The organism is Candidatus Pseudomonas phytovorans (assembly GCA_029202525.1).
GTDB lineage: Bacteria > Pseudomonadota > Gammaproteobacteria > Pseudomonadales > Pseudomonadaceae > Aquipseudomonas > Aquipseudomonas phytovorans.
In genome coordinates this window covers 3,058,112-3,115,782 of sequence record CP119325.1, presented here as the reverse complement: position 1 = coordinate 3,115,782, position 57,671 = coordinate 3,058,112, and the positions used below count along the sequence as shown (strand labels likewise).

Below are 57,671 nucleotides of genomic sequence, written 5' to 3'. Positions count from 1 at the left end.
CGCGTGCGCCTGGCCTGCGACCCACGGCTGACCTTTCCCGTTTCAGACGTGTGCAAAGCCGAAAGAATGCCCGCTGAAGACGCGCGCTACCGCGTCGTTGCCACGTTCCTGGGGTTGCACGGCACCGATTCGCCATTGCCCACCTATTACCTGGAACAGGTGGCCTATGAACATGCGCAGGGCATTGGTGTACGACCGGCCTTCTTCGACTTTTTCAACCACTACCTGCTCAGCCTGTTGCACCGTATCTGGCGCAAGTACCGCTATTACATCCGTTTCCAGCCGGGCGCCAGTGACGGGTTTTCGCAGTACATGTTTGCCCTGCTGGGGCTTGACGACAAGCAGTTGCGAGGGGACACGGCGCTGCCCTGGAGCCGTCTGCTCAGTTTTGCCGGCGTGATCGCCAGCCGCAGCCGTGCGCCGGGTACTGTAGCCGGCATCATCGCGCACTGCTTCGACCTCAAGCATGTGCAGATCCGCGAGTTCGAGACGCGGTCAGTCGCGACTACGTCCAGGCAGCTTACACACTTGGGACATACCAACGGCCAACTGGGCAGCTCGTTCATGGTTGGCAACCGCACGCGCACCCGCAGCAGCAAATTCACCATCGTGATCAGCGAACTCGACCAGACGCAACTGCGGGACTTGCTGCCCAGCGGCATCAACTTCGGCCGTTTGCGTGCACTGATCGACTTTCTGCTGCGTGACGGGCTGGCATACGACCTGGAGCTGCGTCTGATGCAGAACGCGTTGTCGCCCTTCTGTTTGCACCGCAGCCAGGGTGCTTACCTGGGCTGGACCAGCTTTGTCGATGACCGACATGGCCAGATCAGCCCGGTTGTGCGCTTCCGGGGGCGCTCATGAGCACAGTGACCTTGAGCATCAGCAATCTCGACCAATTGCAGCATGACGTGAATGCCCGGCACCGGTTCGACCACAAGGGCGGCACTATCGGCAGCGGGCGGGCAACCTGGCGGATCAATGACCGTGATGAGGCCATTGCGCCCATCCACTGTGAAATCCGCTGGATCGAAGGCAGTTTTTGCGTAATCGACCACTGCCATCGCACCTACATGAATGACAGTTCCACCAGCCTGGGATCGCTGCCACCCAGGCGTCTGGTTGATGGTGACCAGCTTTGCATCGGCGCCTATCGGCTACAGGTTCGGCACGCCCAGGATCTTGCCGGCACACACTCGCTGGCGGGCCTGTTCAATCCTGAGTGCAGGACGCTCGACAGCCTGATAGCCGAAGAGCCTGCCACCCCTTGGCGGGTAAGGCCATGTGCTCCCCAGGCAGCCGTCGAGATCTGCTCGGTCTTCAAAGCAGCCATGGGCAATGACCCGCTGGCGGCACTGGACGCAGCGGCTGATGCAGGGGCACCCGCTGCAAGCCCCTTGCAAAGCCTGATTGCAGGAGAACGCCCATGACGCGTCATTCATTACTGATTGCGCCTTTGCTACTTGCGGTAGTCGGGCTCGCCGGCTGCACCGCTTTGAGCCGAATGAGCCAGGTAGCCGTGGACCACTCGTTGCCTATCGGGCCGCCCAAGGATCACCCGACCGAGGTCGGGTTCAGCATCAATGCCAGCCCGACGCTCAATGGTAATCCGAACAGCCTTGACCTAGCAGCCGAACAGGATCGTGCCCTGGAGCCCAGCCCCTATGCTGTGTCCCTGAGTGCCAGCGATCCCTATGCACTCACCGAAAAAATCGGGGCCCTGTTCGAATACCTGCAAGCGCAGTTTCCTGCCATGTCCCCTGTCGAGATGGACGAGGAGGACGAGGAGGACGAAAGCGACCCGGCTCGCTCGCCCCTGGAAGAAAGCGCCCCTGGCAGCTACGACGACCCTGCCGTGGCGTTGATCCTGCCGCGCACCACAACCCCTGGCTCAGAAGCGGTCGCCACACCCATTGCCATCACGATCCTGCAACTGCGTGACGACTCACTGGTGCGCAACACCGTGTACCAACTGCTCGATCAGGACCCGGCCAAGGCACTGCGCAGTACCTATATCCGCAGTGACAACTACCTGCTGCACCCTGGCCAGTTCAAGTACATCCCATTCGAGCCCATCCACGCCGAAACCCGCTTCGTTGCGGTGCTTGCCGACTACCGAGGCCATGAAAACGCCAGTTGGCGGCAAGTACTGCGCATTCCGCCGCGTGGCCGCCAGATCATGCTGTCGGTGCTGGTCAACGACACGCACATCGTGCTCAAGGAAGAAGACTGATGGCGCATAAACACCCTTTGCCCTTTCTGCTTACTCACGCTGACACGGAGCGCCCATGAGTTCACGAAATCCCGTTCTCTGGCCCGAAGGCCTGTTCGTCAAACCACAACATTTCCAGCAGGCGGCGAGAGCCAGCGAAGCAGCCCTGCACCAGCGCCTCGCCAGCCTCAATGCATCTTTCTACGGCTTCAGCGAACTTCAGTTGAACGACGAGTACCTGAGCCTGGGCAAGATCGCGATCACCCGGGCGCGGGGCGTGATGCCGGACGGCACGGTGTTCGACATCCCCGCCGACCTGCCACCACCGCCGCCGCTGGAAATCGACGACGACGCTTGCAAAGACAGCGAGGTGTATCTGTGCCTGCCGCTACGTACCGATGGCGGCCGCGAAGTGAGCTGGCCGGACAATGTCGCCAACTTCCGCTACACCGCCCAGACACAGGAAATCAAAGATACCCACACCGCTGACGGTGATCTGGTACAGGTAGACCTTGCCGTACCCAACCTGCAGCTCAAACGCAAGGCCGAAGACAGCAGCGCCTATACCCGCCTGGCCCTGGCACGAATCCTGGAGCGGCGGCCCGACGGCAGCCTGCAACTGGACGATACGTTCTACCCCACCAGCGTTTCGGTGCGCGCGGTGCCGGCCCTTCAGCGGTTCCTTGACGAAATAACCAACACCCTGCGCGAGCGGGCGCGTGGTCTTGCCTCACGCATTGGTGCCTCCGGTCAGTCCGGTATCGCCGACATTCGCGACTTCAACATGCTGCAGGCCATGAACCGTTGGTGGCCGTGCTTCCAGCACCTTGCCAGGCAAGCGCAAACGCACCCCGAGCAGCTGTACCTGTGCATGAGTCAGGCCTGTGGAGAGTTCGTCACCTTCACCGACCAGAACAGGCTGCCGCAAGAGTACCCCGCGTACCACCACACCGCGTTGCGCACCTCTTTCAAACCGCTGGAAGACACCTTGCGCCGGTCTCTGAGCACCGTCCTGCGGCCACGCGCTGTTTCACTGCCGCTGGAAAGCGAGCACTTCGGCGTGATGACCACCACGCTGAAAGACCGCCGGCTGATCGACGAAGCCGACTTCATCATCGCCGTACGCGCCGACCTGCCAGCGCAGGCGTTAGGCCACATGTTCATCCAGAAAGCCAAGATCACCTCACTTGAGTCACTGAACGACCTGGTACCGCTGCAGTTGCCGGGCATCCCTCTGCTGCCATTGCCGGTGGCACCCCGCGACCTGCCCTTCCACGCGGGCTTCAGCTACTTCGAGCTGGACCGGCGCGACCCGTCATGGGCCTGCATGGTCAAGGCCAATGGTTTCGGCATCCACATTGCGGGCGATTTCCCCGGGCTTGAACTGCAGTTCTGGGCGATCAGGAGTGAATGACATGGGAAAAAACAACAATACGCCCCTCGATGAAAAAACCACTGAAGTCAAGCCGCTTGACTCAACCCTTAAAAAGCCAGTGGCCCAGGCCCAGGCCGCGGCAACCAGTACGCAAACATCTCCGGAAAGGCCTGAGCCAGAACCCGTTTCAGAAGGTTACCCCGCCGACCCGGAGTTCCAACTGCGGGGCGCCTTCGCCAACCTGATGCTGGATGCCGCATGGCCTCTGTTCGGCTTGGTCATACGCCTGCGTACGCTGGACGAACTGCCAAACATCAAGGATGTGCACCAGCAGGTACGCAACCAGATCGACAACATTCAGGAAGAGATGCGCCAGCACGGTTACGAGCCCGCGCAGATGCTGGCGTACTCCTACGGCCTGTGCCTGCTGATAGACGAGGCCGTCATGGAACGGCCTTGGGGCAAGAGCAGTTGCTGGAGCCAGGAACCGCTGCTGAGCATCTTCCACGACGAAACCTGGGGTGGGGAAAAAATCTTCACGGTGATCACGCGCCTGATGCAGGAGCCCAAGCGCTATCAGGACGTTCTGGAGTTCATGTACTACGCACTCTGCCTTGGGCTGCAGGGCAAGTACGCGCTCGCGCCAAAAGGCGAAGAAACGCTCAATGCCCTCATTCACCAACTGCACAGGATCATCCGCGAACTACGCGGCCCAGCGCCAGATGATTTGTGCGATCCCTACACCAACGTGGCCCCGCGCAACTTCCGCATGAACCGGCAATGGCCCTGGTGGAGCCCCTTGGTGATTTCAGCCATTGCCATGGCGGTGGCTTACGGCATCTACAGCTATCGCCTGCACCTGATTACCACCGAGGTGCTGGAGTCGCTCAACCGCATCCTGCAGCAGTAGGCGGCCGCCAAGAGGGCAAGCGAATTCAACGAATTAGCGAGGCTTCTGCCTCGCTGACAAGCCCATCGTTTCCGATGGCCACGCCACCTGTGGTGCGCGTGTCAATCCACATGGACGCAGGAGAAACTGCCATGCCAACACCCGCTTACATCAAGATCCAAGGCAAGACCCAAGGCAACATAACCGCTGGGGCATTCACCGCTGACTCTGTCGGGAACGTTTTCCAGCAAGGCCACGAGGATGAAATTCTGGTTCAGGAGATCAAGCATGAAGTGACCACGCCAACTGATCCACAGAATGGTCAACCCAGCGGTCAGCGCGTACACAAACCGTTCAAGTTCACAAGTTCACTCAATAAGGCGACGCCGCTGATGTATCAAGCGCTGGTCACAGGCGAAATGCTGCCGATCGTCGAAGTCAGTTGGTACCGAACCTCCACGGAAGGCAGACAAGAGCATTTCTTCAATACCACCCTTGAAGACGCAACAATCGTCAGCATCACTACCGTCCTCCCACACGTTCAAGACAAGGTGAACGAAAACTATACACAGCTCGTCGAGGTTGCTCTGACCTACAGGAAGATCGTCTGGGAGCACACTGTAGCCGGAACCGGTGGCTCTGATGATTGGCGCACACCAGTCGCCTGATAGTTATGAATGTTCCGGGCAGGTTTACCTGCCTGGACTTTGTGTCACCGCAGGCAGTCCTGAACCCACTTCACCCAACAGTCGGCGCCAATCTTCACCAGCGCATCATTGAAATCGTAGTGAGGGTTATGCACCGAGCAGCCATGGAACTCACCCGTGCCATTACCCAGCATGAAGTAACAGCCAGGCCGTGCCTGCAGCATGTAGGCAAAGTCCTCGGTACCCATGACCTTCCTGGGCATTTTGTCCAGCAGCGCACCGTCGGCAAACAACGGCCTCAGGCTTTCACGCAGCAACGCGCTTTCGTGATCACTGTTGCACAACGCGGGCGCCAACTGGGTGAATTGCACCTCGATCTCCACGCCAAAGCTTTCCGCGTGGCCCCTGGCCAGGTCGTCAATGCGGCGGTTGATCTTGTGCTGGGTCTCGGCCGTGTCGGTGCGCACGCTCAGCAGCATGCAGGCCTCGTCAGGGATGATGTTGTACACGGTGCCGGCCTGGATCATGCCGATGCTGATGACGGCATATTCCTCGACGCTCAGGTTGCGCGACTTGATGGTCTGGATGCCACTGATCAGGCTGTTCAACGCCATCACCGGGTCTACCGACAGCTCCGGCATCGCCCCGTGCCCGCCTTTGCCGGTGATACGAATGCTGACGCGTTCGGAGGACGCCATGGTGGGCCCGGCCTGCACCACGCAGGTACCCACCGGCATGCCGGGCATGTTGTGCAGCGCGTACACCGAGTCACAGGGGAAACGCTCGAACAGGCCGTCGTCGATCATCGCCTTGGCCCCGGCCAGGCCCTCTTCGTCCGGCTGGAAGATCACGTTCAAGGTGCCGTTGAAACTGCGTGTGGCCGCCAGTTGCGCAGCGGCTGCCAGCAGGATGGCGGTATGCCCGTCATGGCCACAGGCATGCATGCGGCCGGGGATCTTGCTGGCATGCGCGAAGGGGTTTTTCTCGCTCATGGGCAATGCGTCCATGTCCGCTCGCAGGCCGATGCTGCGCGGGCTGTCGCCCACTCGCAACACCCCGACCACGCCATGCCCGCCTACGTTGCGGTGCACTTCATATCCCCAGGCCTGCAGCTTGTCGGCCACCAGCGCGGCCGTGTCGGGGGTGTCGCCACCCAGCTCCGGCGCGGCGTGAATCTGCCGGCGAATCACGACGAACTCATCCAGCCCCGCTGCCGGGGGCTGAGGTTGATTGCTTTGGAAATTAGCCATGTTCAAAGTACCCATGTCACTCGCATCCTTTGTTTTCGGGGAAGTATTTAAGGCAAACCAGGCTGACCACACCGCCGGCCAACAGGAAGTAGGCCGGCGCCAACGGGGTGCCGAGCGCCGCGATCAGCCAGGTCGCCACCAGCGGCGAGAACCCGCCGAAGATCGTCACCCCCAGGCTGTAGCTGACCGAGGTGCCGAACGAGCGCCGTGTTTTCGGGAAGCCCTCCATGATCAGCGCAAAGAACGCACCGGCACCGATGCAGGTCGGCAGGATCAGGACCGCCACGCACATCATGGCCAGGCCCATGTGCTGCACCTGCCCAAGCAGGTAGAACACCGGCAGTGTCAGCACCACCGGCATGGCAACCGTCCACCCCAGCAGGCGCTTTCTGAGCTGATACTTGTCGGCAAACTTGCCCGCCAACGGGCAGATGACCGCCATGCAGCCGCTGCTGATACAGGCAATTGCCATCGCGCTGCCTGGCGGGTAATGCAATGCCGTGGTCAGGTAGGTAGGCATGTAGAACACAAACAGGTACATGCCAATGGTCGAGCTGGCCATCAGGCCGATGCCTTGAGCGATGCGTTTGAGCAGTTCTGCATCCAGCACCTGTTCGGCCTTGTGCGCCGGGGCGGCCTCGTGGGTTTCGGGCAACCGCGTGCGGATGTACCAGCCGACCGGGCCGATCAGCAGGCCAAAGATGAACGGTATCCGCCACCCCCAGCTTTCCAGGGCCGCGGGGTCGAGCAACTGGCTGAGGGCGAAGCCAAAGCCGGCCCCCACCAATGCGGCGTACCCCTGACTGGCGGCTTGCCAGCTGACGTTCTGGCAACGGTTGCCAACCGCACTGGACTCCATCAGGAACACCGACGCGGTACCCACCTCCCCGCCTGCCGACATGCCCTGGATGAGCCTGCCCACCACCAGCAGCAGCGTGGCAAAAATGCCGATCTGCGAGTAAGTGGGCGCAAAAGCGATCAGCGCAGTGCCCAAGGTCATCAACCCGATGGTCAGGCTCAATGCCGCCTTGCGCCCGCGCCGGTCGGCATAGCGGCCGATGACCATCGCCCCGACCGGGCGCATCAGGAAGCCGACGCCAAAGGTGGCCAGCGACATCAACAACGAAGCCATTGCCGACTCGGAGGGGAAGAAATGCCTGCCGATCAGCACAGCGAAGAAGCTGTAGATCGTGAAGTCGTACATTTCCAGCGCATTGCCCAACGAGCAGGCGATCAGGGTTTTGCGTGAGGACGATGCCTGCGCGGCGGAATGCGCGCCCGTCTGCATGAGGGGCGGTGCGGGTAGCGGTCTGGTCATTGTTATCTCCGATGGCAATTCGCGGCGTGCAGCGAATATCGGCCAATCGGGCACCCAACACACTTGCAGTTTCGGCATAGGGTTAACTAATGGTTTATTGACCGGACCGGTCGTTGACCAATTTGCCCTAAGGTGGCGCACAGATTGCCTTGCTGCTTTGCGCTGCCCCGATAGTGCTCACTCAACCGGGCATCAAGCGCGGTTTTGCAGTGTGTACGAAGCCTGTCTAAAACAGACGTTGTCGCCAAACGTCACGCCCCGCCAACCCTCAATTAACCAAACGGCATGACGTGGCCGAATAAGCAATCACGCTGCAACCTGCTGTTCACCGACGCTACAGCCACCACATCACTGTGCTGGCCTGGAGTCGTGAATGAACACTCGCACTACGTCGTTGCTGTTGATGATCCACGGGGCAAGCCTTGCCGTGCAGGCACAGGCCGAAGGCTTTCCGACACTCAGCCGGATTGCGCCGGGTTTTGGTTATTACGGGGTGGATTACGGTTTCGATGACAAGCTCAAGGTGTACGGCACTGTGGATGCATTCGCCAGCTATCACGACTCGCAGCACCACTCGGGCTTTCGCCTGGCGGGCGGCGGCGCATGGACCAACAAGGTCGGGTTGTACGCCCGCAAGGGGCTGAACCCCGACACCGTGCTGGAGCTCGATGTCGAGGAAGGCTTCAACGTCAATGGCAAAGCCCTGGAGGGGACATGGGACACCATTGGCACCCTGCGCCTGGCAACGGTTGCCCTGCGCTCGCGAACCCTGGGCAAGCTTGAGTTCGGCAAGACCTACAGCATGGGCACGCCTACCTACGCCGACCCGTTCCTGGCCACCTACGGCTCACCCTACACCTACCTGGCCCTGCCTGCCGCCGGCAAGGGCGCCTTTTACCTGGACCTGCGCCCCAAGCACACCCTGGCCTACACCAGCCCGAACCTGAACGGCTTCAGCATTGGCACCGCGCTAAGCTTCGGCTTCGACGATGCCGCAAGCCAGGGGCGCACCGTGCGGGGTGGTGGCGCCAGGCTGCAGTACCGCAACAGCCGGGTGATGCTGCTGGCCTCCTACAACCTGTACTACAGCGACCCATGGGACGACGCTGGCAGCTCACGGCAGACCGCCAACTACTACAAGAGCCTGTCGGCGTTCTACGATTTCGGCCCGCTGGCCACCAGCCTGACCTGGCAACGCCAGGACGTGGACCAGGCCGGCACACCCAGTACCACGTTGTACACCTTCGGGGTCATGGCGCCGGTCGGTGAGCTGGATGTACTGCGCCTGGCCGTGATGCAGCGCCAGGTCACCGCCCGAGACAAAGACGCAGCCGGGGTGATGATCGGCTATGACCATTTCATCACCCCGCGCTGGGCCGTCTATGGGCGGCTCGGCTTCATCGTCAACCAGCGTGCGTCGTCGGTCACCTACGCCGGCACCCCGGTGGAGCAGGTTGGCGATAACCCGAGCAATGTCTCACTAGGCATGTACTACCACTTCTGACGCCAGTGGGCGGGTTTGCCTGAGCACCTGCCCGCGCAAGCTGTGGAACAGCTCCTGGGCAGGCGCAGTAAGGCTGTGGCGGTCGATGCAGACCAGGTTGATGGGGTAGTCCGGAATCAGCTCCTGCACCGCCATGGCCACGTACTCGCAATCCACGCCAAAGCTGAACCCCTGGTCCACCGCCAGCTCACTGATGGTCATCAACGATTCGGTGTTCTTCAGCAGTTTGAGCGCCATCATCACCGAGGTGCATTCAACGGTGTTCTGCGGTACCTGAAGGCCGTTGACCTCAAACAGCTGGTGAAACTGCGAAGCCTGATCGGCCAGCTCATCCAGGCTGATCCAGTGGCCGTACTGCAAGGTGCGCAGAGACTTGGAAAACTTTTGCGCGTTCGACGCGTGGCAGATCACCCGGCCCTTGATACTGCCCAGCGCCTCCCAGTCCAGGCTCAGCCGGCTCAGCGGTTGCTGCGAGGTAATGGCAAAGTCCAGGCTGCCGTCGCGCAGGCGCTGCAGGATCTGGCTGGGACGCAAGTCGGTGATGGTGATCTTCACCCGCGGGTACTTGCGCCGAAAGGCCAGGATGCTCTCATCGACGCCGTCGAGCATCGCTGTCAGCGAGGTAACCCCGATCGACACCGCCCCCAGCGCGGCATCCTGAATGCTCGCGGCTTCGATCTGCAGGCGGCGGATGCTCTCCACCACGAGGTTGGCGTGGCGGATGACGCGCTTGCCTTCTTCGGTCAGCGCCATGCCTTTGTGCGAGCGCTGCAACAGGCTGAAGCCGACTTCCCGTTCCAGGTCCTTGATCGAACGGCTCAGCGCAGGCTGAGTAATGTGCATGAGCTTGGAGGCTTCAAGGATGCTGCCTGCGTTATGGATGGCGACCAGCGCTTTGAGTTGGTGAAGTTTCAACCGTCTTTACCTTGTTGTTATCGGGTCGGTTCGAACCATGCTTCGGCAACCCTGACAGTCACGACTGAAGGGCCTGGCGGCTAAAGCTGACGCAACGTAGCCAGCACGCTCACCGCATCACTGACCTCGAACTTGCCAGGCGCCTCGACAGCAACATGTTTGACTACCAGGTCGTCAACGACCATGGCGTAACGCAGCGAACGGCGCCCCAATCCACGCGCCGACAGGTCCTGGATCAGGCCCAGTACGTCGCTGAACTCACCGTTGCCATCGCCGATCATCCTGACCGCTTCGCCCACCTGCAGGCTGTTGCCCCAGGCATTCATGACAAAGGCATCGTTCACCGAAACGCAGAGAATTTCGTCAACGCCAGCGGCGAACAACGCTTGCGCCGCCGCAACATAACCTGGGACATGGCGTTCGGAGCAGGTAGGCGTGAACGCGCCAGGCAAACCGAAAATCACCACTTTTTTCTGCTTGCAGCGCTCATGAATGGAAAAGGCACTGGGGCCGATTGCGCAGGCGCCTTCGTCGTTGTTGTACTCGTACAGCGTAACGTCGGGCAGTTGGTCGCCAGTTCTGATCATCATTGTCTCCTGGGTGCGTTGATGGCCGGGCACGCCATGATGCCGCAGTCCACCAAGCCAGGTACACCATGCCTGCCGCAACGCCCGTTCAACGCGCCAATATCGCCTGGGTATGGTCGATGGAAGGAACAGGCACCAGCACACGCCGAGCCGCGAGCCATTCCCGCATGCGCGCGGTATCGAAAATCTGCCCCTCTTCCATCATCACCAGGATGAGCGCTTGAGACATTCGGTAACACCCACACTGGGAACAATGCCGCTCTTCCCATCCATGGGTGCATTCGACGGATTGCGCCTGCCCTGCGCAAATCAGACAACTCATGTAAGCCCCCTTTTGTTTTTGTCCATGGAGGGTGAATGCAAGGTTACGAAAATCGTATGCCAAGTGCTGCACATGAGATTTTCATGCCAACTTTGAGTTACCTCCATGTTTAAAGCGAAAACGGGGCACAGCGCTCAACCGGCAACGACACGTTGCACAAACTGCACCTGCCGGTCAGCCTGGTAGGACGAACGCACCAGTGGCCCGGATGCCACGTTCCTGAATCCCATTGCCAAACCCTGCTCGGCAAACCAGGCGAAGGTGTCCGGGTGTACGAAACGCTGCACCGGCAGATGACTGCGCGAAGGCTGTAAGTACTGTCCCAACGTCAGCATGTCGACCTGATGCTCACGCATGCGCTGCATCACCTCGATCACTTCCACATCGGTTTCGCCCAGGCCTAGCATTAGCCCGGACTTGGTCGGTACCCTCGGTACCTGCTGCTTGAAGCGCTCCAGCAGGTCTAGTGACCACTCGAAGTCCGAGCCAGGCCGCGCCGCCTTGTAGAGGCGCGGCACGGTTTCGAGGTTGTGGTTGAACACGTCTGGCGGCTCCTGCGCGGTAATGGCCAGTGCCACATCCATGCGCCCGCGGTAATCGGGCACCAGGGTTTCCAGCTGAATACCCGGCGACAGCCTGCGGATCTCGCGCAGGCAATCGGCAAAATGCCCGGCGCCGCCATCGCGCAGGTCGTCACGGTCCACCGAAGTAATCACTACGTACTTCAGGCCCAGGTCTGCGATGGCGATGGCCAGGTTGTTTGGCTCGTCGACATCCAGCGGCCTGGGCCGACCATGGCCGACGTCGCAGAACGGGCACCGCCGGGTGCAGATGTCGCCCATGATCATGAACGTCGCCGTGCCGCCAGAGAAGCACTCGCCCAGGTTCGGGCAGGCAGCTTCCTCACACACGCTGTGCAGCTTGTGCTTGCGCAACAGCGCCTTGATCCGCGCTACCTCGGGCGTGGTAGGAATCGCCACGCGGATCCAGTCGGGCTTGCGTGGCACATCCTCGGTGGGCAGGATTTTTACCGGGATACGCGCCACCTTCTCGGCGCCGCGCAGTTTCACCCCGGCCTGCAAAGGCTGCGGTCGCGGTGGTGTTTGGTGCAGTTGTTCGGTTGACATGGCTGGCTCCTGGCTCTGCGCTGATATTGACCGACAGCATCACGGGGGCTTGCCCGCTCCCACAGGAGTTGCGCAATACCTGAGTCCAGCGCAGCACCTGTGGGAGCGGGCAAGCCCGCGAAGGGCCGCAGAGCGGCCCCATTGGCTAGGCGGAATAGACCGGGAACAGCTTGCACAACTCAGAGACCTGGCTCGCCACATGGGCCTCAACGTCAGCATCACCGAGGTGGTCAAGAATGTCGCAGATCCAGCTCGCCAGGGCGCGGCACTGCGCTTGCTTGAAACCACGGGTCGTCACCGCCGGGGTGCCGATGCGCAGGCCCGAGGTCACGAACGGCGATTGCGGGTCATTGGGCACGGTGTTCTTGTTCACCGTGATGTGCGCACGTCCCAGCGCGGCGTCGGCGTCCTTGCCGGTAATACCCTGGCGGATCAGGCTGACCAGGAACAGGTGGTTGTCGGTGCCACCTGAAACCACGTCGAAGCCCCGCTGCATGAACACCTGAGCCATGGCCTGGGCATTGCTGATGACCTGGCGCTGGTAGTCCTTGAAGCCTGGCTCCAAAGCCTCCTTGAGGCACACCGCCTTGGCGGCGATCACGTGCATCAGCGGCCCGCCCTGCCCGCCTGGGAACACCGCCGAATTGAGCTTTTTCTCAAGCTCCGGGTCCGCTTTGGCCAGAATCAGGCCACCACGTGGCCCACGCAGGGTCTTGTGAGTAGTGGTGGTGACCACGTCGGCATACGGCAGCGGGTTGGGATACAGGCCCGCCGCCACCAGCCCGGCGACGTGGGCCATGTCGACGAACAGATAGGCCCCGACCTTGTCGGCGATATGCCGAAAACGCGGGAAGTCGAGGGTTTTCGAGTAGGCCGAGAAGCCCGCCACGATCATCTTCGGCTGGTGCTCGACGGCCAGGCGCTCGACTTCGTCGTAGTCGATCAGGCCGTTGCCGTCGATGCCATATTGCACAGCGTTGTACAGTTTGCCCGAGGACGACACCTTGGCACCGTGGGTCAAGTGGCCGCCGTGAGCCAGGCTCATGCCCAGCAGGGTGTCTCCGGCTTGCAGCAAGGCCAGGTAGACCGCAGCGTTGGCCTGGGAGCCAGAATGCGGCTGGACGTTGGCATAACCTGCGCCGAACAGTTGCCTGGCACGGTCGATGGCCAACTGTTCGACCACGTCGACATGCTCGCAGCCACCGTAATAACGCTTGCCTGGATAGCCTTCGGCGTACTTGTTGGTCAGTTCGGTACCTTGGGCCTGCATCACCTGCGGGCTGGTGTAGTTTTCCGAGGCGATCAGCTCGATGTGGTCTTCCTGACGTTGCACTTCGCGGCGAATGGCGTCGAACAGCGCAGGGTCGAAATCGGACAGGGTCAGGCTTTTATGGAACATGGGTGTGATTCCTTGATTGTTCGGTCGGCAAATATGGCCCGGAGCGGCTCCGGGCCTGCAGGGTCAGGCGTCTTGATAGCTCGACAGCGGCGGACAGGCGCAGGCCAGGTTGCGGTCGCCATAGACGTTGTCCACGCGCCCCACCGGCGGCCAGTACTTGCTTTCGCGCAGGTCGCCCAGCGGGTACACCGCCAGTTCCCGGCTATAGCTGTGGGCCCAGTCACCGACCAGTTCGCGGGCGGTGTGCGGGGCGTTCTTCAACGGGTTGTCGAGCTTGTCCACTGTGCCGTTTTCCACCGCGCGGATTTCTTCGCGGATGCAGATCATCGCGGCGCAGAAGCGGTCCAGTTCCTCTTTGGACTCGCTTTCGGTCGGCTCGACCATCAGCGTGCCGGCCACCGGGAACGACATGGTCGGGGCATGAAAGCCAAAGTCGATCAGCCGTTTGGCCACATCCTCAACCCCAATGCCGCTGCTGTCCTTGAGCGGGCGCAGGTCAAGAATGCACTCGTGGGCCACCAGGCCGTTCTCTCCGGTGTACAGCACCGGGTAGTGTTCCTCTAGCCGGCGGGCAACGTAGTTGGCACTAAGGATCGCCAGCTGCGAGGCACGTTTGAGCCCTGCCCCGCCCATCATGCGGATGTACATCCAGGTGATCGGCAAGATACTGGCACTGCCGTACGGCGCCGCACTGACCGCACCCTGCTGCTTCGGCAGGTGGCCGTGCCCCGGCAGGAACGGCGCCAAGTGCGCCTTGACCCCGATCGGGCCGACCCCGGGGCCACCACCACCGTGGGGAATGCAGAAGGTCTTGTGCAGGTTCAGGTGCGAGACATCGCCACCGAACTTGCCGGGCGCACACAGCCCGACCATGGCGTTCATGTTGGCGCCGTCCAGGTACACCTGGCCGCCACACTCATGAATGATCTCGCAGATACGGGTGATGCCGTCTTCGAATACTCCGTGGGTCGAAGGGTAGGTAATCATCAAGGCCGCCAGGTTGGCCTTGTGTTGCTCGGCCTTTTGCTGCAAGTCGGCCACATCGACATTGCCGCGCTCATCGCAGTTGATTACTACCACCTGCATGCCGGCCATCTGCGCCGTCGCCGGGTTGGTGCCATGGGCCGACGACGGGATCAGGCACACATCACGCCCGGCCTCGCCACGGCTGGCGTGGTAGGCGCGAATGGCCAGCAGCCCGGCGTACTCGCCCTGGGACCCGGCGTTGGGCTGCAACGACATGGCGTCATACCCGGTGGCCGCGCACAGCATGGCCTCCAGCTCGTCGGTCAGCTGCCGGTAGCCCAGCGATTGGCCGGCCGGGGCGAACGGATGCAGGGCGCCGAACTCGGGCCAGGTGATCGGGATCATCTCGCTGGCGGCGTTCAGCTTCATGGTGCAAGAGCCCAAGGCAATCATGCTGCGGTCCAGGGCCAGGTCCTTATCGCCAAGGCGACGCAGGTAGCGCATCAGTTCGGTTTCAGAGTGGTAACGATTGAACACCGGGTGCTGCAGGAAAGGCGTGTCACGCAGCAGCACCCGCGGCAGGCAGTCGGCACCGTCGACAGCCAAAGCAGCGAAGTCCGGGAGCGCCTGCCCGGCGGCGGCGAACACCTGCCACAGGGCCTCGACGCTCTCCTGCTCGCAGGTTTCATCCAGCGCCACACCAACCCGCACGTCGTCGATCAGGCGCAGGTTCAACCGGGCAGCGTTGGCCGCAGCCAGCACATCGGCCACCGGCCGGGTGGTCAGCACGCTGAAGGTGTCGAAGAAGTGTGCCTGTTCGACCTGATGCCCGAGTTGGCGCAACCCCTGCACCAGAATCGCCGTCAGGCGGTGCACCCGCCGGGCGATCTGTGCCAGGCCTTGGGGGCCGTGGTAAACCGCGTACATGCTGGCAATGTTGGCCAGCAGCACCTGCGCGGTGCAGATGTTGCTGGTGGCTTTCTCGCGGCGGATATGCTGCTCGCGCGTCTGCATGGCCAGGCGCAGTGCCGGTTTGCCGAAGCGGTCGATGGACACACCGACCAGACGGCCGGGCATGTCGCGCTTGAATGCGTCGCGGGTGGCAAAGTACGCCGCATGCGGGCCGCCGAAACCCAGTGGCACCCCAAAGCGCTGGGCGCTGCCAATGACCACATCGGCCCCCCACTCCCCCGGTGGCGCCAGCAAAGTCAGGGCCAGCAGGTCTGCGGATACTGAAACCAGCGCACCGGCTGCATGGGCGCATTGCACCAAGGCGCGGTGATCGACGATTTCACCGGTACTGGCCGGGTACTGCAACAACAGGCCGAAATAGCCGTCCAGGGGCTGGCCACCCAGCGTCGCCTCATCCCCGATGACCACCTCGATACCCAATGGCCGCGCACGGGTACACAACACGTCGAGGGTTTGCGGATGGCAATGACGGGAAGCAAAGAACGCCGGGGCTTTGTTCTTCGCCAGGCGCTTGCAGAAGGTCATGGCCTCGGCGGCAGCGGTGGCTTCATCGAGCAACGAGGCGTTGGCGATTTGCATACCGGTCAGGTCGCTGACCAGGGTCTGGAAGTTCAGCAGCGCTTCCAGGCGGCCTTGGGAAATCTCGGGCTGGTACGGCGTGTACGCGGTGTACCAGGCCGGGTTCTCCAGCAGGTTGCGCAGGATTGGGGGCGGGGTATGGCAAGGGTAATAGCCTTGGCCGATGTGGTTGCGATACAGCTGATTGCGCGCGGCAATCACCTTCAGTGTGGCCAGAGCCTCTGCTTCGCCCTGCCCCGGGGTCAGCTCGAGTACACTGCTGCCCTTGATACTGGCGGGGATGACGCTGTCGATCAGCGCATCGAGCGAATCATGGCCGGTCAGCGCCAGCATGGCCTCGATATCGCCTTCGCGCGGGCCAATATGACGGGCGACGAACTCATCAAGGGTGCCCAGCGGGATATACGGTTTGTTCATGGCTGCCACCCCGGTTCAGGCGTGTTCGGCCAGGAAACGGTCGTAACCGTCCTGGTCCATCAGGGTGTCGAGGTCGGCAAGATTGCTGGCCTGGATACGGAAGAACCAGCCGTCCTCCATCGGCGAGGCGTTGATCAGCTCTGGGTCGTCGGCCAGTGCCTGGTTGACTGCCACCACCGTGCCTTTCACGGGCATGGTGATGTTGCTGGCGGCTTTTACCGACTCGAGCACCGCCACTTCGTTGCCCTCCCCGTATTCTCCAGGCTCCGGCAGTTGCACAAACACCACGTCACCCAAGGCCTGCTGGGCATAGCTGGTGATGCCGACGGTCAGCTCACCGGTCGCTTCCAGACGCAGCCATTCGTGTTCGGGCGTAAAACGCAGAGTGCTCATGGAATTTCCTCTCTTGTTATCGGGTGGGTCCCTGCGCGGGACTGCCAAGTACAAGAGCAATCGCGATGCCAACTCTATTTTCTCTATATTTATCAGTATCTTACGTACAACTATCGCTCACTTCGAAGGAACTGCGCCGGAGCGTATCCGCTCCACCCCCAGCGTCCGGCGATCACAGCTTGTGGGGTCGGCCACTGAATGCGGGCGCCACAGCAAGACGGAGCGCAATCACTCCAGTGGAGCGTATTCAAACCGGGTCCGCTACGAGACCCGGCTGGCGATGCCGTATTTGCGCAGGCGCTGACCGATGGCCGTATGGGAAGTCTGCAGGCGCACGGCCAGTTGCCGGGTCGAGGGGTAGCTCTCGTACAACTTTTCCAGCAAGGCCTTTTCAAAGCTCTGCACGGCCGCCTCCAGGCTGACGATTTCCACGCCTTCGGCTTGCTGGCTATTCAACGCAGTGCCGGCCAATTCCAGGTCATCGCAGTCGATTACCTCACCTTCGCTGATCGCCGCAGCGCGGAAAATCACGTTCTGCAACTGGCGCACATTGCCTGACCAGCGATTGCCCAGCAGCAGCGGATGGGTGGCCAGCGCCAGGCGGCACGGCGATCGCTGTACCTGCGTGCAGGCCTGGCGCAGGAAGTGTTCGGCCAGCAGCAGAATGTCCTTGCCGCGCTCGCGAAGGGGCGGCACCTTCAGGTTGAGCACGTTAAGCCGGTAATACAGGTCTTCGCGAAAACTGCCCTCCATCACCATGTTTTCCAGGTTGCGGTGGGTGGCACAGACCACCCGCACATTCACCCGCACCTCGTTGCCGCCCCCCACCCGGCGAAAACTGCCGTCGTTGAGAAAGCGCAGCAGCTTGGCCTGCAGGTAGGGCGACATCTCGCCCACTTCATCGAGAAACACCGTACCGCCATCGGCCAGCTCCAACAGGCCCGGCTTGCCACCGCGCTGGGCGCCGGTAAAGGCCCCAGCGGCGTAGCCGAACAGCTCGCTTTCGGCCAGGCTTTCGGGCAGCGCCGCACAGTTCAGCGCCAGGAAGGAGGTATCGCGCCGGGCACTTAGCGCATGGCAGGCACGGGCCACCAGCTCCTTACCCGTTCCGGTTTCGCCCTGGATCAGCAGCGGCGCCTCCAGGCTTGCAACTTTGTGCAAGCGCGCCTTGAGCGCCTGCAGCGCGGCCGATTCCCCCAGCAATGCCACCAGCCCCTCACCGTTGTCATGCAGCAGCGAAGCCAGGCGCTCGCCGATGCGACTGGGTGGATACAGGGTCAGCAAGCCCCCTACCAGGCCTTCGGCGCCGCCGCTGATGGGCGTGGCCTCCAGCAGCAGGGACTGGTCCTGAAAGCTCACCTCGCACATGGGCAGGCGAAAGCCCTTGTCGATCAGGTTCTGCGCCAGGTTCGGCTCGGCAAACAGTTTGCTCAACGGCTCGCCAGCCGGCTCGTGGCCCACCAGGCTGACCAGTGTGGGGTTGGCCAGCAGCACATGGCCAGTGGGGTCCACTGCCAGCACCGGGTCGCTCATGGCAGCCAGCAAGGCCTCCAGTTGCAAGCGCCGGCGGTGGCCGGGCAGAAAGTCGACCAGCGATACCTCCTGCACACCGTCCACCCCCAACAGGGCGGCATACAGTTCATCCAGCACGACCGGGGACAGCGTCGGGGCATCGATGTAGACGTTGGGCGGAATCATTTCCACCGCGTCCAGGTTGAGGTTCCGCGCCCCGAGCAGCGACAGGATTTCCTGGGTGATGCCGACACGGTCGACAAAGTTGACGTGGATTCTCATCTAAGCTCCTTAGCCAAAATCCCTGCCTGGCAAAAAGACAACAAGGGGACAGCGCCGCGCGCCGTCCCCTTGGGCAATACATGACTGTGCCGATCAGTCAGCGTCAAACGACAACTGCGCTGTCGCCTGTTTTTTCTGGCGGATGGCGCGGTACGACAGGCCCAGCACGGCAAACCACACCGGCACCAGATACAACGCCATGCGGGTGTCGGCCTCCAGGGCCAGCAATGCCAGGATGAAGGCGAAGAACGCCAGGCATACCCGGCACATGACGGTGCCGCCCGGCATCTTGTACTTCGACGCCTGGTGCAACGGGTCGCGCTGCTTGCGGTACGCCAGATAGGACAGCAGGATGATCGACCAGACAAACATGAACAGCAGTGCCGATACCGTGGTAATCAGGGTGAAGGCATCGAGCATGTTCGGCACCAGGTAGATCACCAGCGCCCCGCCAGTCAGGCACACACACGAAAACATCAGGCCATTGGAAGGCACGGCACGGCGAGACAGCGCGCCGAATTTGCCAGGTGCATCACCATCCTTTGCCAGGCCGTAGAGCATGCGGCTGGTCGAGAATACCCCGCTGTTGGCAGACGACATGGCCGAGGTCAGTACCACGAAATTGATGATGCCTGCGGCTGCCGGCAGGCCGGCCAGCACGAACAACTCGACGAAGGGGCTCTTGTTGGCCACCACTTCACGCCAAGGGGTAACGGCCATGATGGCGATCAGCGCCAGCACATAGAACACGATGATGCGCACGGGAATCGAGTTGATCGCCCTTGGCAGATTGCGCTCCGGATTTTTGGTTTCGGCCGCGGTGGTGCCCACCAGTTCGATGCCGACGAAAGCAAACACCGCAATCTGAAAGCCCGCGAAGAAGCCCATGGCGCCGTGGGGGAACATCCCGCCGTCGTTCCACAGGTTGGCCAGCGCTGCGGTATGCCCGACAGGCGACTGATAGGCCGCCGCCACCATGTAGAAGCCGGTGCAGACCAGGGCGCAAATGGCCACGATCTTGATCATGGCGAACCAGAACTCCATTTCCCCGAACATCTTGACCGTCATCAGGTTCAGCGTGAGCAACAGCCCGACGCAGGTCAGCGCCGGTATCCACAACGGCATGTCCGGAAACCAGAATTGTGTATAGGCAGAAATGGCAATCACATCGGCAATGCCGGTGACAATCCAGCAGAACCAGTAGGTCCAACCTGTAAAGAATCCCGCCCACGGCCCCAGCAGGTCGGCAGCAAAGTCGATGAATGATTTGTATTGCAAGTTGGACAGCAACAGCTCGCCCATTGCACGCATGACGAAAAACAGCATGAAGCCGATGATCATGTAGACAAAGATGATGGAGGGCCCGGCCAGGCTGATGGTCTTGCCAGAGCCCATGAACAGGCCGGTGCCGATGGCACCGCCAATGGCGATCAGCTGGATATGGCGGTTGGACAGGTTGCGTTTGAGTTCGTGTGCGTCACCTTCAGGCGGGCAGTGACCGTGCGGCAAGTTATTCATTGTTATGTACCTTGCTAGTTTAATTGTTTTTATAACGTCACAAGTTCAACCCTCGGTACCGGATGTAAAACGTCCAGCGCCGAGCGAGTGCAAGGTGGGGAGCAAGGTCTGTGCCAAGCGCCAATACCGCTAGTTAGCGGGGTTCTAGCGAACAGGCGTTGTATCGGCTGTAAAGAAGTCACTCCATATATTTGTGTGAATCAGGCCGGTGAACTGCCCAAGGCATCACCAGCGTTGTACTTGCCCGACATGTATCGAAATCATTCCAATGGAGCGCATTCAGTCCGCCAGGCTGATGCGGTCCGTGCAGGACCGCGTCAGCCGGCTATTTAACGGACAGGCATCTCGCGCACGGGTTTGCGGCTACGTTGTTGCTCCTCCCAGCCCTCCACCATGCCAACCGGCACATCCACCGGCGCCAGCGGCTGGCGCCCGCGAACCAGGTCGGCAGCGCGCTCGGCCAGCATGATGGTCGGCGCGTTGAGGTTGCCATTGGGCTCGCTCGGGAACACCGAAGAGTCGATCACCCTAAGCCCCTGCAAACCGCGTACACGCAACGCCGAGTCGACCACCGCCATGTCATCCTCGCCCATGCGGCAAGAGCCGCACGGGTGCATGGTGCTTTCCATGTTGGCGCGCACGAAGGCGTCGATTTCTTCGTCGGTCTGCACCTGCGGCCCGGGCGCCAGCTCCTCGCCGCGGTAACGGTCCATGGCCGGCTGGGCGATGATCTCGCGGGTCAGCCGTACACAGCGGCGGAAGCCCTCGCGGTCCTGTTCGCTCTCCAGGTAGTTGAAGCGGATTTGCGGGTGCTGGTACGGGTCGGCCGACAGCGCCCGCACATGGCCCCGGCTCTTGGGCTTGTTGGGCCCGGTCAGCACCATGAAGCCGTGCCCCTTGAACGGTTTGTCGCCGTCATAGCGCATGGCCGCTGGCAGGAAGTGGAACTGGATGTCTGGCCAGCGCAGGCCCTTGGACGAGCGGATGAAACCGCCCGCCTCGAAGTGGTTGCTGGCTCCCAGGCCGTCCTTGAACAGCAGCCAGCGCAAGCCGATCAGGGCCTTGCCCAGCAGGTTCATCTTGCCGTTGAGGGTTACCGGCTCCTTGCACGCATACTGGATGTAGATTTCCGAGTGGTCCTGCAGGTTCTCGCCCACCCCTGGCAGGTCGTGGCGCACCTCGATGCCAGCGCTTTTCAGCACTGCTGCCGGGCCGATTCCGGAGCGCTGCAGCAGGTGGGGCGAGCCGATCGGGCCAGACGCCACCAGCACCTCACGGTTGCATATGACCTTGTGCGTCTGTCCGCCCTGGTCATACTCCACCCCCACCGTCCGCTTGCCATCCAGCAAAATGCGCCGGGTCATGGCATGGGTGATCACGGTCAGGTTCGGCCGGCTCATGGCCGGGCGCAGGTAGGCATTGGCAGTGGACCAGCGCACACCATCCTTGACCGTCATGTGCATGGCGCCAAATCCTTCCTGCATGTAGCCGTTGCAGTCGTCGGTCTTGATATAGCCGGCTTCGGCACCGGCCTCGACCCAGGCGCCGTACAGCGGGTTCTGCATGTTGTTGCCGTTGTTGGTGGACAGCGGCCCCGCGCCACCCCGGTAGTCGTCACCACCAAACTTGTACTGCTCGGCACGTTTGAAATACGGCAGGCAATTGCGGTAGCTCCAGCTCTTTGCCCCAAGGCTTTCCCACTCGTCGAAGTCACAGGCATGGCCACGGATGTAGACCAGGCCATTGATCGAGGACGACCCCCCCAGCACCTTGCCCCGTGGGCAGTGCAGGCGCCGGTTGTCCAGGTGCGGCTCGGCCACGGTTTCGTAGTGCCAGTTGTACTTTTTGGTGTTCATCGGCAAGGAGAACGCACTGGGCATCTGGATCAGCACGCTGCGGTCGCTGCCGCCGAACTCCAGTACCAGCACCGAAGTGCCAGCGTCTTCGCTGAGGCGGTTGGCCAACACGCAGCCGGCCGAGCCCGCACCGATGATGATGTAGTCGTATCGCTTGGTCATTGTTCTAGTCCTGTGCGCGTAGGCCAACAGCCTCGGTGTTGCGTTCATTACCCTTTGGGTAGGCGCCCCAACCCAGGCGTGCTGCCAGCAGCCGGGTCAGGCCGTAGTGCACCAGCCCGGCCAGCAGGCAGGACGGTAGCGAGGCCGTGACGAAGGTGAAGAAGTCGGTGTGGGCCAGTGTCTGCGGGTTGAACACCACCACGTAGACCGCGAAGCCTGCCACCAGCGCCACCAGTGCGATGGGGTTGAAACCTTTGCAGTAGCGCAGGGGCGACCCGTGTTGTTCGCTGTAGATAGTCCGCAGGTTCAGGCGCTGCTTGCGCAGGAAGAAGTAATCGGCTATGCCGATACCGGCCAGGGCGCTGTTGAGCGCGGAGGTCCACACCAGGAAGATGAAGAAGCCATCGTAAATCCCCGGCATCAGCACCACGATAACCACCGGAATGATGCAGAACAGCGCGATCAATACCCCCCAGCCCACGCTGCGCAGACGCTCGCCTGCCAACTGGCGCAAGCCGATCACCGCGGTGTAGAGGATGTTGACCATGCCGGTCAGGTTGGCCAGCGCCAGGAAGCTCAGGGCGATGACGCCAAACCCCATGCCACCGGCCAGACGCATCCAGGCCGTGGGGTCGCTGCTGCCCAGGGTGGTGGCCGCGAACAGGCTGACCGACTCACCCAGCGAGGCGGCACCGAAGATGCCCACCAGGTTGGGCCAGAAGGCCGTACGCTGGTTGCTGCACAGTCGCGACAGGTTGCCGATGTAGGGCCACCAGGAAAAGCCTGCGGCAATGTTGATTTCCACCGCGACCATGAAGTTGACGTGCGGGTTTTCGAATGGTGGCTGCAAGGGCGGCATGGCCAGCAGTTCGTCAAGGCTGTAGCGGCGGAAAATGAAGTACATCAGCGCCAGCATGATCAGGATCAGGCTGGGCGCGATCACCGCACTCAGGCGGCGGATCATGTCTGGCCCGCGCATGGCAACCAGCGCTGCCAGCACAATGGCCAGCAAGGCCCCGGCAGTCACCAGCCAACCGTCGCCGCCGGGCTGGCGCTGTTGCACCAAGGTTTCGAGGTTGTCCAACGCCCGCCCGCACATTAGCCCCAGCACCGCCAGCCAACCCATGGTCAGCACCACCACCGAGAGGAAGTAGACCAGGCGGCTGCCATTGAGGCCGAACATGCTGCGCAGGAAGGTGAACTGCTCGACGCCGTACTTGCCACAGGGCAGGCAGGTGGACGAGGCAGCCAGGACCACGCCGATGATATTGCCGATGATGATCGCCGCAATCCCTTGCAAAGGGCCGACGAACAGCGCCGTGGCGCCGCCTATCAGGAATACCCAGGTGGCCACCGCCAGCGCCGAGTTGGCGTAGGCAAAGCCCCAGAAGCCCCAGACCCGCTCACTGGGCAGCAAGGGGGTGTCGCCACGTTCCGCACCCAGGCGAAACTCCTGCTCGCGGGAGGCGCTCATGGCTGGCCTCCCAGGTAGTACGCGCCAGCAATCATCACCAGCACCAGCAAGGCAAGAGCGGCCAGGTCAGTCGCCCTCAAGGCGCCTGGCCACTGCGCCCTCTTCTCCAGCTCCTCGTAGGCGCACAGGCGCCTTTCCAGGTCCTGCGCACGCTCTACATCAACTTGGCTGTTCATCGGCATCACCTCGACAGGTTCTTGTTCTTGAAATTCGATGCTTGATTGAACCTGCATCGCTCGCCAAACCTCAGCGACGCAGGCCGGCCCTGAACCTCAGGGCAAGGTGATCCAGACCGCCTTGGTCTCCAGCAGAAACTCCAGTTGTTCCGCGCCCAGGTCCTTGCCGTAGCCCGACTGCTTGTAGCCACCGAACGGCATGGCCGGGTCGAGGGTGCTGTGGGCGTTGACGTACACGGTGCCGGCACGCAACAGCGGGATCAGCCCGTGCACCCTGCCCAGGTCGTTGGAGTAGATCGCCGCGGCCAGGCCAAACAGCGAGTCGTTCGCCAGGGCCAGGGCCTGCTCCTGGGTATCGAACGGCTGGGTGACCAACACCGGGCCAAAGATTTCCTCCCGGACGACGCGCATGTCATTCCGGCAGTGGGCGAAGATGGTCGGCTGCACGTAGAAGCCCGGGCCGTCGAGCGGTTCACCGCCATAGTGCACCTGCGCGCCTTCGGCCTTGCCCAAGGCGATGTAGTCCAGCACCCGCTGCTGCTGTTGCTGCGACACCATGGGGCTGATGAAACAGTCAGGGTCCAGCCCCGGAGCAATCTTCAACGTCGCGGTGTAGCGCGCCAGCGCGTCAAGGAATGCTGGGTAGACACTGCGCTCGACATAAGCACGGGTGCCGGCGTCGCACACCTGCCCGGAATTGAAGAATACGCCGTTGGCCACGGCTTGCGCGGCCGCCTCGATGTCCGCATCGGCAAACACGATCACCGGCGACTTGCCGCCCAGTTCGAGGGTGAGGCGCTTCATCTGGTCCATCGCCGTCTTGCCGACCGTACAGCCCACAGGCGTAGAGCCGGTAAAACTCAGCTTGTCGATACCCGGGTGGCAGGACATCGCCTGGCCGACCACGCTGCCGCGCCCGGTCACAATATTCACCACACCGTCCGGAATGCCTGCCGCCTGTACCAGTTCGGCAAAGCGCAGTGCCGACAGCGAGGTCAGCTCCGCCGGCTTGACCACCACGGTGCAGCCAGTAGCCAGCGCTGCGCCCAGTTTCCAGGCCATGGTTTGCAGCGGGAAGTTCCATGGCACGATTGCGCCGACCACACCCACCGCTTCCTTGCGGGTGTATGCCAGGTAATTGCCTGGCAACGAAGGCTCGACGGTGCGGCCATGAATCTTGCTGGCCCAGCCGGCAAAATAGCGCAGGGTATCGACCGTACCCTGGATATCCACAGCACGCGCCTGGACCACCGACTTGCCCATGTCGATGGCTTCGATCTGCGCCAGTTCGTTGCCATGGGTTTCGACCAGATCGGCCAGGCGATGGATCAGGCGCTCGCGCTCCAGCGGTTTCAGCTGGCTCCAGGCGCCACCATCGAACTGCGCACGCGCGGCGCGCACGGCACGGTCGAGATCATCCGTAGTTCCCATGGGGATGCGCGTCAGTACGCCTTCGGTAGAGGGCTCGACGACCTCGGCGCTGCCACCGTCGCTGGCCTCCAGCCAGGCACCTGCGATGAACATGCGCTGCGGCTTGCTGAGGAAACGCTGGGTTGCCTCGGATACGCCAAAGGCCTGCAAGTAGGCTTTAACCTTGTTGTCCACAGTACAATCTCCGGGTCAGCGGGCTTTGGCGCGCGCGTGGAAAATGAAGCCGATGCTGTTCATCAGCAGTTGTGCGGCGAGGATCGAGGTCATGCCGGTGGGATCGTAGGCCGGGGCCACTTCGACCAGGTCCATGCCGACAATGCGGCCGTGGCTGCGTTTGGCCAGCGCCTGGATGATTTCCAGCACTTCGTAGTAAAGGAAGCCGCCATGGCTCGGCGTGCCGGTGCCCGGGGCGATGGACGGGTCGAAGCCGTCGATGTCGATGGTGATGTAGTAGTTGCGCCCTTCCGGAATTTTCGCCAGCACGCCTTCACAGCCCAGCCGGCGAACGTCACGTACCGAAAGAATCTGCGAGCCGGCCTCGCGAGCGGCGTCGTAGTCGTCCCGGTTGGACGAAGACACGTTGCGGATGCCCATCTGGGTCATGCCGACGATGTGATCCAGCTCCGAGGCGCGGCGCAGTGGGCTGCCGTGGCCGTAGCGAACGCCATGGCGCTCGTCGACGAAGTCCAGGTGGGCATCGAAATGCACGATGTGGATCGGCCCATGGCCTTCGAACGCCTTGATCACCGGGGCATGCACCGAATGGTCACCGCCCAGTACCACCGGCATGGCACCCGCCGCGAGGATCTGCCTTACGGCCGCCTCGATGTTGGCGTTGCTGCTGACCATGTCGGTGTGCACGATGTCGGCATCACCCACATCCACCATGCGTACCTGGTCTTCGGTCAGGTAGGTAGCGTCATCCTCGAAGTCGTAGGCACCGGCATGGCCGAAGGAAAACAGGGTGGATGCCTCGCGAATGCCACGCGGCCCGAAACGCGCCCCTGAGCGCCACTGGGTGCCCATGTCGTTGGGTGCACCCAGGATCGCCACATCGGCGTCGATGGCCTCCCAGTCGGTGCACACCGGCGCCTTGGCGAACGTGCAATGGCCCACGAAGGGCAGGTTCAGGCGGCCGGACTCGTAACCGTGTTTTGCCATGTTCTGCTTTCTCCACTTCTTGTTCTATGTCAGGAGACGGGGCGACTGCTCGACCACCGTTGCAGCCACTATGGCAACCACGCAGGCAGGGAAAAATGCGCAAGTGCAGATACATACATCGCGCCTTCCGATGTATCCGCAGGCAACGTGGGCGGACAACGCCAGGCATTGCAGCGGCCTGGCACTCATGGTTAGCTTGCACAACAAGAACAATGCACGGGCGCTCATATCAGCACTGGCGATGTGAGGCCCGGCCGGGAGACCACGGTGATCCAGCTCCACGATGTCGACCTGAAGCTGCTCAGGGTATTCACCACTATCGTCCGCTGTGGCGGCTTTTCTGCGGCGCAGGCTGCACTCAATGCCGGTCAGTCGACCATCAGCGAACAGATGACGCACCTGGAAACCCGCCTGGGGGTCAAGCTGTGCCAACGCGGGCGCAGCGGCTTTCGCCTCACCGAACAAGGGGTGGCGATCCATGAGGCAACCCTGCGCCTGCTCAGTGCCGTGGAGAGCTTTTGCCTGGACGCCGACGTACTCAAGCAGCACATCAGCGGCAAGCTCAACCTGGGCATCATCGACTCCACCCTGACCGACCCCGTTTCGCCACTACCGCGCACCACCCAACGCTTTGTTTCACGCGGGCACGATGCCCACCTGCACATCTACATAGGTGCACCGGCTGAGCTCGAAGAGCGCGTGCTGGATGGCAGGCTGCACCTGGCCATCGGCCACTTCCCGTTGCGCGTAGCGGGCTTGTCCTATCTGCCGCTGTATGACGAGGCCCTGGGGCTTTACTGTGGCCGGCGCCACCCGCTGTTCGCCAGTAATGCGGGGAATGGCCGGTTGATGGAAGACGTGCGCCAGAGCCGAATCGTGGTGCGCGGCTACATGCAGCAGTACGACCTGGAGCAATTGGGCATCACCAAGGCCGACGCAACGGTGGAGAACATCGAGGCAGCGGCGATCCTGATCATCTCCGGCGCCTACATCGGCTTCCTGCCCGAGCATTTTGCCGAGCAGTGGGTCAAGACGGGCGAAATGCGCCGCCTGGGGGCCAGCACGCTGGACCTCAGCTCACCCTTCGAGGTGGTTACCCGGCGCGGTGTCTCACGCCCGCCCATCCTGCAGGCTTTTCTGGAAGACATGGCGGCCTGCACCAGCCAGCCCGGGATGCCATGAGGCGAAGGCTCAGCCGGCTTTCGCCAGTTGCACCTGCAGAAACGCCATCAAAGCCCCCGCCGCAGGTGACAAGCTGCGCCCCTTGCGGGTGAGCATGCCGATATGCCGCTCTACCTTGGGCTCCACAAGCGGTACAAAAGCCAACTTGTCGTTCTCCTGCGGAAAGGCAAGGTAGGGCAAGGTGCTGATCCCTACCCCCTCCTCCAGCATGGCGATCAACGAAATCATGTTGGAGATGAACAGCCGGCTGTGCGTCAGCAAACCCTCGGCCTCGGTGCCTGCGAGTAATTGCGAGGTGCCATTGCGGATCATCGGCACGCCCTGCAACTGCGCCCAATGCAGCGGATCACCCGCCTGCGCCAACGGGTGGTCGCTACGGCATACCACGCCCACCTGATCGTTCACGATCGGGGCAAATTCGAGCTGTTCATCGTCCATCCACAGGCTGCTGATGCCGAAATCCACCTGCCCTTGCGCCAGCAACTGCTGCACACGTTCGGCGCTGCCATCCTGGATGCTGACCTGCACGTTCGGGTGCGCGGCCACAAAGCGGGCCAACGGCCCTGGCAGCATGCGGCTGGCCACCGAAGGCACGGTGGCGATGCTGACCTGGCCGATTTCATGCCGGGCAAGCAACGTGGCTTCACGGGCGATACGGTCATGGTGCTCGATCAAGCCGCGAAACAACGGCAGGCAATGCTCGCCGAAGGGTGTCAGTTCTACCCGCCCCCCGCCCTTCTCGACCAGGGCCTGTCCCAGCTTCTGCTCCAGTTCACGCACGGCCAGGGATATCGCCGGTTGGGTACGGAAGGCCTGGCGGGCGGCCGCGTGGAAGCTCTTGAGTTCGGCGACCAGTACGAAGTAGCGCAACTGGGCGATCTTCAGCTCAGGCAACATGGTTAGCTTTCCTTATCAAAGCATTTTTTTTATTAATTTTTATTTGCTGCATATTGCTCGCATGATGATTGCCATGCAAACAGAGGCGTTCATCCATGTCACACAAGACCTACAACAACTACATTGATGGCCAGTGGTGCGAAGGCACCACCACCCTGGGTAACTACAGCCCCTCGGACACCGGCGACCTCATCGGCCAGTACCATCAGGCCAGCGCCGAACAGGCCCGCCAGGCCATTCAGGCCGCCCGCGCCGCACAACCGCTGTGGGCCGCCAGCGGCCTGGAAGCCCGCCAGCAAATCCTGATGGCCATTGGCGACGAACTGATAGCCCGCAAGGAAGAGCTCGGCGAACTGCTCTCGCGAGAAGAAGGCAAGCCCCTGGCCGAAGGCATCGGCGAGGTCAACCGCAGCGGCCAGTTCTTCCATTACTACGCTGCTGAAGTACTGCGCCAGATGGGCGAAACCGCCGCTTCGGTCCGCCCTGGGGTCGACATCGAAGTGCATCGCGAACCCGTGGGTGTGGTGGGCATCATTACCCCGTGGAACTTCCCCATGGCCACCGCCGCCTGGAAAATCGCCCCGGCCCTGGCCTTCGGCAACGCCGTGGTGTTCAAGCCGGCCAACCTGGTGCCGGCCAGTGCCTGGGCACTCACCGAGATCATCAGCCGCCAGGGCCTGCCCAGCGGCACCTTCAACCTGGTGATGGGCAGCGGCGCCGATGTCGGCGAGGCTCTGGTGCAGTCCGCCGACATCGATGCCCTGACGTTCACCGGTTCGCTGCAGACTGGCCGGCGCGTGGCGGTCGCCACCGCAGGTAACCTGGTGCGCTGCCAGCTGGAAATGGGCAGCAAGAATGCCTTGGTGGTCATGGACGATGCCGACCTTGAACTGGCCGTTGAATGCGCGCTCAACGGTGCCTTCTTCGGCACCGGGCAGAAGTGCACCGCGTCGTCGCGGCTGATCGTGTGCGACGCCATCCACGACCGCTTCGTCGAGGCCCTGCGCCTGCGCATGCGCCAGCTCAAGGTCGGCCATGCCCTGGAGGCCGGCGTGCAGATCGGCCCGGTAGCCGACGCACGCCAGCTGGAACAGAACCTGGCCTACCTGCAGTTGGCCCAGGCCGAAGGCGCCACCCTGATAGAAGGTGGCGAACGCCTGCAACTGGAGAGCGACGGCTACTACATGCGCCCGGCGCTGTTCATCGACAGCCGTAACGACATGCGCATCAACCGCGAGGAAGTATTCGGCCCCATCGCCTGCGTGATCCGCGTGCGCGACTTCGAAGAGGCACTGGCCACACTCAACGACACCGAATACGGCCTCACTGCCGGCATCATCACCCAGTCGCTGCGCCACGCCAGCCAATTCAAGCGCCGTGCCCAGACCGGCTGCGTGATGGTCAACCTGCCCACCGCCGGCACCGACTACCACGTGCCATTCGGCGGCCGCAAAGCCTCGAGCTTCGGCCCGCGGGAACAGGGCCAGTACGCCCGTGACTTCTACACCGTGGTCAAGACCACCTACCTGCGGCCCTGAAGGAGTACACGCCATGCACGACCTCTTGATGATCGACGGCCTGCAGTACTCCAACTGGAGCCCGGAAATATTCCAGCAGATGCAGGCCGGTGGCCTGAGCGCGGTGCACGCGACCATCGCCTACCACGAGAACGCCCGCGAAACCCTGTCGCGCCTGGGCGAGTGGAACCGCCGCTTCGAGACCTGGCCCGAGCTGATCCGCCCGGTGCGCACGGCCAGCGACATCCGCCTGGCGCACGAGGAAGGCCGGGTAGGGATTTTCTTCGGCTTCCAGAACTGCTCGCCGATCGAGGACGACATCGCCCTGGTGGAAGTCTTCCGCCAGCTCGGGGTGTTCGTCATGCAGCTGACCTACAACAACCAAAGCCTGCTGGCCAGCGGCTGCTATGAGCGTGAAGACAACGGCATCAGCCGCTTTGGCCGCCAGGTGATCGCCGAAATGAACCGTGTCGGCATGCTCATCGACATGTCCCACAGCGCCGAACGCAGCACCCTGGAGGCCATCGAGCTGTCTAGCCGACCAGTGATCATCTCCCACGCCAACCCGGCCAGCTTCCATGCCGCCAAGCGCAACAAGTCCGATGCGGTGCTGCGCGCGATCGCAGCGTCCGGCGGGCTGCTGGGCTTCAGTACCTACCCGTTCCACCTCAAGGGTGCCTCGGGCTGCAGCCTGGAAAGCTTCTGCGACATGGTCGCGCGCACCGCCGACCTGATGGGCGCGGAGCACATCGGCATTGGCACCGACCTGTGCCAGGCGCAACCGCTGGCCGTGCTGGAGTGGATGCGCAACGGCCGCTGGAGCAAGGACAAAGACTACGGCGAAGGCTCCAAGGACAACGCCAACTGGCCGGCGCCCTTGCAGTGGTTCCGCGACAGCCGCGACTTCGGCAACATCGCCCAGGGCCTGCGCGCCCGTGGCTTTGCCGAACAGGACGTGGCCAACATCATGGGGCTGAACTGGTTGCGCCTGCTGGAGACCGCCACCACGGCACAGGCCTGAGCCCCTTGCACGGACAGCATCAACAATAACAACAATCGCAGGTTCCGGAGGCTTCATGAAAAACCCAACCACCCTGCAGGCTGAGGGCCAGGCCATTGGCCTGCCAATGGCACGCGACATCGACTGGCCGCTGTTCGTGATCAGCGGCGGGTTCCTCGGTGCTTTCCTGCTGGCGGCGCTGATCGACATCGACAGCGTGTCGGCGCTGGTCAATACCCTGTTCGCCTGGTCGACCAGGTTCTTTGGCCTCTACTGGCAAGTGCTGATGCTGGCAACCTTCGCCGTCAGCCTGTTCATCGGCTTTTCCAGATGCGGGCGCGTGCGCCTGGGCGGCGTCACCCAGCGCCCGGACATCAGCACCTTCAACTGGATCGCGGTGATCATGTGCGCCCTGCTGGCAGGTGGCGGCGCCTTCTGGGCCGCTGCCGAACCCATGATGCACTTTGCCAGCCCGCCCCCCTTCTTCGCCGGCCTGCAACCGCACAGCGAAGCGGCGGCCACTGCGGCACTGGCGCAATCGTTCGTGCACTGGGGCTTTCTGGCCTGGGCTGTGCTGGGCAGCCTGTTGGCGATCGTGCTGATGCACCTGCACTACGACAAAGGCCTGCCGCTGGCGCCGCGCACCCTGCTTTACCCGCTGTTCGGCGAGCGGGCGCTCAAAGGCCCGATCGGCACCCTGGCCGACGCCTCCTCGATCATCGCCGTGGTGGCCGGTACCATTGGCCCGATCGGCTTCCTCGGCCTGCAGATCAGCAGCGCGATGCATGCGGTGTGGGGCTTGCCCAACGACATCTTCACCCAGTCGCTGACCATTGTCCTGGTCACGGCCATGTATACCGTCTCGTGCCTGGTGGGCCTCAAAGGCATTCGTTTTGTCAGCGAGATCAACGTCTGGCTGATGATCGCCCTGGCGCTGTTCATGGTGGTGTTCGGGCCAACGCTGTTCATCCTCGGCGGCTTCCCGGCGGCCTTCGCCCTGCATGTGGAACACTTCATCCCGATGGCGATGTTCCGCGCCGACCCCAAGTGGCTGGACTGGTGGACGGTGTTCTACTGGGGCTGGTTCATCGGCTACGCGCCCATGGTGGCACTGTACGTCGCGCGGATCTCGCGGGGCCGCACCATTCGCGAGATCATCATGACACTGTCGATCATCGCGCCGCTGGTGACCATGTTCTGGTTCACCGTGGTAGGTGGCACCGGTATCGGCCTGGAACTGCAAACGCCAGGCATCGTCACCGCCCATGGCACCCAGCCCGAAGACTTGCTGCTGGGCGTGACGCAGAACCTGCCACTGGGTGGCCTGATCAGCGCGCTGTTCCTGTTTTTGAGCTTCATCTCGGTGGCCACCAATGGCGACGCCATGGCCTTCACCGTGGCGCTGGCGATGTCCAGCAACGATAAGCCGAAGAAATGGTTGTGCGGTTTCTGGGCCATCGGCATGGGCCTGGCAGCGGTGGTGCTGATCACCATCGGCGCAGGCGGCGTGACGGCCCTGCAGTCCTTCATTGTCATTACCGCGGTGCCGGTGTCGCTGGTGATCCTGCCAGCGTTGTGGGATGCAGTACGCATCGCCCGGCACATGGCCCGCGAACAAGGCGTCTGAACATGATCCATCCAGGTACAACAACAATGCCCGACAACGTGCCTGCAATACCCGCGATGCGCCCTGCCAGCCAGGTCATGGACCTGGCCCGGCTGGGCAGCCACTTCCAGAGCCCGCTGAGCTTCGTGCGCAGCAGCATGCGGCGGATGATGCAGCAGCACTGGCACATTCAGCGCAGCTGCTTCGACCTTGACGGCCAAGGCTTCGGTACCGCGATCTACCGTATCGACACGCCGAATGGCCATTACCACTGCGTGATCTTCTCGGCCTACCTGCCGCCGGAAAAGCGCAGCGACCGGGTCATTGCCGACCAGTGGGACGTCACCTTCGTTCTGGTTAATGGCGATGTCGATGCTGAACAACTCGCCGACCTGCAGCGTAACGTGCCGCTGCAGGAGGCTGGCCGCTTCGATGCCCGCGTGCTGGTACTGTCACGGGCCAACCGTAGCTTGCGCAATTTCGACCGGTTCCTGGCGGCCCTGGCCGAAGGGCAACAGCCCGACCCACACCAGTTGGCCGACGTCGGCTACCTGTATCGCACCACGGCGGTGTACGGCAACGGCAAGTTCGGCATCGCCGACTTTGGCTGCCTGCAGGACAACCCCGACTTCAACCAGCCGTTTGCCGCACAAATGTTCACGGTCTACCTGCTGCGCCACTTCAGCATCGAGCAGATCAACCACATGGCCCAGGCACTCGACCCGCAGCGGGCAGTGCAACTGGCGCCGGCCCTGCAACGCTACCTGGGGGTCGGCAACGCGACCGGGTTGGGCATGGCGCCGTTCCTGGTCAACCACCCGCAATTGGTGGAACGCTGGATCAGCACCCGGGAAACCGCCTTGGCCCTGGTGTTGGCGCAGCCGGCTGACCCTGACCGGTTGGTGCGCCTGCATGCACTGTTGGCACGCGCCCGCCTGCATTTGCAGCAGTCCCGGACCGAAGACCAGCGCCAGCATGAGCAGAACCTGCAAACCTTGGCCGATCTTGCTTTACTGACCACCTGGCTTGGCGCACAAGCCACCGGCGCGGGTCTTTGGTCGCGCCTGCTGGCCTGGGCTGAGGCACAGGCGGGTGTGGGCTGCCAGGAACTGCTGGCAAGCCTGCTGCTGGAGCTGTATCCCGAGCAGGTCACGCCACTGGCCGAGCACATGGGCGCCAACGAAAGCTGGCAGCTGGATGCCCAGATGCCCCTTGGGCAACTGCGCCAGCTCATCGAGCAGCAGTACGGCTGGGCGCTGGGTTACGACTTCAACGAAGTGGATGCCGAGCACTTCTTCTGGTACCGCTCGGCCGAAAAAGAGGAGCCGCGCCTGGGCATGCGCGCCGAGGAACCGGGGGCCGAAAAAGAAATGCAGCTGGGCATTGCCCGCAATATCCAGCAGTGCCACGCCGCAGTGCTCAATCACCTGCAACTGGAACCCCAAGCGTTGACCGCGCACTTCCTGATTGCCCAACCGGCGTTCAAGGGCACCGTGCGCCGCCTGCAAGGCATGGCCCAGACCACCTACGGTGAAATCCGCGCCAACCTGCTGGCACGGGACATGCTGCCGATTCACCTGCTGCGCTGCAAACTGGCGTTTTTCGGCGCGGGCAAGTTCGACCCCAAGTCGAGCCGCTGGGTGCGTATCACGCTGTTCCAGGGCGCACCACTGGTCAGCGACATCGGCCAGCCGTTCGCAGACGACTGGAATTTTGCGGTCATGCCGCAAGGGGAGCTTTGACCATGCGCGTATCGCTCAACGAAATACAGGTGATGTGCCGCAAGGCATTCGAAGGCATGGGCTTCGCCCCCGGCGACTGCGAGGATGCCGCCGAGCTGGTGGGCTGGCTGCAATTGCAAGGGCTTGATGGGGTCGGTGCGCTGGAAAAGGCCCTGCTCTACCTGCAAGCCGAAGCGGCCCGGCCGTATACCCTGAGCCACGAGGATAACGCCCTGCTGGTGATCGACGCCAAGGGCCAGAGCGTGTTGCGCTGCGCTGCAACAGGGGTGGAACTGACGGCTGCCAAGGCCATGCGCTGTGGTCAGGCCGAACTGCGCATCCTCCACTGCCACAACCGCTTGCTGCTGCTGGGTTACCTGAGCCGGGCAGCTGTGCAGGGGCTGCACGTGCAAGCCCGCTGGGAGGACGCGCGTCAGTGTCACCTGGCCGACTTTACCGCCGGCATCCAGCGCCCGGAACTGCGCAGTGAAGCCCGGCCCGGCGCCCTTGACGCGGCCGAGCAAAGCGTCACCGTGCTGTTCAGCCGGCCCGGCCAGACCGCGCTGACGCCAACCAACCCGCACAATCCGTTGCAGCAAGGCTTTACGGTCAACGAACACACCTGGCAACGGCTCAAGCAGCTCGCCGAACACATCCTCGTCGAAAGCACCGATGCCTCGCGCCGCCACGGCGCAGGCGGCGGCAGCGATGCTGACTGAAGCGGCTCAACACTCAGGAAACCAACCCATGAAACATGCAATCAAGACCGAGCTGTTCGCCTCAAGAGCCCCTCTGGAATGGGCGGTGGTCGGCAATGGCACGCTTTACACCGCCCAGATTCCCATCGATGCACAGGGCCAAGTGGTGGCCGGCGGCATCGAGGCGCAGGCCCGCCAGACTCTGGACAACCTGCGCCACACCCTGGAAGCCGCCGGCAGCTCGCTGGATGCCGTGACCCAGGTACTGATCTACGTGACCGACCGCCAATACCTGGCCACCGTCAACAGCCTGTATAGCGACTACTTCCAGGCCCCTTACCCCAACCGCGCGGCGATCGTGGTGGCAGGGTTGGCACGCGAAGAAATGCTGGTGGAACTGGTGGTATACGCCTGCCTCTAAGGGCCCTGAAGCGCCCGTCCCGGAATATTCTGCACCTGTGAGATCGGGCGCCGCGCAGGCGGCGCTCGATACGCCCCATCTCGGGTCAAATTCCTCTCCCCGATCAAAAGCGCCCTTTTTTGATGCGCCCGCCAAAGTAGAACTGGCCGATCCTGTCGTTGTGTCCCCCGCATTTCCTCATCCGCCGAGCAACCACGCGTTCTCGGCACTTTCATTGCAAAGGCTGTTTGTGCTCAACGCACAGGCAATCGATTGCAACAGAGGCTCACAGCAGACACAGCGCCCACCAACCCAGCAAGGCCACACCCTGAAGACCGCAAGAGCAACGCAATGAAGCTGCCGGCGACGGCGGCAAGGAGTGGGTATGTCCCGGGCTTTTTTCAATGAAATGTACGAAGCGAACGGCAGTTGCCGCCCGCATTACCAGGCGTTCGCCCGCTGGCTGGCAGATACCCCGCTGGAGCTGTTGGAGCAGCGCCGGCGCGAGGCCGACCTGCTGTTTCACCGCGCCGGCATCACCTTTACCTTGTATGGCGACACTCAGGACACCGAGCGCCTGATCCCATTCGATATCATCCCGCGCAGCATCCGCGCCAGCGAGTGGCGCACGGTAGAGCGTGGCTGTATCCAGCGGGTGCAGGCCCTTAACCTGTTCCTGCAGGACATCTACCACGACCAGCGCATCCTCAAGGCGGGCATCATCCCGCCAGAGCAGGTACTGGCCAACGAGGGCTACCAGATCGCCATGCAGGGCCTGGACCTGCACCGTGGGCTGTATGCCCACATCGCCGGTGTCGACCTGGTGCGTGACGGCGATGGCAGCTACTTCGTGCTGGAAGACAACCTGCGTACCCCCAGCGGCGTCAGCTACATGCTCGAAGACCGCAAGATGATGATGCGCCTGTTCCCCGAACTGTTTGCCGCCCAGCGTATCGCGCCGATCGACCATTACCCCAACCTGCTGCTGGACACGCTCAAGAGCGCCAGCCCGCTGGACAACCCCACTGCCGTGCTGCTCACCCCTGGCCGCTTCAACAGCGCCTATTTCGAGCATGCGTTCCTGGCCAGGGAAATGGGCATCGAACTGGTCGAAGGCGCCGACCTGTTCGTGCGTGACGAGCATGTCTACATGCGCACCACTGCCGGCCCGCAGCAAGTGGATGTGATCTACCGACGCCTGGACGACGACTACCTCGACCCGCTGTCGTTCAACCCTGACTCGACGCTGGGTGTGCCCGGACTGATTTCGGTATACCGCGCCGGCAATGTGGTACTGGCCAACGCCGTCGGCACGGGCGTTGCCGACGACAAGTCGATCTACCCCTATGTCGCCGACATGATCCGCTTTTATCTGGGCGAAGACCCCATCCTCAACAACGTGCCAACCTGGCAATGCCGCAAGCCTGCAGAGCTGTCCCATGTGCTGGCCCACCTGCCCGAACTGGTGGTCAAGGAAACCCAAGGCTCCGGCGGCTATGGCATGTTGGTCGGGCCGGCATCGACGGCTGCCCAGATCGAGGACTTCCGCGCCCGTATCAAAGCTCGCCCCCACGCCTATATCGCACAACCCACCCTGTGCCTGTCGACCTGCCCGACCTTCGTCGACAGCGGCATCGCGCCGCGCCATATCGACCTGCGCCCGTTCGTGCTGTCGGGCAGTGAAACCCGCCTGGTGCCCGGCGGCCTGACCCGCGTGGCCTTGCAGGAAGGCTCGCTGGTGGTCAATTCGTCGCAAGGCGGCGGTACCAAGGACACCTGGGTGGTGGAGGACTGAACCATGCTTTCGCGAACTGCTTCCGACCTGTACTGGATGTCTCGCTACCTGGAGCGCGCAGAAAATCTCGCGCGCATGCTTGAGGTCAGCTACTCGCTATCGTTGATGCCCCAGGCCGGGCGTAGCGACGGCCATGCCGAGCTGGCGATGTCGCTGCTGGCCTCTGGCACGCTGGACGACTACATCCGCCGCCACACCGAGCTCGACACCGAGCGCATGCTGCACTTCTTCGCCCTCGACGCGACCAACCCCAGCAGCATCTATTGCTGCCTGCAGGCCGCCAGGACCAATGCTCATGCGGTGCGCGGCCGAATCACCGCCGACATGTGGGAGAACATCAACGCCACCTGGATCGAGATGCGCAACATCGCCAGCAATGGCCTGGGCCGCTATGGCATCAGCCAGTTCTGCGACTGGGTGAAGGAACGCTCGCACCTGTTCCGCGGCGCCACCTCTGGCACCATCATGCGCAATGACGCCTACAGTTTCATTCGCCTGGGCACCTTCCTGGAACGGGCGGACAACACCCTGCGCCTGCTCGATGCGCGCTACGAAATGTTCGGCGAGGCCTCCGAAGAGGTCAGCGACAGCTCCGCACGCGGCTATTACCAGTGGAGCGCCTTGCTGCGCGCGCTGACCTCGTATGAAGCCTTCAACGAGCTGTACCGCGCCGCGCCCAGTGCCCGGCCAGTGTCCGAGCTGTTGCTGTTGCGGGTGGACGTGCCGCGCTCGCTGCATGCCTGCATCGAGGAACTGGACATGATTCTGGCCGGCCTGCCAGGCAGCAGCGGCCGCGCCGCCCAACGCATGGCCGCCGAACTGAATGCGCGCCTGCGCTACACCGCAATCGACGAAATCCTCGATGCAGGGCTGCACCCCTGGCTGAGCGACTTCATCGGCCGCGTCAACCAACTGGGCCAGGCCGTCCATCACTCCTACCTGGAGGTCGTATGAAACTGTCCATCCGCCACGACACCACCTACAGCTACGCCAGCGACGTGAGCAACAGCATTCAGTTTCTGCGCCTGACTCCGCGCAGCAGCGAACGCCAGCGCATCAACGAGTGGCAACTGGACCTGCCCTGCAAGGTCAAGGGCCAGATCGACCCCTATGGCAACATCCTGCATGTACTGACCCTGGACAAACCCCATGGCCACCTGGCATTGACCGCCCAAGGCCAGGTAGAGATCGACCCGGATTGCGAACACGAAACCGAGGGCCAGTCGCCCCTGCCTTTTCTGCGCAGCAGCCACCTGACCCTGGCCGATGATGCCCTGAAAGCGTTCGCTGCCCGGCAATGCGGCAGTCACCGCGACCGGGCAGCACTGATCGCGCTGATGCAGGGCATGGCCGAGCAAATGCCCTACAGCCCCGGAGCCACTTCGGTCGGCACCACGGCCATCGAAGCGTTCAGGGGTGGTGCCGGCGTGTGCCAGGACCACACCCATGCCTTCCTGGCTTGCGCACGCAGCCTGGGGGTGCCGGCACGCTATGTGTCCGGCTACCTGTGCACCGAAGACGAACAGCACCTGGCCAGTCATGCCTGGGCCGAAGCCTGGGTCGACGACGCCTGGTACAGCTTCGACATCACCAACCGCCTGACGCGGCCGGAACGTCATCTGAAGCTGGCAGTGGGCCTGGACTACCTCGACGCCTGCCCGGTCAGGGGCGTGCGCCGCGGCGGTGGCGACGAAGCGATGCAAGCCAGCGTCCACGTGCATCGCCAGTGACAGCTTTGCAGGCCGGTCTTGCCGCGTGGGTGCGGCAAGACCACTCCATGCGCAACACAAGGGAAACCGCATGACTTACTGCGTCGCCATGCACCTGGAGGACGGGCTTGTCTTCATCAGCGACTCACGCACCAATGCCGGAATCGACCAGATCTCCACGTTTGCCAAGCTGTTCGTCTTCAGCGTGCCAGGCGAGCGGCTGATCGTGCTGCAGACTGCCGGCAACCTGGCAACCTCGCAATCGGTGGTGAACCTGCTGCGCCAGCGTACCCAGGGCAGTGGCCCCCATCTGCAGAGCGTGACCACACTCTACGATGCAACGGTGCTTGTGGCCGACACCCTGCGCGAAGTGGTCAACCGGGACCGCAGCAAGCTTACGGCCGACATCGACCTGAGCAGTTCATTCATTGTCGGCGGCCAGATAGCCGGCGGGCCCATGGCCATCTACAACGTCTACGCACAAGGCAATTTCTTCCAGGCAACGCCAGACACTCCGTTCCTGCAACTGGGCGAAAGCAAGTACGGCCGGCCAATCCTCGACCGCAACCTGGATTACTGCACACCGCTCGATGAAGCACTGCGCTGCGGCCTGATTTCGTTCGACTCCACCATCCGCAGCAACCTGTCGGTGGGCATGCCGCTGGACTTGCTGGTGTACCGCAGGGACAACCTGGAAAGCATGACCCGCCAGCGCATCACCAGCGACGATGCCTATTACCAGCAGATTCGCAGGCAGTGGAGCGACGGGCTGAAGACACTGCTGGCCGAGCTGCCAGCCCCGCCTTATGGCTGAATGAGCGAACTGCTCAAAATCTCTGCTGCCTGTACTGACCTCTTCGCGGGCGCGCCCGCTCCCACAGGTACTGTAAAAGACTTCAAGGCTGTGGTGACCCTGTGGGAGCGGGCAAGCCCGCGAAGAGGCCGGTACAGGCAACACGTCAGTGACGCCAATTGCAATGTTCGAGACGCCGTGGGTTATCCTGCGCCCTCACCCCTGTCACGAGACTGTCATGTCGTCCGCTGCCACACCGGTGCAAACCCACCGCGCCGACCAAGACTCCCGCAATACCGCCCAGGTGCTCAGCCTGTGCCTGCCCAGTGACGTACTGCTCTACCTGCTGCTGCCCATGTACGCAGCCGATTTCGGCGTGACCCTGGTCGAAGCCGGCGTGCTGCTGGCGGCCAACCGCCTGGTGCGCATCCTCGGTTACGGCTGGGTGGTACGTTTCTACGCCCGCCATGGTGACCGTGCCGCATGCAGCCTTGCCGCCTTCGCCGCCGCGGTGTGTGCGCTGGGCAACGCGACGCTGTCCGGTTTCGCCGCACTGCTGGTGCTGCGCCTGGTCTGGGGGTTGTGCTTTGCCACCTTCAACCTCAGCACCCAGACCCTCGCCACCGCCCGGCCCGAGGGTGCTGCGCGGCGTGCCGGGCGTTCACGGGCGACCATTTCCATCGGGCCAATGCTGGCCTTGCCGCTGGGTGCGCTGATGGCGCAAGCCTACGGCCCGCGCAGCGTATTCTTCGTTCTCTGTATCAGCGCCCTGTTCGGGCTGTGGCGTGCGCGTGCCCTGCCTGGCGACGGCCACGCGGTTGCCAGCCGTGGTGGCCGGCGCCTGCGCCTGCCAGACAGCATCGCCACCTGGTCCTTCATCGAAGGGGTGACCTTGGACGGCCTGTTCATCTTCGGCCTTTCGCTCTATGCACAAACTCATCTGGGTGAGTCCGGCGTGCTGGCAGCAGGTGTGCTGATGGCGGTGCGCTACTTGAGCGAAATGCTCTTCAGCCCCTTCGGCGGGCGTTTGGCCGACCGTTTCGGGCCGCTGCGCATGCTGGTAGTGCTGTCACTGGCCACGTCGCTGGCGCTGCTGCTGTTCGGCAGCCACTGGCTGTTCATCGGCGCCTTCTTCGTGCTGGTGCTGCGCGCCCTGCAACTGCCGCTGGTGATGACGCTGGTCGCCCTGCGTAACCCGCAACAACGTATTCAGGCACTGGCCGGCAACGCCATATGGCGCGACATCGGCGCCGGGCTCGGGCCGATGCTGGCCGGTGTACTGCTGCCGCAGGTGCCGGCGATCTGGGCCTATGCCGGGGCGGCACTGGCGGTTGCTGTGGCAGCCTTGAACTGTGCCTGGGCGGCGCGGCATTGAGTGCTGGCATCATGCATGACACAGCTTCACCCATGGCGTGAAGAGTGATCGTTTGAGTCGAACAAGTCGCTGAAATCTAATGGTTGGAAACCAACAAGAAGCTCGCACGCAAGCGAGCAGCGACAGGGATAACTACAAGATGACTCCAACGTTCTCATTACTCGTGCTGGGCACTGCAATCGTTCTGATCGTGGTCATGATCAGCAAGCTCAAAGTCCACCCTTTCCTGGCTTTGCTGGCCGCAAGCCTGGTGGTTGGCATCGGCACCGGCATGCCGCCTACGGCCATGGTTGCCGCTTTCGAAAAAGGCATGGGCAGTACCTTGGGCTTTCTGGCCGGCATCATTGGCCTGGGCAGCATCCTCGGCAAACTGCTGGAGGAATCTGGCGGGGCCAAACGCATCGCCACCACACTGCTGAACCTGCTGGGCGAACGCAACGCGTCCTGGGCAATGATGCTGGTGGGCTTCATCGCAGGCATTCCGGTGTTCTTCGAGGTCGGCTTCGTGCTGCTCATTCCGCTGATCTACGTGGTCGCCCGGCAAACCCGCATCAGCATGCTGTACCTCGGCGTGCCGCTGGCCACCTCGCTGATGGTGGTGCACTGCATCCTGCCGCCGCACCCGGCCGCCACGGCAATTACCGGCATGCTCAATGCCGATATCGGCACTGTCATTCTCTACGGCCTGATCGTTGGCCTGCCCACCGCCATCATCGCCGGCCCGATCTGGGTACGTTTTGCCTGTGACCGTGACGCGACGCAAGCACAGCACGCCTTCCTTGCGGCGCGTAGCGAGTCCCAAACCGACGACCAACCGCTGCCGGCCTTCGGCATCACCCTCGTCACCGTACTGCTGCCGCTGCTGCTGATGGTCGGCAAGACCTTGGCAATCACCGTGCTGGAGAAAGGCACCGTGCTGTACGAGTGGGTGGCCTTCTTTGGCAACCCGCTGATCGCCTTGGCGCTGTCGGTGGTGTTCGCCTACTGGGCGCTGGGCCTGCGTCGCGGCATGGACATGGCGCAGTTGCTCAACCTTACCCAACGTTGCTTCCCGCCCCTTGCCGGCATTCTGCTGATCATCGGTGCCGGTGGCGCGTTCAACGACATGCTGGTGGGTAGCGGCATCGGCAAGGCGCTGGCCGACGTGCTCAACCAGACCCAGCTCAACCCGATCATCCTCGCCTGGCTGATCGCCGGGATCATGCACTTTGCGGTCGGTTCGGCCACGGTGGCGATGATCAGCGCGGCCGGCATGGTAATGCCGATGCTTGGCCAACACCCCGAATACAACCGGGAAATCCTGGTGATCGCCATCGGTGCCGGGGCCATTGGCTGGACCCACATTACCGACTCGGCGTTTTGGGTGGTCAAGGAATACCTGGGCCTGTCGCTGAGCGATGCGCTGAAGAAATTTACCGCAGCTACGGTGCTGGCCTCGGTAATTGCCTTGTGCCTGACCCTGCTCCTTTCGAAAATTGTCTGATCTACTGTGCAAAGACTGCGCTACAGGTGAAATCATGATTCACGGAAAAACCCTCCAAGCCTGGCAACAAAGCCATCCGATCATCAGCGATCTGGTCGCCATGAAAGAAACCAGCTGGTTCAACCCTGGTATTGCCAGTGCGTCAGCAGCACTGAGCGACGTGGGCCTGACGGCTGACGATGTGCGGGCCACAAGCGAGCGGCTGCTGAGGTTCGCGCCCTATCTTGCAACAGTGTTTCCCGAAACCGCAGCTACCGGCGGAGTTATCGAATCGCACATCGCCCCACTGCCGCAGCTTCGCAAGCAACTGATCGAAGAAGGGGCACTGCAGGACGTGGGTAGCCTGTGGCTCAAGGCAGACAGTGACCTGCCCATTTCTGGCTCCATCAAGGCCCGCGGCGGCATTCATGAGGTGCTCAAGCACGCTGAGGATCTGGCCTTGGCCGCTGGCCTCATCACATGCTCCGATGACTATGCCGCACTGGCCAGCGAGCAGGCTCGGGCGTTCTTCAGCCAATACAAGATCGCCGTAGGCTCGACCGGCAACCTGGGTTTGTCGATCGGTATCATGAGCGCCAAGCTGGGCTTCCAGGTCAGCGTGCACATGTCGTCCGACGCCAGGCAGTGGAAAAAGGACAAGCTGCGCGCCCATGGCGTAACGGTTGTTGAACACGCGTCGGACTACAGCGTTGCCGTCGAGCAAGGGCGACAGCAGGCAGCGTCCGACCCCAGCTGCTACTTCGTTGACGACGAGAACTCCCCGCAACTCTTTCTGGGCTATGCCGTAGCCGCGCAGCGCCTGGCTCGCCAGTTTGACCAGGCCGGCATCAAGGTAGACGCCGACCATCCACTGTTTGTCTACCTGCCCTGCGGTGTTGGCGGTGGCCCTGGCGGCGTCGCCTTCGGTTTGAAGCTGGAATTCGGTGATGCGGTGCACTGCGTGTTCGCCGAGCCCACCCACTCGCCCTGCATGCTGCTGGGGGTGTACACCGGCCTGCACGATGAAACCAGCGTGCAGGACTTTGGCATCGACAACATCACCGCCGCCGATGGCCTGGCGGTCGGGCGCCCGTCCGGGTTTGTCGGCAAAGCCATGCAGCGGCTAATCGATGGCTACTACACCGTGACCGACGAAGAACTGTACCGCCTGATGGTGATTGCCTTCGAGCAGGACAAGTTCAAGCTGGAACCTTCTGCGCTGGCGGGCGTGCCCGGCATGGCACGTGTATTACAATCCACGGCATACCTGACACGCCTGGGCTTTACCCCAACCCAGCTGCAAAATGCTACCCACCTTGTATGGGGAACGGGCGGAAGCATGGTTCCAGAATCTGAATTTGATGCGTACCTGGCGAAAGGCCGCGCCCTGCAGACGCGCGCTTAAGCTGTGCGCAAGGAATGTTGAATGAACAAGCCCGGCCGCGGCGCAGTCAAGCTCAATGGCGCTCATCTGGGCAGCCTGCATGTCTTTCTGGTCGCTGCGCGCTACCTGAGCTTTGCGCGCGCGGCGGATGAGCTGTGCCTGAGCGCAAGCGCCGTGAGCCACCGTATCAACCGGCTCGAACGTGAGTTGGCGCTGAAACTGTTCAACCGCATGCCACGCAAAGTGAGCCTGACTGAAGACGGCGAACGCCTGTTCGCGGTCATGCAGCGCTCGATGGATGAGATCAACGAAGCGGTTTATAACCGCGCTCATGGCGAAATTGCCGGCCAGCTGACGCTGTATGTTCGCCCGTCAGTCGCCCAGTGCTGGCTGGTGCCACGCCTTGCACAGTTTACGTCCCGCTACCCTGATATCCAATTGGACATCAGGGTGGGTAACGAAAGCATCGATTACCGAACCCGCAAGATCGACCTGATGCTGTGTTATTCGGATGGACATCACCCAGGGCTTGCGAGCATTCACCTGATGGGCGAACGGATTGCCCCGGTCTGTTCTCCCCATTACGCAGAAACCCATGGGTTGGCCGGCGACCTGCAGCAACTGGGGCGCTGCACCGCCTTGCATGATGTGGCGGCCTGGGACAACGCGGCATTCGATGCGGAATGGCAGCTGTGGGCCAGCCACTCGGGGGCTGATATCACCCTGCCTCGCAGGTTCCTGACATTCGATCGCTCTGACCTTTGCACGCTGGCCGCGCTGAATCACGTTGGCATCGCCATTGGCCGGGAACAGCTGGTGCGTGAACGCATTCACAGGGGTGAACTGGTGTTGCCTTTTGGCGGGTTCCTCGACACGTCCAATTACGGCTACTACCTGGTTCACCCGCAGCATGATGCGATGCCCAAACGGCTTGAGGTGTTGATCGACTGGCTGGTGAAAGAAGCGCAGTTCAACCTTGCGCAGGGACTTCAGCAGCAATGAGTTCGATGAACACCGGGTGACCGCTGGCCGGCAACGCTTGCAAATTGATCAGCCACATTCAAGCCGGATAAATCCATTATTTTGTGTGCTAATGGCAATTTAATTCCGTTAAGCCACAATATTTTGGATTTAAACTTACCCAACAAACCCTCAATTCCCCTGCACACCAAATCAACGACAGTGGGGGCCGCTTTTGCAGCCCCCTTTTTTTTCAAAGGTCCAACGTCAGCGTAGGCGTGCGTGCCCGCGACACACACAGCATCATTACATCACCGCGGGCCCGCTCGCTTTCACTGAGCAGCATGTCACGGTGGTCGGGCACGCCATCCAGCACCCTCGTCTCGCACATGCCGCACACGCCCTGCTCGCACGACGACGCCACCGTATGCCCGGCGGCGCGCAGGGCGGCCATGATGGTGCAGCCGGGTTCAACCAACACCTCGCCACCGCTGCGCGCCAGGATCACTTTCAGTGTGCCCTCGCCCTCGGCGGCCGGTGGCGGCGCAGCCGGGGCAAAGCGTTCAAGGTGCAGATGGCCTTCCAGCCCGGCAGCGGCAAAACGCGCGCTCAACGCATCAAGCAGCGCCGCCGGCCCGCAGCTGTAAACGTGCTGCCCGGCGCGCGCGGCAGCGACCACTGCGTCCAGGTCCAGCAGGCCAACTTCGTCGGCCGGCAAGATCTCCACCCGCCCGCCACCCAGCGCCCGCAGCTCGTCAATGAACGCCATCGAGCGCCGTGAGCGCCCGCCATACAGCAGTTGCCACTGGGCACCTGCACGCTCGGCGACACGCGCCATGGCCAGAATCGGGGTAATGCCGATGCCACCGGCCAAGAACAGGTACGGCCCCTCGCCCAGCGGGAAGGCATTGCGCGGCCCTCGAATGGCCAATCGCTGACCGAGCTGCAAGGCCCCGTGCACCTCCCGCGAGCCGCCACGGCCGCCCTCTTCCAGCAACACCGCGATGCGCATGCGGCGGCGATCGTCAGGGTCGCCGCACAACGAGTACTGGCGCACCAGGCCCGAGGGCAGCAACAGGTCAACGTGCGCCCCGGCACTCCAGGCTGGCAGCGGCTGATCCGCCGTCAGCTCCAGGGAGATGATCCCGTCGGCCTCCAGCCGCAGGCAGCTGACGATGACCTCGACGTAATCGCCCCCGCCGCTCACGACGACACCCGCTGGCTGTCTACCAAGCGCACCGGCTGGGCCTGGCCGCGCTCGATGAACTCGCGGAACGCGCGGCGGTAGTTGAGCGTGTACAGGTCGGCGGGCACCGAGTGCTCCACGGCCTTGGCGTCCCAGTCGATCTCCGCAGGGGTGATGGTGGCGGCCACCGGCAGGTCTTCCTGGTACAGCAGTTCCTCAACCCGCAGGCACTCCTGCAGATCGCCGCCCGTGTAGTCGCGGTCGTTGGCCACACCCCAGAAAATCTTCACATGCTCGTAGGACTCCGGGCACGGAAAGCCGGCCACCACCCGCTTGCCCAGGCGTTCGTAGTCATAGGTGATGGCGACCAGCCCCGGGGCGACAATGTGGTAGTTCATCATGCAGTCGCCGTCGTTGGCCCACTCGCCTTCACAGGCCTGCAACGGGCGATCCATCCAGATGTCCAGCCCTTCACGGCGCACGTTCAGCGGCTCCACCACCGGGTTGACATGGCCCATCATGCCGCGGTGGATATAGGCAAAATGCGCCACATCGCCGAAGTTCTCGATAGCGACGGCCACGCCCGTTGGCGAATCCAGCGGTTCGGCGGCGGCCCACTCCAGATCCAACTCGCGCCATTCGGCCAGGTCGTACAGCTCGAACAGCGGCGTTTCCAGCGCGGTCCACACATGCCCGTAGCGTTCCTCGCAGGCATGGGTATGCACTGCTGCGCCCTGGGGAATGCGGCACTGGTCCTCCAGCGACGGGATATGGCTGCATTTGCCGTTGTGCCCGCTGTACTGCCAGCCGTGGTACGGGCAGGCGATGTTCTCACCGTGCACTTCACCCAGCGACAGGTCCGCGCCACGGTGCGGGCAGCGCGCGGCCTGCACCACCGCCTTGCCGGATGCAGTGCGGTACACCACCAGTTTTTCGCCCAGCAAGGTGGCCGATTGCGGGGTGGCCAGGTCGCACGAACGGGCCACCGGGAACCACTGGCGGCGCATGGCTTGTTCGGCGCGCTGGCGTTGGGTCAGTTGAAGGGTCATGGTGTTCTCCTCAGGATTTCTTGTTATGTCAGATGCCGACCAGCAGCGCCCCGCCGTTCACGGGGATAGCCTGGCCGGTGATGAAGGCGGCCTCGTCACTGGCCAGGAAGGCCACCAAGGCGGCGATTTCTTCGGGGTGCACCAGGCGGCCCAGGGGAATGGCGGCCTGCTCGGCGGCGATGTACTGCTCGGGGACCATGCGCGTCAGGATTGCGCCGGGAGTGATGGCATTGACCAGGATGCCCTCGCCGACGAACTCCTTGGCCAGCGTTTTCATCAGGCCCAGTTGCCCGGCCTTGCTGACCATGTAGCCGTAGGAATGGCCATCAGGCACCTGGCCCCACTGCGAATTGATGAAGATCACCCGTGGCGCGCTGCTTGCGCGCAAGTGCACCAGCGCGGCACGGGTGAGGTACAGCGGCGCCTGCACGTTGATTGCCAGCAGCCTGTCGAAATTGGCATCGTCGGTGGCTTCAAGGCCGGTCATGGAGTAGATCAGCCCGGCGTTGTGCACCAGGATATCGAGCCCGCCGAGCGCTGCCGCCACCTGCGCCACCAGCCGCTCGCCCGATGCGCGGTCAGTGATGTCGCAGGCAAAGGGTACTGCCCGGCCGCCGGCTGCCTCGATCTCGGCGGCCGTGTCACGGGCCACCTCGGCGTCGATGTCGACCACCGCCACGGCAGCGCCGCGGGCGGCCAGCAGGCGCGCGTGGGCACGCCCGGCCCCGCGCCCGGCACCGGTAATCAGCGCCACCCGGCCCTCAAGGCTGCGCGCCTGGGGCGACAGGTCGAGTACACGCTGTGGCACTTGCCGGGTTGTTGCTTGGATCTGGCTGGAAGGCATGTTCAGTACTCGTTGGCTGGCGGTGGTTTACACGGTCTTGTGCGGTTCGGTGATGTAGAGCATGTTGCCGTCCGGGTCGAACATCGGGCGGTAGCGGTAGCGCGTGCCGTTGGGGTGCTGCCACTCGATAGGGTTGGCGGTGACCCACTCGACCTTGCCGTTCAGGTAGGCGATGGCCTCGTCGAGGTTTTCCACCTCGAAGGCGAACGAGTCGAAGCCTGGCTTGTCCTCCAGGTTCACTGCAGTGCGGCGCTCCACGGGAGCAGTGCTGGTGGTGTGGAACAGGTACAGGGTGACGTTGCCCATTTCGATGGCGGCCCACTTTTCCTCGGCCACGTAGGGCAGGAAGAAGCCCAGGCCGAGGGTGCCGTGATAGAAGTCGACCAGGCGCTGCACGTCGTTGCTGAGGATGTCCATGTTGTCGAGGCGTTTGAGCTTGAGCATGGGTATGGCTCCAGTGGGTTGGGGTAAAAAGGTTTACAGGTGCCGGCACGGGCCGCCGGGCAACGCGCGCAAGGTGCCGGCGGGCACGTCCAGGCAAATGCTGGCCAGCGTGGCGTACTGGCCGGTTTCGGGCAGTGCCGGGTCGGGGTGGCAGCACAGCGCGCCGGTGCTGCCCAGGTGGCTGTTCAGCGCGCCAAGCAGGTCCCGCTCGCTAAGTTGCCTACGCCCGGTCAGGCGCCGGCGCAGCAGGTCGTGGCGCACCAGCGTGTCGGGGTAGGCCGCAGGCTCGGTGTCGTAGGGCCGCACGGCGTCGGCCAGAAAATGGTTGGTGTGGATCAGCAACCCGGCCGCATCAGGGAACACCAGTGCCGGGCCGCCAGGGTGCAGTTCCACCGACACGGCCGCACTCGCCCCCTGCTCCGCCGCCACCAAGGTCAGCACGCTGGAGGCCGACACGGGTGCGGCGTGGCACAGTTGCAGCGCGTGGTTGATGTCGGCGCAGCTGTCCAGCAGCCAGCGCGACAGCACATGCACCGGCAGGCCGATGCCTTCGCCGTCGCGCTGGTGATGGAGAATGTTGAAATGCACACCCAGTCCACGGTCGTTCACCCCGGGTTTGCCAACGATGCCGTACTCCGTCACGGTGGTGGTCAGGCGCCCGTCAGCATGGGGGATCTCCCATACCAGCCAGAGCCCGGCAAATTCGGCGTACCAGTCCCAGGTCTGGGCAGTGACTGGCGCACCGAAGGGATCGGCCAGCACCACGGTCGAACATTCGCCGCGCAGCTGAACGCCCAGGTAGGCAAGGATTTCGGTGCGTGCGTTGATGGCACCCACCTGCTCGGGCGCCAACCCTGCACCGGCGGCGATACCCAGGATTTCTTCATGCAAGGGGGCGGCGAACGCGGCGATTGCCGCCAGCGCCTGGCTGCCCAGCGCGTGCAAATCGTAGGGGCGCTTGGCCACACGGGCGAACAAGGCTTCATAGGTGCTTACCGCCTGGCGTACCTTGCCGGCGAACACTTCGCCGAACTCACGGCCACGGTTGAACGGGGTGCACACCTGCGAGCGGAAAATGACCGGGCTCATGCGGCCCCCTTCACAAGCTGGGGCGCCACATGGGTAGCCACGGCATCCAGGCGGGCAAACCACACGTCGCCATCGCTGACCATGCGCTCTACCAGGCGCTCCAGTTGCTCGAAGCGCGCAGCACGGCCGATCACCTCGGGGTGCATGGTGAAACTGGTGTGGCGTGCATCCCGGCGCGCCGATTCGTACTCGGCCAGCCAGGTATCGAACAGCATGCGCGGGTGGCTGAAGTTGCCACCGTTGTCGATGCCCCAGCCGAACATCGGGTAATCGTCCAGCGACCAGTGCACAGGCAGTTCAAGAATCGAGGCGCCATTGCAGGTTTCCACGTAAGGGCGGTCGTCGCCCATGCAGCTGGAGTCGTAGGCGAAGCCATGGCGCAGCAGAAGCGCGAAGGTTTCCGGGGTCAGCTCCCAGGACGACGAGCGATACCCCGCAGGCTTCGGCGCACCGGCACGAGCCAGGGCTTCCAGGCCACGCTCCATCTCGTCCACCTGCTCCTGCACCGAGACTTTGTCGCTGCGCAGGTGCATATGGCCGTGGTGGCCGACCTCATGCCCGGCCTGCAGCAGCGTTTCGACCAACTGTGGGTGCTGCTCGGCGGTGTAGCCCGGCACAAAGAAGGTTGCCGCAATGCCATGGCGGCGCAGCAGTTCGAGAATGCGCGGCACGCCGCGGGTTACGCCAAAGCGGCCTTCGGACAGGCTGGTCAGGCGCCGGGCGAAACTTGGGCTCTCGCCCAGGTAGCCGGCTTCGGCGTCAACATCGAAGGTCAGCGACACGGCGGTGGACTTGCGCTGCGGCCAGTACTGCCTGGCCTGATTATCGGTTTTCATCGGCGTCTCCGGTGGTTCGTCGGCTTTACGCGGGCGCAGGCGTCCCCAAGGCTGGGCGCGTAGAGCGCAGCCTGCACCCGGCATGGCCGGTGGTTTCTAGAAGGTCAGATAACGGTGAGTTCGGCGCTGATCCACACCACAGCGGCCCCCAGCAGCAACGCCAGGTAAGGCCACAGGCCCGCACGTGCGTGGGGCAGCTCAATGTCGCGGCGCATGGATTCGGGGAACTGGCCCTTGTCCTGGATGTAGTGCCGGTAGATGAACACCGGCACGATCAGCAACGCCGCCAGCAGGCCGTTACGCAGGGTGTTCTCACCCAGGAAGTTGGCGCCGGCGCCCACGAAGGCCAGGTCGATGAAGCCACACAGCGCACCCAGGCCCAACAGCCAGGCCGAGCATTTGTAAGGGCGTGGCCAGTCGGCGCGGTCCAGCCGGTGAATCCAGCCGGACTGCAGGTTGAGGAAGACGAAGAGCATGTAGCAGACGTTGGAGATGGCCAGCACCGACATGTAGTTGGACATCAGCAACAGCACCACGTTGAAGCCCAGGTCGGTCCACATGGCCCGGGTCGGCGCACCGTGCTCGTTGACGTGGGACAGGTACTTGGGCAGCCAGCCATCCACCGAAGCCTGATAGAGGGTGCGCGACGAGCCCATCATCGCGGTCATTACCAGCAGCAGCACCGACAACACCATCATCACGATGATCACGTTGAACACCACGGCCCCGCCGCCGACGAAATGTGCCATCGCCGCGCCTACCCCGGAGCCGTCAACGATGGCCGGCGCCAGCATACCCTCCAGGCCCAGCTTGCCCTGGAAAGTCAGCGGCACCACGATGAACATGAACAGGCACAGCAGGCCCGAGGCGAAGATGGCCTTGAAGGTGTCTTTTTGCGGGTCTTTGAATTCGCGGGTGTAGCAAACCGCCGTTTCGAAGGCGAAGGTGGACCAGCAAGCCAGGAACATCGCCCCCATGGCCAGGCTGATACCGGCTGCGTTCCAGCTGCCCATCACTGCAGCACCTGACGCATCGTGGCTAAGGGGCAACAGCGGCAGGAAGTTGCTGGCCGGCATGTCGCCGGTGAACAGCGGCACCAGCGACACCAACAGCAAGGGTGCCAGCGAGGCGATGCCGAGGATGCGCTGCATCCGTGCCGCCGCCGAGGCGCCGCTGTGCTGCAGCCAGAAGGTGATCAGCATGAACACCAGGCCCAATACAAACGTGGCGTTGACCCGCAGGGTCAGGCCTTCGGTAATGAAGCCCAGGTCCAGCAACTTCAGCTGCCAGGTGTTGACCAGCGAATCCGCCGGGAACAGGCTGCTGAGCATGTAACCGGCCGCAAGACTGGTGCCCAGCGCCAGCATTGGCGACCAGGCCAGCCAGTTGCACCACACCGACACCGGCGCGACGAACTTGCTGTAGCGCACCCAGCCGAGTGCGCCGTACACCGAAGCGCCGCCGGACTTATCGGGGTAGAGGCCGGATATTTCCGCATAGGTGAAGCACTGCACGAAACCGATCAGCATCGCCAGCACCCAGATGAACCACGCCGGCTGGCCGATGAACGCGGCCACACCGCCGATGGTGAACAGCACGCTGACCGGCACGCCGCTGGTCACCCAAAAGGCGTCTCGCCAGGTGAGGCTGCGTTGCAACTGATGGCCAGAGCCCGACATGCCCGTCACCTCGCCAGCGGCCAGGTTGATTCCGTCCTGAGGAAGAGTACGCACGGCAAGACACCTCATTATTGTGATTATAGTGAGCAGCGCTGCGATGGGCGGATGCTAAGCCGTTTTTCTGCGCATGCGTAGAATAAGTAACTACAAAAATGCGCAATGCGCAATCGTTTGAAGATATTTTTAATGCATGCGTCACTCGAGAGCATCGATAGCCAAATCGGTGCATGGCTTGAGACGGGCGCGACAGAGCGCGCGGGATTGGGATTCGGGGGATAGGGGGAGGCATCTGGGCGATTGCCTTGAAATATGCGGGGGTGCGGAAATCGAGCGCCGCCCGCGCGGCGCTTCGCGGGGCAAGCCCGCTCCCACATCTGTTTCGGGCCAGTTACTCCTGCACCCTAGGCGCGCGCACCCTGGGTGTATGACAGGAGATAGCTGAAGAGCTGCTGCTCACCCTTCGATATCGAATGGAACAAACAAAGGGTCGCGCGCGATGGTGCAGGCAGAACTGGCCCGAAACAGATGTGGGAGCGGGCTTGCCCCGCGAAGCGCCGCGCGGGCGGCGCTCGATCTCACAGGCGCTACAAATCTAGAGCCAGGCTCAGTCCCGCGGATCAAGGCTCGGCAAGGTAAACCTCAACTTGTGCACCTTCACCTCCTGCGTCGACTGCACCTCGTGCACACCCGGCAAGCTGCGCACGCGCTGCTGCAGGTTCCACAGGCTCTCGTCATCACGGCACAGCACCTGCACGCAGATGTCGGCCACACCCATGATGGTCGACAAGTAGCTGACCTCGGTCCAGCGGCCGAGGGTATCGATCACCCGGTCGTGGTCTTGCGGGGCCACTTTGACGAACAGCAGCGCAAGCTTTGCATGGCCCAGTTTGGACGGGTCCGTAAAGGCCAGGATCTGCACGACCCCCTGGTCCTGCAGGCGTTTGACGCGCGTGCGGATGGTCGCCTCGGGTACCGAAAGCGTGCGGGCGATTTCGCGAAATGCGCGGCGGCCATCCATCTGCAATTCGCGGACGATGCCCAGGTCGAGGTCGTCGAGGGTCGATATAGACATGTAAGGGGTTCCGTAGCGTAGCGCCGGGGTAGAAATCGGCTGAAAGCCTACCAGATTCGCGGCAAAGCTTGTCGTAGCCGCCATGGCAGGATAGTCAATGCGCAATATATTTATTATTTATTGTTGCATTGCGCAGCTTTAGGCCCCTATATTTTGCGCAAACAACAACACAACACGGTAACCGCCGTGACCGAGGCCTCCATGCACTTCGCGGACCTGCACGAAGCCCAGGATTTCCTGGCCCATAACCCCGATATCGAAATGGTCGAGCTGTTCATCCTCGACGCCAACGGCGTGCCCCGTGGCAAGCTGCTGCACCGTGAGGAGCTGCTGGCCGTGTACCAGGCCGGGCGACCGCTACCCAGCACCATCCTTGGGCTGACCTTGCACGGTGAAGACGTGGAAGACTCTGGCCTGGTGTGGGACGTCGGCGATATCGACTGCCGTGCCTACCCCCTGCCCGGCAGCCTGGTACGCCTGCCATGGCGGCAGATCCCTACGGCTGCGGTGCAGGTCAGCATGCACCCCGAACAAGGCCTGCCGGCAAGCATTGCCGACCCACGCCACGTGCTGCTGCAAGTCATCGACGGCCTCAGGGCCGACGGTTTTCATCCGGTGATGGCCTGTGAGCTGGAGTTCTACCTGCTCGACGCCCGCCGCGACGGGAACGGCCGCCCACAACCGGCACGCGATGCCGACGGCGGGCGCCCGCTGGCCACTCAGGTGTACGGCCTGCGCGAGCTGGAACAGATCGAACCCTTCCTCGCTGACCTGTACGCGGCCTGCAAGGCGCAGGGCATACCGGCACGCACGGCGATTTCCGAATACGCCCCCGGGCAGGTGGAAATCACCCTCGAGCATGGCGACGCGCTCGCCGCCATGGACCAGGCCGTGCGCTACAAGCGCCTGGTCAAGGGGGTGGCACACAAGCACGGGATGCAGGCGTGCTTCATGGCCAAGCCCTTCGATGACCTGGCGGGCACCGGCATGCACATGCATGTGTCGCTGGCCGACGCCGAGGGCCAGAACCTGTTCGCCAGCGAGGATCCGGCCGGTACCCCGCTGCTGCGCCAGGCCGTAGCCGGCATGCTGGCCAGCCTGCTCGACTCGCTGCTGCTGTTCTGCCCCAACGCCAACTCCTACCGGCGCTTCCAGGCCAACAGCTATGCCCCGCTGGCGCCGACCTGGGGCTGCGACAACCGCACTGTCAGCCTGCGAGTACCGGGTGGCCCGGCGCACACCCGGCATGTGGAGCACCGCATCTGCGGCGCCGATGCCAACCCGTACCTGGCAGCGGCAGCCATCCTGGCCGGTATCCACCGCGGCATCCGCGAACGCCTGGACCCGGGTGCACCCGTGGAAGGCAACGGGTACGCCCAGGCCAAGCAGCTGCTGCCTACCGACTGGCTGACCTCGCTGCGCGCACTCGAAGGCTCCAGCTGGGCGCGGGATGCCCTGGGCCATGCATTCCTGGGTGTGTACCTGAAGGTCAAGCAGGCCGAATACCGCCAGTTCATGGGCGAAGTTGGCGAACAAGACTGGCGCTGGTACCTGCACCAGGCATAACGGCGAACCCGGAGACCACCGCATGAATGCTGCACTGCACGCCAGGCCTGCGCCCGAGCGCTCGCCCTCCTATTACAGCGCCACCCTGGCCGAAGAAACCCACTACCCCACCCTGCGCGGCGAGGTGGATGCCGACATCGCCATCATCGGTGGCGGCTTCACCGGCATTGCCACCGCGGTGGAGCTGGCCGAACGCGGCTACCGTGTGGCCCTGGTCGAAACCCACAAGGTCGGCTGGGGCGCCAGCGGGCGCAACGGTGGCCAGGTCACCGGCAGCTTGTCGGGCGACACCGCCATGGACAAACAGATGCGCCGCTGGCTGGGCAACGATGTCGACGACTTCATCTGGCACCTGCGCTGGCGTGGCCACCAGATCATCGAGCAGCGTGTGGCCCGCTATGCCATCGCCTGCGACCTCAAACGCGGCCACCTGCACGCGGCGATCAAACCCTCGCACATGGACGAACTGCATGCGTCGTACAACGAAGCCTGCCGCCGCGGCATGGGCGAACAGGTGAGCCTGCTGGACAGCACAGGTGTGCGCCAGCACCTCGACAGCCCGCTGTACTGTGGCGCGCTGAAAAACACCCGCAACCTGCACCTGCACCCACTCAACCTGTGCATCGGCGAGGCCCGGGCTGCCTCCAGCCTGGGCGCACAGCTGTTCGAGCATTCCGAGGTGCTGGAAATCATCCATGGCCCACGCCCGGCCGTTGTCACCCGCGAGGGGCGCATCAACGCCGCGCAGGTGATGCTGGCCGGCGACGTGTACCACACGCTGGAAAAGCGCCAGCTCAAGGGCAAGATCTTCCCGGCCATGGGCGGCATCGTCACCACCGCGCCGCTGGGTGAGCTGGCCGAGCGCATCAACCCGCAAGACCTGGCGGTATACGATTGCCGCTTCGTGCTCGACTACTACCGCCTCACGGCCGACAAACGCCTGCTGTTCGGCGGTGGCGCCAACTACTCCGGCCGTGACTCGCGGGATATCGCCGCCGAACTGCGCCCTTGCATCGAACGCACCTTCCCGGCCCTCAAAGGCGTGCCCATCGAGTTCCAGTGGAGTTGCGCCATGGGCATCGTGGTCAACCGCATCCCGCAGTTGGGCAAGCTGTCGCAGAACGTGTGGTACTGCCAGGGCTACTCGGGTCACGGCGTAGCCACCAGCCATGTCATGGGCGAGATCATGGCCACCGCCATGACCGGCACGCTTGAGCAGTTCGACACCTTCGCCCGCTGCAAGCACGTCCGCGTCCCACTGGGCGATGTGTTCGGCAACGGCCTGCTGGCAGCGGGCATGTGGTACTACCAACTGCTTGAGAGGCTGCGCTGATGGCCGCCCGCAAGCCGCTGGTGGCGGTCAACGCGTGTGTACGTCAGCTGGGCCTGCACCCTTTCCATATGGCCGGGGAAAAATACCTGCGCGCAATCATCGAAGGCGCCGATGCGCTGCCGCTTGTAGTGCCTGCCCTGCCCGGCCTGGTCGACCCGGGCGCGTTGCTGGCCAATGTCGACGGCCTGATGCTGACTGGTTCGCCCTCCAACCTCGAACCGCATCATTATGCAGGCCCACCGAGCGCCCCCGGCACCTTGCACGACCCGCAGCGCGATGCCTTCAACCTGCCGCTGATTCGTGCAGCGCTGGCTGCCGACATACCGCTATTGGCGATCTGCCGAGGCTTCCAGGAGCTGAACGTGGCCTTGGGCGGCAGCCTGCATGCGTGCGTGCATGCGCTACCCGGTTACCAGGACCACCGAGAACCGGCTGACCAGCCCGTTGCCGTTCAGTACGCCGCGCGCCACGCCTTGAAGGTGTTGCCCGGTGGCCTGCTGCAGGCAGCCGGCCTGCCGGCGCAGTGCCAGGTCAACTCGATTCACGGCCAAGGCATCGACCGCCTGGCCATGGCCCTGCGCGTCGAAGCCGTGGCCTGTGACGGCCTGGTGGAAGCGGTGTCGGTGCGTGGTGCCGGTTTCGCCCTGGGTGTGCAGTTTCACCCCGAATGGCAGGTCACTGCCCATCCCCATTATCTGGCCATCTTCCAGGCCTTCGGCGCTGCTTGTCGCAAGCGCGCGGTGCAACGTTCACGAGGAACCGACCATGACATTGGCTGACTGGCAAGCCCGCGCCCGGCAACTGAAGATCGAAGGCCGCGCCTTCATCAACGGCGAATACACCGATGCCGCATCCGGTGAAACCTTCGAGTGCCTGAGCCCGGTCGACGGACGCTTCCTGGCCAAGGTTGCCAGCTGCGACCTGGCGGATGCCAACCGCGCGGTGGAAAACGCCCGCGCCACCTTCAACGCAGGCGTGTGGTCGCAACTGGCCCCGGCCAAGCGCAAGGCCAAGCTGATCCGCTTCGCTGACCTGCTGCGTCAAAACGTCGAAGAGCTGGCGCTGCTGGAAACCCTGGACATGGGCAAGCCGATTGGCGACTCCTCCAGCATCGACGTGCCGGGCGCGGCCCAAGCCATTCACTGGACCGCCGAAGCCATCGACAAAGTCTACGACGAAGTCGCTCCGACCCCGCACGACCAGCTTGGCCTGGTAACCCGCGAGCCAGTGGGTGTGGTCGGTGCCATCGTACCGTGGAACTTCCCGCTGCTGATGGCCTGCTGGAAAATCGCCCCGGCCCTGGCTACCGGCAACTCGCTGGTGCTCAAGCCGTCCGAAAAATCGCCGCTGACCGCCATTCGCATTGCCCAGTTGGCGATCGAAGCCGGTATCCCGGCTGGCGTGCTCAACGTGCTGCCAGGCTACGGCCACACCGTGGGCAAGGCCCTGGCCCTGCACATGGACGTCGACACCCTGGTGTTCACAGGCTCCACCAAGATCGCCAAGCAGCTGATGGTGTACGCCGGTGAATCGAACATGAAGCGCATCTGGCTGGAAGCCGGTGGCAAGAGCCCGAACATCGTCTTTGCCGACGCCCCGGACCTGCAAGCCGCTGCTGAGGCTGCTGCCA

The 57,671-nt window shown here is 63.1% G+C and carries 51 protein-coding genes (2 of these 51 running past the window's edge); 26 read left to right on the top strand and 25 right to left on the bottom strand.

Annotated features, from left to right (window positions below; genetic code table 11):
- The 6 genes from tssG to P0Y58_13965 form a co-directional block, all read left to right on the top strand.
- Window positions 1-864: the 3' portion of a type VI secretion system baseplate subunit TssG gene (tssG, locus tag P0Y58_13990; protein WEK28026.1), read on the top strand. Its footprint begins 153 nt before the window's first position; 864 of the gene's 1,017 nt are visible here — the last part of the coding sequence; the start codon falls outside the window, past its left edge; the stop codon is at window positions 862-864.
- Complete coding sequence (locus P0Y58_13985) at window positions 861-1,430, top strand: FHA domain-containing protein (GenBank protein ID WEK28025.1); 570 nt, start codon at window positions 861-863, stop codon at window positions 1,428-1,430. The genes tssG and P0Y58_13985 overlap by 4 nt, the downstream gene beginning before the upstream one ends.
- Entirely contained in the window at window positions 1,427-2,233 is an 807-nt protein-coding gene (gene tssJ / locus P0Y58_13980) for a type VI secretion system lipoprotein TssJ (GenBank protein WEK28024.1), read from the top strand. Before P0Y58_13985 ends, tssJ begins: the two co-directional genes overlap by 4 nt.
- 55 nt (window positions 2,234-2,288) lie before the next feature.
- Window positions 2,289-3,626 carry a type VI secretion system baseplate subunit TssK gene (tssK, locus tag P0Y58_13975; GenBank protein WEK33244.1) on the top strand — a complete coding sequence of 446 codons (1,338 nt, stop codon included), beginning with the start codon at window positions 2,289-2,291 and terminating at the stop codon, window positions 3,624-3,626.
- Between the two features lies 1 nt (window position 3,627).
- Window positions 3,628-4,497 (top strand): type IVB secretion system protein IcmH/DotU, encoded by an 870-nt coding sequence (gene icmH, locus P0Y58_13970; protein WEK33243.1) that lies wholly within the window; start codon window positions 3,628-3,630, stop codon window positions 4,495-4,497.
- A gap of 131 nt (window positions 4,498-4,628) precedes the next feature.
- Complete coding sequence (locus P0Y58_13965; GenBank protein ID WEK33242.1) at window positions 4,629-5,144, top strand: Hcp family type VI secretion system effector; 516 nt, start codon at window positions 4,629-4,631, stop codon at window positions 5,142-5,144.
- A gap of 44 nt (window positions 5,145-5,188) precedes the next feature.
- On the opposite strand, the gene P0Y58_13960 is transcribed toward P0Y58_13965, so the two are convergent.
- Both P0Y58_13960 and P0Y58_13955 read right to left on the bottom strand, forming a co-directional pair.
- Window positions 5,189-6,373 (bottom strand): M20 family metallopeptidase, encoded by a 1,185-nt coding sequence (locus P0Y58_13960; protein WEK33331.1) that lies wholly within the window; start codon window positions 6,371-6,373, stop codon window positions 5,189-5,191.
- 16 nt (window positions 6,374-6,389) lie between these two features.
- A complete protein-coding gene (locus P0Y58_13955; GenBank protein WEK33241.1) occupies window positions 6,390-7,691 on the bottom strand; it encodes an MFS transporter in 1,302 nt (433 codons plus the stop codon).
- 373 nt (window positions 7,692-8,064) lie between these two features.
- Here P0Y58_13955 and P0Y58_13950 point away from each other — a divergent pair, with 373 nt between their 5' ends.
- Complete coding sequence (locus P0Y58_13950) at window positions 8,065-9,195, top strand: porin (protein ID WEK33240.1); 1,131 nt, start codon at window positions 8,065-8,067, stop codon at window positions 9,193-9,195.
- Here the strand turns inward: P0Y58_13950 and P0Y58_13945 are convergent.
- From P0Y58_13945 to speB, 14 genes are all read right to left on the bottom strand, one after another.
- A complete protein-coding gene (locus P0Y58_13945) occupies window positions 9,172-10,110 on the bottom strand; it encodes a LysR family transcriptional regulator (protein WEK33239.1) in 939 nt (312 codons plus the stop codon). The genes P0Y58_13950 and P0Y58_13945 overlap by 24 nt on opposite strands.
- 80 nt (window positions 10,111-10,190) lie before the next feature.
- Entirely contained in the window at window positions 10,191-10,697 is a 507-nt protein-coding gene (locus P0Y58_13940; protein ID WEK33238.1) for a peroxiredoxin, read from the bottom strand.
- Window positions 10,698-10,785: 88 nt separating this feature from the next.
- Window positions 10,786-10,926 carry a hypothetical protein gene (locus tag P0Y58_13935; GenBank protein WEK33237.1) on the bottom strand — a complete coding sequence of 47 codons (141 nt, stop codon included), beginning with the start codon at window positions 10,924-10,926 and terminating at the stop codon, window positions 10,786-10,788.
- 227 nt (window positions 10,927-11,153) lie between these two features.
- The gene (gene lipA / locus P0Y58_13930) at window positions 11,154-12,146 is read right to left on the bottom strand and encodes a lipoyl synthase (GenBank protein ID WEK33236.1); all 993 of its coding nucleotides are present in this window, start codon (window positions 12,144-12,146) and stop codon (window positions 11,154-11,156) included.
- Between the two features lie 145 nt (window positions 12,147-12,291).
- Window positions 12,292-13,545: a serine hydroxymethyltransferase gene (locus P0Y58_13925; GenBank protein ID WEK33235.1), complete on the bottom strand. Its 1,254-nt coding sequence runs from the start codon at window positions 13,543-13,545 to the stop codon at window positions 12,292-12,294.
- Between the two features lie 63 nt (window positions 13,546-13,608).
- Window positions 13,609-16,479 (bottom strand): aminomethyl-transferring glycine dehydrogenase, encoded by a 2,871-nt coding sequence (gene gcvP, locus P0Y58_13920; protein WEK33234.1) that lies wholly within the window; start codon window positions 16,477-16,479, stop codon window positions 13,609-13,611.
- A 15-nt stretch (window positions 16,480-16,494) separates the two neighbouring features.
- The gene (gcvH, locus tag P0Y58_13915) at window positions 16,495-16,872 is read right to left on the bottom strand and encodes a glycine cleavage system protein GcvH (GenBank protein WEK33233.1); all 378 of its coding nucleotides are present in this window, start codon (window positions 16,870-16,872) and stop codon (window positions 16,495-16,497) included.
- Between the two features lie 261 nt (window positions 16,873-17,133).
- Window positions 17,134-18,666, bottom strand: a complete 1,533-nt coding sequence (locus P0Y58_13910; GenBank protein ID WEK33232.1) for a sigma-54-dependent transcriptional regulator — start codon at window positions 18,664-18,666, stop codon at window positions 17,134-17,136.
- A gap of 93 nt (window positions 18,667-18,759) precedes the next feature.
- Window positions 18,760-20,184 (bottom strand): D-serine/D-alanine/glycine transporter, encoded by a 1,425-nt coding sequence (cycA, locus tag P0Y58_13905; protein WEK33231.1) that lies wholly within the window; start codon window positions 20,182-20,184, stop codon window positions 18,760-18,762.
- 329 nt (window positions 20,185-20,513) lie between these two features.
- Entirely contained in the window at window positions 20,514-22,202 is a 1,689-nt protein-coding gene (gene betA, locus P0Y58_13900) for a choline dehydrogenase (GenBank protein ID WEK33230.1), read from the bottom strand.
- A gap of 4 nt (window positions 22,203-22,206) precedes the next feature.
- A complete protein-coding gene (locus P0Y58_13895) occupies window positions 22,207-23,676 on the bottom strand; it encodes a cytosine permease (GenBank protein WEK33229.1) in 1,470 nt (489 codons plus the stop codon).
- Complete coding sequence (locus P0Y58_13890; GenBank protein ID WEK33228.1) at window positions 23,673-23,852, bottom strand: hypothetical protein; 180 nt, start codon at window positions 23,850-23,852, stop codon at window positions 23,673-23,675. The genes P0Y58_13895 and P0Y58_13890 overlap by 4 nt, the downstream gene beginning before the upstream one ends.
- Before the next feature lie 96 nt (window positions 23,853-23,948).
- Entirely contained in the window at window positions 23,949-25,457 is a 1,509-nt protein-coding gene (locus P0Y58_13885) for an aldehyde dehydrogenase family protein (protein ID WEK33227.1), read from the bottom strand.
- A 15-nt stretch (window positions 25,458-25,472) separates the two neighbouring features.
- Complete coding sequence (speB, locus tag P0Y58_13880; protein ID WEK33226.1) at window positions 25,473-26,444, bottom strand: agmatinase; 972 nt, start codon at window positions 26,442-26,444, stop codon at window positions 25,473-25,475.
- Window positions 26,445-26,711: 267 nt separating this feature from the next.
- Here speB and P0Y58_13875 point away from each other — a divergent pair, with 267 nt between their 5' ends.
- The gene (locus P0Y58_13875; protein WEK33225.1) at window positions 26,712-27,626 is read left to right on the top strand and encodes a LysR family transcriptional regulator; all 915 of its coding nucleotides are present in this window, start codon (window positions 26,712-26,714) and stop codon (window positions 27,624-27,626) included.
- Between the two features lie 9 nt (window positions 27,627-27,635).
- On the opposite strand, the gene P0Y58_13870 is transcribed toward P0Y58_13875, so the two are convergent.
- A complete protein-coding gene (locus P0Y58_13870) occupies window positions 27,636-28,523 on the bottom strand; it encodes a LysR substrate-binding domain-containing protein (protein WEK33224.1) in 888 nt (295 codons plus the stop codon).
- A gap of 95 nt (window positions 28,524-28,618) precedes the next feature.
- Here P0Y58_13870 and P0Y58_13865 point away from each other — a divergent pair, with 95 nt between their 5' ends.
- From P0Y58_13865 to dsdC, 14 genes are all read left to right on the top strand, one after another.
- On the top strand, window positions 28,619-30,061 hold the full coding sequence (locus P0Y58_13865) for an aldehyde dehydrogenase family protein (GenBank protein ID WEK33223.1): 1,443 nt from the start codon (window positions 28,619-28,621) through the stop codon (window positions 30,059-30,061).
- Between the two features lie 13 nt (window positions 30,062-30,074).
- Window positions 30,075-31,061 (top strand): dipeptidase, encoded by a 987-nt coding sequence (locus P0Y58_13860; protein ID WEK33222.1) that lies wholly within the window; start codon window positions 30,075-30,077, stop codon window positions 31,059-31,061.
- 55 nt (window positions 31,062-31,116) lie between these two features.
- Window positions 31,117-32,667: a BCCT family transporter gene (locus P0Y58_13855; GenBank protein WEK33221.1), complete on the top strand. Its 1,551-nt coding sequence runs from the start codon at window positions 31,117-31,119 to the stop codon at window positions 32,665-32,667.
- A gap of 26 nt (window positions 32,668-32,693) precedes the next feature.
- The gene (locus tag P0Y58_13850; protein ID WEK33220.1) at window positions 32,694-34,388 is read left to right on the top strand and encodes a hypothetical protein; all 1,695 of its coding nucleotides are present in this window, start codon (window positions 32,694-32,696) and stop codon (window positions 34,386-34,388) included.
- Between the two features lie 2 nt (window positions 34,389-34,390).
- Window positions 34,391-35,086, top strand: coding sequence for a DUF3726 domain-containing protein (locus P0Y58_13845; protein WEK33219.1), 696 nt, complete (start codon window positions 34,391-34,393; stop codon window positions 35,084-35,086).
- A gap of 28 nt (window positions 35,087-35,114) precedes the next feature.
- Window positions 35,115-35,486 carry a RidA family protein gene (locus P0Y58_13840; GenBank protein WEK33218.1) on the top strand — a complete coding sequence of 124 codons (372 nt, stop codon included), beginning with the start codon at window positions 35,115-35,117 and terminating at the stop codon, window positions 35,484-35,486.
- A gap of 364 nt (window positions 35,487-35,850) precedes the next feature.
- Window positions 35,851-37,260 carry a circularly permuted type 2 ATP-grasp protein gene (locus P0Y58_13835; GenBank protein ID WEK33217.1) on the top strand — a complete coding sequence of 470 codons (1,410 nt, stop codon included), beginning with the start codon at window positions 35,851-35,853 and terminating at the stop codon, window positions 37,258-37,260.
- A 3-nt stretch (window positions 37,261-37,263) separates the two neighbouring features.
- Window positions 37,264-38,214, top strand: coding sequence for an alpha-E domain-containing protein (locus P0Y58_13830; GenBank protein ID WEK33216.1), 951 nt, complete (start codon window positions 37,264-37,266; stop codon window positions 38,212-38,214).
- Window positions 38,211-38,990 carry a transglutaminase family protein gene (locus P0Y58_13825; GenBank protein ID WEK33215.1) on the top strand — a complete coding sequence of 260 codons (780 nt, stop codon included), beginning with the start codon at window positions 38,211-38,213 and terminating at the stop codon, window positions 38,988-38,990. Before P0Y58_13830 ends, P0Y58_13825 begins: the two co-directional genes overlap by 4 nt.
- A gap of 70 nt (window positions 38,991-39,060) precedes the next feature.
- Window positions 39,061-39,783, top strand: coding sequence for a proteasome-type protease (locus P0Y58_13820; GenBank protein WEK33214.1), 723 nt, complete (start codon window positions 39,061-39,063; stop codon window positions 39,781-39,783).
- 217 nt (window positions 39,784-40,000) lie between these two features.
- The gene (locus P0Y58_13815; GenBank protein WEK33213.1) at window positions 40,001-41,137 is read left to right on the top strand and encodes an MFS transporter; all 1,137 of its coding nucleotides are present in this window, start codon (window positions 40,001-40,003) and stop codon (window positions 41,135-41,137) included.
- 139 nt (window positions 41,138-41,276) lie between these two features.
- Complete coding sequence (locus P0Y58_13810; protein WEK33212.1) at window positions 41,277-42,620, top strand: gluconate:H+ symporter; 1,344 nt, start codon at window positions 41,277-41,279, stop codon at window positions 42,618-42,620.
- A 34-nt stretch (window positions 42,621-42,654) separates the two neighbouring features.
- Window positions 42,655-44,004, top strand: coding sequence for a D-serine ammonia-lyase (locus tag P0Y58_13805; protein ID WEK33211.1), 1,350 nt, complete (start codon window positions 42,655-42,657; stop codon window positions 44,002-44,004).
- A 21-nt stretch (window positions 44,005-44,025) separates the two neighbouring features.
- Window positions 44,026-44,985 carry a DNA-binding transcriptional regulator DsdC gene (gene dsdC / locus P0Y58_13800; protein WEK33210.1) on the top strand — a complete coding sequence of 320 codons (960 nt, stop codon included), beginning with the start codon at window positions 44,026-44,028 and terminating at the stop codon, window positions 44,983-44,985.
- Between the two features lie 211 nt (window positions 44,986-45,196).
- Here dsdC and P0Y58_13795 read toward each other — a convergent pair whose 3' ends face one another.
- From P0Y58_13795 to P0Y58_13760, 8 genes are all read right to left on the bottom strand, one after another.
- Window positions 45,197-46,150: a PDR/VanB family oxidoreductase gene (locus P0Y58_13795; protein ID WEK33209.1), complete on the bottom strand. Its 954-nt coding sequence runs from the start codon at window positions 46,148-46,150 to the stop codon at window positions 45,197-45,199.
- Window positions 46,147-47,178 carry a Rieske 2Fe-2S domain-containing protein gene (locus tag P0Y58_13790; GenBank protein ID WEK33208.1) on the bottom strand — a complete coding sequence of 344 codons (1,032 nt, stop codon included), beginning with the start codon at window positions 47,176-47,178 and terminating at the stop codon, window positions 46,147-46,149. The genes P0Y58_13795 and P0Y58_13790 overlap by 4 nt, the downstream gene beginning before the upstream one ends.
- A 28-nt stretch (window positions 47,179-47,206) precedes the next feature.
- The gene (locus P0Y58_13785; GenBank protein WEK33207.1) at window positions 47,207-48,022 is read right to left on the bottom strand and encodes an SDR family NAD(P)-dependent oxidoreductase; all 816 of its coding nucleotides are present in this window, start codon (window positions 48,020-48,022) and stop codon (window positions 47,207-47,209) included.
- A 27-nt stretch (window positions 48,023-48,049) separates the two neighbouring features.
- Window positions 48,050-48,466: a VOC family protein gene (locus P0Y58_13780; GenBank protein ID WEK33206.1), complete on the bottom strand. Its 417-nt coding sequence runs from the start codon at window positions 48,464-48,466 to the stop codon at window positions 48,050-48,052.
- Between the two features lie 33 nt (window positions 48,467-48,499).
- Complete coding sequence (locus tag P0Y58_13775; protein WEK33205.1) at window positions 48,500-49,555, bottom strand: C45 family autoproteolytic acyltransferase/hydrolase; 1,056 nt, start codon at window positions 49,553-49,555, stop codon at window positions 48,500-48,502.
- Window positions 49,552-50,391, bottom strand: coding sequence for a polysaccharide deacetylase (locus tag P0Y58_13770; protein ID WEK33204.1), 840 nt, complete (start codon window positions 50,389-50,391; stop codon window positions 49,552-49,554). Before P0Y58_13770 ends, P0Y58_13775 begins: the two co-directional genes overlap by 4 nt.
- 104 nt (window positions 50,392-50,495) lie before the next feature.
- On the bottom strand, window positions 50,496-52,124 hold the full coding sequence (locus tag P0Y58_13765) for an APC family permease (protein WEK33203.1): 1,629 nt from the start codon (window positions 52,122-52,124) through the stop codon (window positions 50,496-50,498).
- Window positions 52,125-52,674: 550 nt separating this feature from the next.
- The gene (locus P0Y58_13760; GenBank protein ID WEK33202.1) at window positions 52,675-53,142 is read right to left on the bottom strand and encodes an Lrp/AsnC family transcriptional regulator; all 468 of its coding nucleotides are present in this window, start codon (window positions 53,140-53,142) and stop codon (window positions 52,675-52,677) included.
- A gap of 201 nt (window positions 53,143-53,343) precedes the next feature.
- Here P0Y58_13760 and P0Y58_13755 point away from each other — a divergent pair, with 201 nt between their 5' ends.
- The 4 genes in view from P0Y58_13755 to P0Y58_13740 are tightly spaced (at most 22 nt apart) and all read left to right on the top strand, a layout consistent with a single transcriptional unit that may run on beyond the window.
- Window positions 53,344-54,708, top strand: coding sequence for a glutamine synthetase family protein (locus P0Y58_13755; GenBank protein WEK33201.1), 1,365 nt, complete (start codon window positions 53,344-53,346; stop codon window positions 54,706-54,708).
- 22 nt (window positions 54,709-54,730) lie between these two features.
- Window positions 54,731-56,041 (top strand): FAD-binding oxidoreductase, encoded by a 1,311-nt coding sequence (locus tag P0Y58_13750; protein ID WEK33200.1) that lies wholly within the window; start codon window positions 54,731-54,733, stop codon window positions 56,039-56,041.
- Window positions 56,041-56,820, top strand: coding sequence for a gamma-glutamyl-gamma-aminobutyrate hydrolase family protein (locus P0Y58_13745; GenBank protein ID WEK33199.1), 780 nt, complete (start codon window positions 56,041-56,043; stop codon window positions 56,818-56,820). The genes P0Y58_13750 and P0Y58_13745 overlap by 1 nt, the downstream gene beginning before the upstream one ends.
- On the top strand, window positions 56,807-57,671 hold the 5' portion of the coding sequence (locus P0Y58_13740) for an aldehyde dehydrogenase (GenBank protein ID WEK33198.1). It continues 620 nt past the right edge of the window; 865 of the gene's 1,485 nt are visible here — the first part of the coding sequence; its start codon is at window positions 56,807-56,809; its stop codon lies off the right edge, out of view. The genes P0Y58_13745 and P0Y58_13740 overlap by 14 nt, the downstream gene beginning before the upstream one ends.

Bases quoted from the DNA above. Each gene is read 5' to 3' on its own strand.
- tssK (WEK33244.1), top strand. From the start codon at position 2,289: ATGAGTTCACGAAATCCCGTTCTCTGGCCCGAAGGCCTGTTCGTCAAA.
- P0Y58_13820 (WEK33214.1), top strand. From the start codon at position 39,061: ATGACTTACTGCGTCGCCATGCACCTGGAGGACGGGCTTGTCTTCATC.
- P0Y58_13770 (WEK33204.1), bottom strand. From the start codon at position 50,391: ATGAAAACCGATAATCAGGCCAGGCAGTACTGGCCGCAGCGCAAGTCC.
- P0Y58_13865 (WEK33223.1), top strand. From the start codon at position 28,619: ATGTCACACAAGACCTACAACAACTACATTGATGGCCAGTGGTGCGAA.
- P0Y58_13750 (WEK33200.1), top strand. From the start codon at position 54,731: ATGAATGCTGCACTGCACGCCAGGCCTGCGCCCGAGCGCTCGCCCTCC.
- P0Y58_13835 (WEK33217.1), top strand. From the start codon at position 35,851: ATGTCCCGGGCTTTTTTCAATGAAATGTACGAAGCGAACGGCAGTTGC.
- P0Y58_13960 (WEK33331.1), bottom strand. From the start codon at position 6,373: ATGGCTAATTTCCAAAGCAATCAACCTCAGCCCCCGGCAGCGGGGCTG.
- P0Y58_13845 (WEK33219.1), top strand. From the start codon at position 34,391: ATGCGCGTATCGCTCAACGAAATACAGGTGATGTGCCGCAAGGCATTC.
- P0Y58_13830 (WEK33216.1), top strand. From the start codon at position 37,264: ATGCTTTCGCGAACTGCTTCCGACCTGTACTGGATGTCTCGCTACCTG.
- betA (WEK33230.1), bottom strand. From the start codon at position 22,202: ATGACCAAGCGATACGACTACATCATCATCGGTGCGGGCTCGGCCGGC.
- P0Y58_13985 (WEK28025.1), top strand. From the start codon at position 861: ATGAGCACAGTGACCTTGAGCATCAGCAATCTCGACCAATTGCAGCAT.
- P0Y58_13840 (WEK33218.1), top strand. From the start codon at position 35,115: ATGAAACATGCAATCAAGACCGAGCTGTTCGCCTCAAGAGCCCCTCTG.
- P0Y58_13955 (WEK33241.1), bottom strand. From the start codon at position 7,691: ATGACCAGACCGCTACCCGCACCGCCCCTCATGCAGACGGGCGCGCAT.
- P0Y58_13890 (WEK33228.1), bottom strand. From the start codon at position 23,852: ATGAACAGCCAAGTTGATGTAGAGCGTGCGCAGGACCTGGAAAGGCGC.
- P0Y58_13910 (WEK33232.1), bottom strand. From the start codon at position 18,666: ATGAGAATCCACGTCAACTTTGTCGACCGTGTCGGCATCACCCAGGAA.
- P0Y58_13755 (WEK33201.1), top strand. From the start codon at position 53,344: ATGCACTTCGCGGACCTGCACGAAGCCCAGGATTTCCTGGCCCATAAC.
- P0Y58_13775 (WEK33205.1), bottom strand. From the start codon at position 49,555: ATGAGCCCGGTCATTTTCCGCTCGCAGGTGTGCACCCCGTTCAACCGT.
- P0Y58_13850 (WEK33220.1), top strand. From the start codon at position 32,694: ATGCCCGACAACGTGCCTGCAATACCCGCGATGCGCCCTGCCAGCCAG.
- P0Y58_13825 (WEK33215.1), top strand. From the start codon at position 38,211: ATGAAACTGTCCATCCGCCACGACACCACCTACAGCTACGCCAGCGAC.
- P0Y58_13855 (WEK33221.1), top strand. From the start codon at position 31,117: ATGAAAAACCCAACCACCCTGCAGGCTGAGGGCCAGGCCATTGGCCTG.
- P0Y58_13815 (WEK33213.1), top strand. From the start codon at position 40,001: ATGTCGTCCGCTGCCACACCGGTGCAAACCCACCGCGCCGACCAAGAC.
- speB (WEK33226.1), bottom strand. From the start codon at position 26,444: ATGGCAAAACACGGTTACGAGTCCGGCCGCCTGAACCTGCCCTTCGTG.
- cycA (WEK33231.1), bottom strand. From the start codon at position 20,184: ATGAATAACTTGCCGCACGGTCACTGCCCGCCTGAAGGTGACGCACAC.
- lipA (WEK33236.1), bottom strand. From the start codon at position 12,146: ATGTCAACCGAACAACTGCACCAAACACCACCGCGACCGCAGCCTTTG.
- P0Y58_13895 (WEK33229.1), bottom strand. From the start codon at position 23,676: ATGAGCGCCTCCCGCGAGCAGGAGTTTCGCCTGGGTGCGGAACGTGGC.
- P0Y58_13860 (WEK33222.1), top strand. From the start codon at position 30,075: ATGCACGACCTCTTGATGATCGACGGCCTGCAGTACTCCAACTGGAGC.
- P0Y58_13790 (WEK33208.1), bottom strand. From the start codon at position 47,178: ATGACCCTTCAACTGACCCAACGCCAGCGCGCCGAACAAGCCATGCGC.
- P0Y58_13780 (WEK33206.1), bottom strand. From the start codon at position 48,466: ATGCTCAAGCTCAAACGCCTCGACAACATGGACATCCTCAGCAACGAC.
- P0Y58_13935 (WEK33237.1), bottom strand. From the start codon at position 10,926: ATGTCTCAAGCGCTCATCCTGGTGATGATGGAAGAGGGGCAGATTTTC.
- P0Y58_13965 (WEK33242.1), top strand. From the start codon at position 4,629: ATGCCAACACCCGCTTACATCAAGATCCAAGGCAAGACCCAAGGCAAC.
- icmH (WEK33243.1), top strand. From the start codon at position 3,628: ATGGGAAAAAACAACAATACGCCCCTCGATGAAAAAACCACTGAAGTC.
- gcvH (WEK33233.1), bottom strand. From the start codon at position 16,872: ATGAGCACTCTGCGTTTTACGCCCGAACACGAATGGCTGCGTCTGGAA.
- gcvP (WEK33234.1), bottom strand. From the start codon at position 16,479: ATGAACAAACCGTATATCCCGCTGGGCACCCTTGATGAGTTCGTCGCC.
- P0Y58_13785 (WEK33207.1), bottom strand. From the start codon at position 48,022: ATGCCTTCCAGCCAGATCCAAGCAACAACCCGGCAAGTGCCACAGCGT.
- dsdC (WEK33210.1), top strand. From the start codon at position 44,026: ATGAACAAGCCCGGCCGCGGCGCAGTCAAGCTCAATGGCGCTCATCTG.
- P0Y58_13950 (WEK33240.1), top strand. From the start codon at position 8,065: ATGAACACTCGCACTACGTCGTTGCTGTTGATGATCCACGGGGCAAGC.
- P0Y58_13805 (WEK33211.1), top strand. From the start codon at position 42,655: ATGATTCACGGAAAAACCCTCCAAGCCTGGCAACAAAGCCATCCGATC.
- tssJ (WEK28024.1), top strand. From the start codon at position 1,427: ATGACGCGTCATTCATTACTGATTGCGCCTTTGCTACTTGCGGTAGTC.
- P0Y58_13810 (WEK33212.1), top strand. From the start codon at position 41,277: ATGACTCCAACGTTCTCATTACTCGTGCTGGGCACTGCAATCGTTCTG.
- P0Y58_13760 (WEK33202.1), bottom strand. From the start codon at position 53,142: ATGTCTATATCGACCCTCGACGACCTCGACCTGGGCATCGTCCGCGAA.
- P0Y58_13925 (WEK33235.1), bottom strand. From the start codon at position 13,545: ATGTTCCATAAAAGCCTGACCCTGTCCGATTTCGACCCTGCGCTGTTC.
- P0Y58_13745 (WEK33199.1), top strand. From the start codon at position 56,041: ATGGCCGCCCGCAAGCCGCTGGTGGCGGTCAACGCGTGTGTACGTCAG.
- P0Y58_13940 (WEK33238.1), bottom strand. From the start codon at position 10,697: ATGATCAGAACTGGCGACCAACTGCCCGACGTTACGCTGTACGAGTAC.
- P0Y58_13870 (WEK33224.1), bottom strand. From the start codon at position 28,523: ATGTTGCCTGAGCTGAAGATCGCCCAGTTGCGCTACTTCGTACTGGTC.